This window comes from Neobacillus niacini (genome assembly GCF_048572935.1).
Taxonomy (GTDB): Bacteria; Bacillota; Bacilli; order Bacillales; family Cytobacillaceae; genus Neobacillus; species Neobacillus niacini.
Genome location: NZ_CP183883.1, coordinates 395687 through 445000 on the forward strand (window position 1 = coordinate 395687; position 49314 = coordinate 445000).

At 40.1% G+C, this 49314-nt stretch carries 45 protein-coding genes and 1 riboswitch (2 of these 46 only partly in view); of the genes, 7 read left to right on the forward strand and 38 right to left on the reverse strand.

The window, feature by feature from the left end; translation table 11 throughout:
• Window positions 1-308, forward strand: partial view of a glycerol-3-phosphate 1-O-acyltransferase PlsY gene (gene plsY / locus ACN6MT_RS01835; RefSeq protein WP_419954591.1) — the end only. The gene continues 319 nt to the left of window position 1, outside the view; 308 of the gene's 627 nt are visible here — the last part of the coding sequence; its start codon lies off the left edge, out of view; the stop codon is at window positions 306-308.
• Window positions 309-340: 32 nt separating this feature from the next.
• On the opposite strand, the gene ACN6MT_RS01840 is transcribed toward plsY, so the two are convergent.
• On the reverse strand, window positions 341-895 hold the full coding sequence (locus ACN6MT_RS01840; RefSeq protein ID WP_419954592.1) for a thioredoxin family protein: 555 nt from the start codon (window positions 893-895) through the stop codon (window positions 341-343).
• A 220-nt stretch (window positions 896-1115) separates the two neighbouring features.
• Between ACN6MT_RS01840 and putP the strand changes: the two genes are divergently transcribed.
• On the forward strand, window positions 1116-2594 hold the full coding sequence (putP, locus tag ACN6MT_RS01845) for a sodium/proline symporter PutP (RefSeq protein WP_419954593.1): 1479 nt from the start codon (window positions 1116-1118) through the stop codon (window positions 2592-2594).
• A gap of 1031 nt (window positions 2595-3625) precedes the next feature.
• Here the strand turns inward: putP and gatB are convergent.
• From gatB to ACN6MT_RS01885, 8 genes are all read right to left on the reverse strand, one after another.
• Window positions 3626-5053, reverse strand: coding sequence for an Asp-tRNA(Asn)/Glu-tRNA(Gln) amidotransferase subunit GatB (gene gatB / locus ACN6MT_RS01850; RefSeq protein WP_419954594.1), 1428 nt, complete (start codon window positions 5051-5053; stop codon window positions 3626-3628).
• A 12-nt stretch (window positions 5054-5065) separates the two neighbouring features.
• The gene (gatA, locus tag ACN6MT_RS01855) at window positions 5066-6523 is read right to left on the reverse strand and encodes an Asp-tRNA(Asn)/Glu-tRNA(Gln) amidotransferase subunit GatA (protein WP_419954595.1); all 1458 of its coding nucleotides are present in this window, start codon (window positions 6521-6523) and stop codon (window positions 5066-5068) included.
• A gap of 37 nt (window positions 6524-6560) precedes the next feature.
• Complete coding sequence (gene gatC / locus ACN6MT_RS01860) at window positions 6561-6854, reverse strand: Asp-tRNA(Asn)/Glu-tRNA(Gln) amidotransferase subunit GatC (RefSeq protein ID WP_419954596.1); 294 nt, start codon at window positions 6852-6854, stop codon at window positions 6561-6563.
• Between the two features lie 164 nt (window positions 6855-7018).
• Window positions 7019-7564, reverse strand: a complete 546-nt coding sequence (locus tag ACN6MT_RS01865) for a hypothetical protein (protein WP_419954597.1) — start codon at window positions 7562-7564, stop codon at window positions 7019-7021.
• A 284-nt stretch (window positions 7565-7848) separates the two neighbouring features.
• Entirely contained in the window at window positions 7849-8280 is a 432-nt protein-coding gene (locus ACN6MT_RS01870; RefSeq protein WP_174524439.1) for a YueI family protein, read from the reverse strand.
• Between the two features lie 186 nt (window positions 8281-8466).
• Window positions 8467-9744, reverse strand: coding sequence for an isocitrate lyase (gene aceA, locus ACN6MT_RS01875; protein WP_419954598.1), 1278 nt, complete (start codon window positions 9742-9744; stop codon window positions 8467-8469).
• A gap of 33 nt (window positions 9745-9777) precedes the next feature.
• Entirely contained in the window at window positions 9778-11370 is a 1593-nt protein-coding gene (gene aceB / locus ACN6MT_RS01880) for a malate synthase A (RefSeq protein WP_419954599.1), read from the reverse strand.
• A gap of 339 nt (window positions 11371-11709) precedes the next feature.
• Window positions 11710-12759: a glycoside hydrolase family 15 protein gene (locus ACN6MT_RS01885; RefSeq protein ID WP_419954600.1), complete on the reverse strand. Its 1050-nt coding sequence runs from the start codon at window positions 12757-12759 to the stop codon at window positions 11710-11712.
• 182 nt (window positions 12760-12941) lie between these two features.
• On the opposite strand from ACN6MT_RS01885, the gene ACN6MT_RS01890 reads away from it, so the two are divergent.
• Window positions 12942-13118, forward strand: a complete 177-nt coding sequence (locus ACN6MT_RS01890; protein WP_179603088.1) for a hypothetical protein — start codon at window positions 12942-12944, stop codon at window positions 13116-13118.
• Between the two features lie 17 nt (window positions 13119-13135).
• Here the strand turns inward: ACN6MT_RS01890 and ACN6MT_RS01895 are convergent, their stop codons facing one another.
• From ACN6MT_RS01895 to nirB, 4 genes are all read right to left on the reverse strand, one after another.
• The gene (locus tag ACN6MT_RS01895) at window positions 13136-13762 is read right to left on the reverse strand and encodes an NAD(P)-binding protein (protein ID WP_419954601.1); all 627 of its coding nucleotides are present in this window, start codon (window positions 13760-13762) and stop codon (window positions 13136-13138) included.
• 18 nt (window positions 13763-13780) lie between these two features.
• Window positions 13781-15217 (reverse strand): uroporphyrinogen-III C-methyltransferase, encoded by a 1437-nt coding sequence (cobA, locus tag ACN6MT_RS01900; RefSeq protein WP_419954602.1) that lies wholly within the window; start codon window positions 15215-15217, stop codon window positions 13781-13783.
• 65 nt (window positions 15218-15282) lie between these two features.
• Window positions 15283-15603 carry a nitrite reductase small subunit NirD gene (gene nirD, locus ACN6MT_RS01905; RefSeq protein WP_419954603.1) on the reverse strand — a complete coding sequence of 107 codons (321 nt, stop codon included), beginning with the start codon at window positions 15601-15603 and terminating at the stop codon, window positions 15283-15285.
• 7 nt (window positions 15604-15610) lie between these two features.
• Window positions 15611-18025: a nitrite reductase large subunit NirB gene (gene nirB, locus ACN6MT_RS01910; protein ID WP_419954604.1), complete on the reverse strand. Its 2415-nt coding sequence runs from the start codon at window positions 18023-18025 to the stop codon at window positions 15611-15613.
• A gap of 506 nt (window positions 18026-18531) precedes the next feature.
• Between nirB and ACN6MT_RS01915 the strand changes: the two genes are divergently transcribed.
• A complete protein-coding gene (locus ACN6MT_RS01915) occupies window positions 18532-18672 on the forward strand; it encodes a YrzI family small protein (RefSeq protein ID WP_419954605.1) in 141 nt (46 codons plus the stop codon).
• Between the two features lie 180 nt (window positions 18673-18852).
• On the opposite strand, the gene pruA is transcribed toward ACN6MT_RS01915, so the two are convergent.
• From pruA to ACN6MT_RS01955, 8 genes are all read right to left on the reverse strand, one after another.
• Window positions 18853-20400, reverse strand: coding sequence for an L-glutamate gamma-semialdehyde dehydrogenase (gene pruA / locus ACN6MT_RS01920; RefSeq protein WP_419954606.1), 1548 nt, complete (start codon window positions 20398-20400; stop codon window positions 18853-18855).
• 125 nt (window positions 20401-20525) lie between these two features.
• Window positions 20526-21692, reverse strand: a complete 1167-nt coding sequence (locus ACN6MT_RS01925; RefSeq protein ID WP_419954607.1) for a CamS family sex pheromone protein — start codon at window positions 21690-21692, stop codon at window positions 20526-20528.
• 13 nt (window positions 21693-21705) lie between these two features.
• Window positions 21706-23709 carry an NAD-dependent DNA ligase LigA gene (gene ligA / locus ACN6MT_RS01930; protein WP_419954608.1) on the reverse strand — a complete coding sequence of 668 codons (2004 nt, stop codon included), beginning with the start codon at window positions 23707-23709 and terminating at the stop codon, window positions 21706-21708.
• Between the two features lie 83 nt (window positions 23710-23792).
• Window positions 23793-26090 (reverse strand): DNA helicase PcrA, encoded by a 2298-nt coding sequence (pcrA, locus tag ACN6MT_RS01935; protein ID WP_419954609.1) that lies wholly within the window; start codon window positions 26088-26090, stop codon window positions 23793-23795.
• 64 nt (window positions 26091-26154) lie between these two features.
• Entirely contained in the window at window positions 26155-26838 is a 684-nt protein-coding gene (locus ACN6MT_RS01940; RefSeq protein WP_419954610.1) for a heptaprenylglyceryl phosphate synthase, read from the reverse strand.
• 434 nt (window positions 26839-27272) lie between these two features.
• Window positions 27273-27584 (reverse strand): YerC/YecD family TrpR-related protein, encoded by a 312-nt coding sequence (locus tag ACN6MT_RS01945; protein ID WP_063254684.1) that lies wholly within the window; start codon window positions 27582-27584, stop codon window positions 27273-27275.
• A gap of 17 nt (window positions 27585-27601) precedes the next feature.
• Entirely contained in the window at window positions 27602-28657 is a 1056-nt protein-coding gene (locus tag ACN6MT_RS01950; protein WP_419954611.1) for a DUF3048 domain-containing protein, read from the reverse strand.
• A 66-nt stretch (window positions 28658-28723) separates the two neighbouring features.
• The gene (locus ACN6MT_RS01955; RefSeq protein ID WP_419954612.1) at window positions 28724-30466 is read right to left on the reverse strand and encodes an adenine deaminase C-terminal domain-containing protein; all 1743 of its coding nucleotides are present in this window, start codon (window positions 30464-30466) and stop codon (window positions 28724-28726) included.
• A gap of 167 nt (window positions 30467-30633) precedes the next feature.
• Here ACN6MT_RS01955 and ACN6MT_RS01960 point away from each other — a divergent pair, with 167 nt between their 5' ends.
• Entirely contained in the window at window positions 30634-30927 is a 294-nt protein-coding gene (locus ACN6MT_RS01960; RefSeq protein ID WP_419954613.1) for a YgaP family membrane protein, read from the forward strand.
• A gap of 315 nt (window positions 30928-31242) precedes the next feature.
• A complete protein-coding gene (locus ACN6MT_RS01965) occupies window positions 31243-31332 on the forward strand; it encodes an EYxxD motif small membrane protein (RefSeq protein WP_326160974.1) in 90 nt (29 codons plus the stop codon).
• Here the strand turns inward: ACN6MT_RS01965 and purD are convergent.
• From purD to ACN6MT_RS02045, 16 genes are all read right to left on the reverse strand, one after another.
• Window positions 31310-32581 carry a phosphoribosylamine--glycine ligase gene (gene purD / locus ACN6MT_RS01970; RefSeq protein WP_419954614.1) on the reverse strand — a complete coding sequence of 424 codons (1272 nt, stop codon included), beginning with the start codon at window positions 32579-32581 and terminating at the stop codon, window positions 31310-31312. The genes ACN6MT_RS01965 and purD overlap by 23 nt on opposite strands.
• A gap of 15 nt (window positions 32582-32596) precedes the next feature.
• Window positions 32597-34135 (reverse strand): bifunctional phosphoribosylaminoimidazolecarboxamide formyltransferase/IMP cyclohydrolase, encoded by a 1539-nt coding sequence (gene purH / locus ACN6MT_RS01975; protein ID WP_419954615.1) that lies wholly within the window; start codon window positions 34133-34135, stop codon window positions 32597-32599.
• The gene (purN, locus tag ACN6MT_RS01980; protein WP_419954616.1) at window positions 34110-34712 is read right to left on the reverse strand and encodes a phosphoribosylglycinamide formyltransferase; all 603 of its coding nucleotides are present in this window, start codon (window positions 34710-34712) and stop codon (window positions 34110-34112) included. Before purN ends, purH begins: the two co-directional genes overlap by 26 nt.
• Window positions 34709-35734 carry a phosphoribosylformylglycinamidine cyclo-ligase gene (gene purM / locus ACN6MT_RS01985; RefSeq protein WP_419954617.1) on the reverse strand — a complete coding sequence of 342 codons (1026 nt, stop codon included), beginning with the start codon at window positions 35732-35734 and terminating at the stop codon, window positions 34709-34711. Before purM ends, purN begins: the two co-directional genes overlap by 4 nt.
• An 11-nt stretch (window positions 35735-35745) precedes the next feature.
• A complete protein-coding gene (gene purF / locus ACN6MT_RS01990) occupies window positions 35746-37152 on the reverse strand; it encodes an amidophosphoribosyltransferase (RefSeq protein ID WP_063254692.1) in 1407 nt (468 codons plus the stop codon).
• Window positions 37128-39356, reverse strand: coding sequence for a phosphoribosylformylglycinamidine synthase subunit PurL (gene purL / locus ACN6MT_RS01995; protein ID WP_419954618.1), 2229 nt, complete (start codon window positions 39354-39356; stop codon window positions 37128-37130). Before purL ends, purF begins: the two co-directional genes overlap by 25 nt.
• Window positions 39340-40023, reverse strand: coding sequence for a phosphoribosylformylglycinamidine synthase subunit PurQ (gene purQ, locus ACN6MT_RS02000; protein ID WP_419954619.1), 684 nt, complete (start codon window positions 40021-40023; stop codon window positions 39340-39342). The genes purL and purQ overlap by 17 nt, the downstream gene beginning before the upstream one ends.
• Window positions 40020-40274 (reverse strand): phosphoribosylformylglycinamidine synthase subunit PurS, encoded by a 255-nt coding sequence (gene purS, locus ACN6MT_RS02005; RefSeq protein ID WP_063254695.1) that lies wholly within the window; start codon window positions 40272-40274, stop codon window positions 40020-40022. Before purS ends, purQ begins: the two co-directional genes overlap by 4 nt.
• Window positions 40267-40980 carry a phosphoribosylaminoimidazolesuccinocarboxamide synthase gene (gene purC / locus ACN6MT_RS02010; protein ID WP_063254696.1) on the reverse strand — a complete coding sequence of 238 codons (714 nt, stop codon included), beginning with the start codon at window positions 40978-40980 and terminating at the stop codon, window positions 40267-40269. Before purC ends, purS begins: the two co-directional genes overlap by 8 nt.
• A gap of 312 nt (window positions 40981-41292) precedes the next feature.
• Complete coding sequence (gene purB, locus ACN6MT_RS02015) at window positions 41293-42591, reverse strand: adenylosuccinate lyase (protein ID WP_419954620.1); 1299 nt, start codon at window positions 42589-42591, stop codon at window positions 41293-41295.
• Entirely contained in the window at window positions 42588-43739 is a 1152-nt protein-coding gene (gene purK, locus ACN6MT_RS02020) for a 5-(carboxyamino)imidazole ribonucleotide synthase (RefSeq protein WP_419954621.1), read from the reverse strand. Before purK ends, purB begins: the two co-directional genes overlap by 4 nt.
• A complete protein-coding gene (gene purE / locus ACN6MT_RS02025) occupies window positions 43726-44214 on the reverse strand; it encodes a 5-(carboxyamino)imidazole ribonucleotide mutase (protein ID WP_419954622.1) in 489 nt (162 codons plus the stop codon). Before purE ends, purK begins: the two co-directional genes overlap by 14 nt.
• A 274-nt stretch (window positions 44215-44488) precedes the next feature.
• Window positions 44489-44590, reverse strand: a riboswitch (purine riboswitch).
• A gap of 85 nt (window positions 44591-44675) precedes the next feature.
• Window positions 44676-44873: an NETI motif-containing protein gene (locus ACN6MT_RS02030; protein ID WP_063254700.1), complete on the reverse strand. Its 198-nt coding sequence runs from the start codon at window positions 44871-44873 to the stop codon at window positions 44676-44678.
• A complete protein-coding gene (locus ACN6MT_RS02035; RefSeq protein ID WP_169803733.1) occupies window positions 44870-45394 on the reverse strand; it encodes a DUF2179 domain-containing protein in 525 nt (174 codons plus the stop codon). Before ACN6MT_RS02035 ends, ACN6MT_RS02030 begins: the two co-directional genes overlap by 4 nt.
• 143 nt (window positions 45395-45537) lie before the next feature.
• Window positions 45538-46455 carry an alpha/beta fold hydrolase gene (locus tag ACN6MT_RS02040; protein WP_419954623.1) on the reverse strand — a complete coding sequence of 306 codons (918 nt, stop codon included), beginning with the start codon at window positions 46453-46455 and terminating at the stop codon, window positions 45538-45540.
• A 65-nt stretch (window positions 46456-46520) separates the two neighbouring features.
• Window positions 46521-46973, reverse strand: a complete 453-nt coding sequence (locus ACN6MT_RS02045) for a MarR family winged helix-turn-helix transcriptional regulator (protein ID WP_419954624.1) — start codon at window positions 46971-46973, stop codon at window positions 46521-46523.
• A gap of 175 nt (window positions 46974-47148) precedes the next feature.
• Between ACN6MT_RS02045 and ACN6MT_RS02050 the strand changes: the two genes are divergently transcribed.
• Window positions 47149-48372 (forward strand): hypothetical protein, encoded by a 1224-nt coding sequence (locus tag ACN6MT_RS02050; RefSeq protein WP_419954625.1) that lies wholly within the window; start codon window positions 47149-47151, stop codon window positions 48370-48372.
• 56 nt (window positions 48373-48428) lie between these two features.
• Here ACN6MT_RS02050 and ACN6MT_RS02055 read toward each other — a convergent pair whose 3' ends face one another.
• A protein-coding gene (locus ACN6MT_RS02055) for a fumarylacetoacetate hydrolase family protein (protein ID WP_419954626.1) crosses the window boundary here: on the reverse strand, window positions 48429-49314 show its 3' portion. 11 nt of this gene lie beyond the right edge of the window; 886 of the gene's 897 nt are visible here — the last part of the coding sequence; its start codon lies off the right edge, out of view; its stop codon occupies window positions 48429-48431.

Genomic DNA, 49314 nt, shown 5'->3' on the forward strand with positions numbered 1-49314 from the left:
CTGCAGGAACCTTGGCAGTAGCTAATTTCCCATTAGCCTTGATTGCTTTTGGTACTTTCTTTTTGGTAATTTTTATATCGAAATACGTATTCTTTGGCTCCATTTCAGTTGGCTTAAGCCTTTTAATTTATTCTTACTTTTCATCTGAAGTCGATTTTGAACTTATCTTCTTATTCTTTACCTTCTTTTTAATTTATCTTCACCGCTCAAATATTCGTAACCTCATCCTAGGAATTGAACCAAAAATTAATGATAAAAATTTAATTGATGACCGCATTCCACCAAAGAACAGCAACCTAAAAATGTAGAAAATCCCTGGCCAATGGCCAGGGATTCTTAATTATTTCAAGAAGGCATTCATAATACTATTTGCTACGGTCTGCCAAATCGATGAGTTAGTCTGATAAGATTGACCTAGACGATTGTATAACGCCATCTGCTTCTCCTGAAAATCCGGAGCTTCCTTATCAGGCAGTTCTGCACGGCCTTTTTCCACTAGGGCTTGCATTTCAGGCGCACGTGGTCCCCATACCCCAACTTCATTTCCCTCTTGATCAATGAAAATAAAAATAGGAATTGCTCTGGAGGTGCCATTCGTTAAATATTGGTCCATTAGTTCAAGATTCTGGTCCCGTAGTACAAACCGGACCTCCATGCCTGCAGCTTCAGCCACTCTTAGCAATACTGGATTGTTAAGCATAGCGTCACCGCACCAATCCTCTGTTAGAACAATTGAGCGTAATTTTTTTGACTGAACAGCTTTAAGTTTCTGTTTATCGCTTTCCGTTAACTCAAAGCGATCATAGATGGAGGTCATTTCTTCTTTATTCCGAGTCATTAAGCTTATGTACTCATCTTTCGTTAGTCCCTTTTGAAACCAAGAATTTAATTCCAAATGTAACACTCCCTTCAATTTCTCTTATCATAATCCTTTCATTTTCTACTTACAAATAAAAGGATTTCTGCCTTTTTTACTACTATTCCAAGAGTAGTTTAACCTATTTTGAGAAAGTAAAAAAATACTAGTAGATATTGCTATATCAAGTTGATAGAATATTTTATATATAAAAAAAATTATTTTAAATTTTTTCTAAGATAATAAAGGGGGAAAATGGATGACCACTGAAACACTTCAGCTTGTGTCGATTGGAATATACATTGCGATGATGCTTTTCATCGGTTGGTATTCTTATCGCAAAACAAGCAACTTAACAGATTATATGCTTGGAGGAAGATCCTTAGGACCTGCTGTAACCGCCTTAAGTGCTGGGGCTGCTGATATGAGCGGCTGGTTATTAATGGGGTTGCCTGGGGGTATTTATGTTACCGGTTTAGCGGATGCTTGGATTGCTATCGGTTTAACGATTGGCGCTTATTTAAACTGGTTATTGGTTGCACCTCGCCTGCGCTCTTATACACAGGTAGCCAACGATTCTATTACCATTCCAAGCTATCTTGAAAATCGCTTTAAAGACAATACGAAACTTCTCCGAATCGTATCTGGTATCGTCATACTAATATTCTTTACTTTTTATGTTTCTTCCGGGATGGTTTCAGGTGCTGTCTTTTTTGAAAGCTCCTTCGGCACAAGCTACCATACAGGTCTTTATATCGTTGGCGGCGTTGTCGTTGCCTATACTTTATTTGGCGGCTTTTTAGCCGTAAGTTATACAGACTTTATCCAAGGATTGATGATGCTCATTGCCCTTATGCTTGTTCCGGCAATTGGTATTTTCAGTACTGGCGGTCCTGCCGAAACATTTGATACCATCAGAGCAATCGATCCGTCTAAACTTGATTTATTAAAAGGAACGACCTTTTTAGGTATCGTGTCTGCAATGGCATGGGGACTTGGTTATTTTGGCCAGCCGCATATCATCGTCCGCTTTATGGCAATCAAAACGGTTAATGAAACAAAAAGTGCCCGTCGTATTGGTATGAGCTGGATGATTATTTCGCTTGTCGGTACTATCTTTACAGGATTGATTGGAATAGCCTTTTTCCATCAGAATCCACAACATGTTTTGGAAAACCCTGAGGCAGTTTTCATTGAATTAAGTCAAATCTTGTTTCATCCATTGTTTGCAGGATTTGCATTGGCTGCAATTCTTGCTGCAATAATGAGTACCATTTCTTCTCAATTAATCGTCACTTCTAGTGCACTTGTTGAAGATTTATATAAAGTGGTCATGAACAAAAATGCAAGTGAGAAACATCTAGTATTCTTAGGAAGAATGGCTGTTCTCCTTGTAGCTGTGGTTGCAGCAGCACTGGCTTTCAAACAAAACAGTACGATTCTAGATTTAGTTGCCTATGCATGGGCTGGTTTCGGTGCAGCATTCGGTCCAATTATTCTATTAAGCTTATTCTGGAAGAAGATTACGAATTGGGGAGCCCTCTTTGGTATGATCGTCGGTGCAGTCACCGTTATTGTGTGGAAAAATATTGGACTTGGCGATACACTATATGAAATCGTTCCTGGATTTGTTTTTAACTTACTTGTTGCTGTTATCGTAAGTCTAATCACATACAAGAAAAATGAAGCAATTGAAAAAGAGTTTGATGAAAGTGTACGTTTATTAAAACAAAATTAAGTCACGAAGAAACACGCTCGTAAATACTTTAGAAGTACAAATATTGTAGATAACATAGGAAAGCGCACTTGAATTCACAGTGCGTTTTTTTATTGATTTATCAATATTTTAGCGAATTTTAATTGCTTATTTCGTCTTGATTCACATAGTAATTCACGGGTATGAAATAATTATTGGAGGGTGTGTGAATTATTTGTGATTTAGTATGTGGATTATGTTGAGATCACAAAGAGGGATACCTTTTGTGGCGGAGTAATGTATCTAAATGAGGTTCACCTGGTTTTTTAAAAACATAGGTTGCCTTATCCTTCAATGAGTAACCAGTGATATTTAAAATAAGCGGAAGTTTTTCCGTTAGACAGCAGAATAGAGCTCGGTCGGGATATATAGGCGGAGGTTTTCCTATTAGGTAAAGAAAAATTACCCATTTTTACGTTTTTCGAGTCAATAGTCGGAATCTCTCCATCTATTGAAGCTATTTTCAGTGCTAATTCATAATTAAGAGAAATTTCTCCGCTTATTTATCAAACTCTCTCTAACTTTTTCTATTGGGATATTCAGCAAATTTCTCCTTTTTCCTTTAAACAAACGTTTGATTAGAATGGACTTTAACCTTCGTTATAAAAGAGTTTCTCTTTAAAAAAGGGAAGAATTCTGTCGACTAAACAAACGTTTGATTAGAATTGGAATAAACCCTTATATCTACTTACTTTCTAAAGCTTTTCTCATGAATTTATTGTCATTTTTTATATTATTATTTCCTAAAATTCAATCATTTTAAAATTCGCCCAACCACTCGACAAAAAACCACTAAAAATATACTAATTAAACGTTTAATTAAAATAGCTTTCAAGCTTATTGCAAAAGGTTTTATTCCAAAAAAAGGGTAGATTTTTGTCGTCTAATCAAACGTTTAATTAGTTTTGCTTAAAGCCTTAGGAAATAAATCTTTTTCCCAGGAAATGATGCGGAATAAGTCGATGATTGATTCGACAAAAAAACAGACAGATTAGAATCTGCCTGTTTGCCGTTTATCGTTTGCTTAATTCCTGTTGCAATAATTGATTTACCAGTTGTGGGTTCGCCTGACCTTTTGTCGCCTTCATTAACTGCCCAACGAGGAAACCAACTGCCTTATTTTTACCATTTTTAAAATCCTCAATGGATTGTGGATTGGCGTCAAGAACTTCAGATATGATTTTCAACAGTGTTCCTTCATCAGAAATTTGCACCAAGCCTTTGTCCTTAACAATTTGCTCAGCATCACCTCCGTTTTCAATCAACTCATTAAAAACGGTTTTAGCAATCTTTGATGAAATCGTTCCGTTTGTGATGAGCTTAATCATACTTGCTAAGCTTTCCGGTGTCAGGGAAATTTGATGGAGTTCTTTCCCTTCTGCGTTTAGGTAAGCAGACACATCTCCCATGATCCAGTTTGAAGCTAATTTCGCCTCTGCACCCGCAGCGACGGTACCTTCAAAGAAATCAGCCATTTCTTTCGTTACCGTCAAAACTTTAGCGTCATAAACAGGTAATCCCAGCTCTTCTACATAGCGCTTTTGGCGCTGATCAGGGAGTTCTGGTATTTCAGCTGCTATACTAGCTTTCCATTCCTCATCAATATAAATATCCAGCAAGTCTGGTTCCGGGAAGTATCGATAATCATCCGATCCTTCTTTTACCCGCATAAGTAAGGTAGCGCCTGTTGCTTCATCAAAACGACGTGTTTCCTGATCAATTTTTCCGCCATTCGAGACCACTTCACGCTGCCTTATCTCTTCAAACTCCAGCCCTTTTCGAACAAAATTGAACGAGTTTAAGTTCTTTAATTCTGTCTTGGTTCCAAACTCTTCTTGTCCAACCGGACGAATGGATATATTGGCATCACAGCGAAGAGAGCCTTCTTCCATCTTACAATCTGATACTCCAGTATATTGGATAATCGACTTTAATTTTTCAAGATACGCATAAGCTTCATCAGGTGTACGGATATCAGGTTCAGAAACGATTTCCACAAGCGGTGTTCCCTGGCGGTTATAATCGACTAGTGAATAACCATTCCCGTGACTGAGTTTTCCTGCGTCTTCTTCTAGATGAATCCTTGTGATTCCAATTCTTTTTGTATAGCCATTTACCTCAATTTCAATCCAGCCATGCTCACCAATTGGCTTATCAAATTGAGAAATCTGATAAGCTTTCGGATTATCTGGATAAAAATAGTTTTTTCGGTCAAATTTCGTGTGAGTAGCGACCTGGCAATTCAGGGCCATTGCTGCCTTCATCCCGTATTCAACGGCCTTTCTATTTAGGACTGGCAGTACACCGGGATAACCAAGGTCAATGACACTTGTATTTGTATTAGGCTCAGCCCCAAAATGGTTCGGGCTTGCCGAAAAGATTTTCGAATCCGTTTTTAACTCAACATGAACTTCTAGACCAATGACAGTTTCAAATTCCATCTATTTCACCCCCTATATTCCTGGCTTTTGTTTATGATAATCTGTTGCTTGTTCAAATGCATGTGCCACCTTATAAATGGTCGCCTCATCAAAGTGCTTTCCAATGATTTGTAATCCAAGCGGCAGCCCATTATCAAATCCACACGGTACAGAGATTCCCGGTACCCCTGCTAGGTTCACAGGAATCGTCAATATATCATTGATGTACATAGTTAACGGATCCTCAATATTTTCACCGATTCTAAACGCTGGAGTTGGAGTCGTTGGTCCAATGATAACATCATATTTTTCAAACACATCCTCAAAGTCCTTCTTAATGAGAGTACGGACTTGCTGTGCTTTTTTATAATAGGCATCGTAATAACCTGAACTTAATGCAAACGTACCAAGCATGATACGGCGTTTTACCTCATCCCCGAAACCTTCCGCTCTTGACTTCTTATATAAATCAAGTAAATTATCAGCATTTGGACTCCGGTACCCATAGCGAACACCATCAAAGCGGGCTAGATTAGCAGACGCTTCAGAAGATGAAAGCAAGTAATAGGCCGCTAATGCATATTTAGAATGCGGCAAGGATACCTCTTCCCAAACAGCACCTTGTTTTTCAAGGACCTTCAATGCATCTAGGACAGACTGGCGGACAGCGTCAGTCACTCCCTCACCAAGATACTCTTTTGGGACCGCTATTTTTAACCCTTTAACATCCCCCGTTAACGCAGATACAAAATTCGGCACTTCGACATTTGCTGATGTTGAATCCATTTGGTCTAATCCGGATATTGCTTGTAATAGATAGGCATTATCTTCAACGGTTCTTGTTATAGGACCAATTTGATCAAGGGACGAAGCAAATGCAACTAGTCCGAAGCGGGATACTCTTCCATAAGTCGGTTTTAACCCTACTACTCCGCAAAAAGCAGCTGGCTGTCGGATAGATCCCCCCGTATCGGAACCTAAAGAAAATAGCACTTCACCTGCAGCTACCGAAGCAGCAGAGCCGCCTGAAGAACCGCCTGGTACTCTATCAAGATCCCACGGATTGCGTGTTTTTTGATAGTGGGAATTTTCGTTAGAAGAGCCCATTGCAAACTCGTCCATATTTAACTTTCCGATTGTTACCGTCTCATGCTGCTGCAGCTTCTGCACAACGGTAGCATTATAGATGGGATTAAAGTTTTCTAGAATCTTACTTGCACAGGTTGTCCGAAGTCCTTTGGTGACAATATTGTCCTTTATGCCAATTGGCATTCCAAACAACAAACCATTTTTGGATTCCGTGGTAAGCTTGTCATCAAGGGAACTGGCTGTTTGCCGAGCCTTCTCTTCATCCAATGTTAAAAATGCTTGAACCTTGCCCTCTACTTGGGCAATACGTTTATACGACTCATCTACCAGATCAGTAACCTTTAGTTCCTTTTTATGTAAAAGTTCATGAAGATCTGAAACTTTATAATCAAATAAGCTCATTTTTTCCCCTCCTTTAGTTAGCTCCAGCAACTAGGCATTACTCGCCTATAATCGCTGGAACTTTGATTTGGCCTTCCTGATGTTCAGGTGCATTTTTTAATACTTCTTCAATCGGCAATCCTTTTTCCTTAATGTCCTCACGGAATACATTTTTCATATCGAGTACATGGTAAGTTGGTTCAACATTTGTCGTATCCAGTTCATTTAACTGTTCTGCAAAAGTAATAATCGCGTCAAGCTGCTTCGTGAACCTTTCCGTCTCATCCTCCGTTATGGCTAATCTTGCTAGGTTGGCTACATGTCTAACCTGCTCGTTTGAGATTCGTGTCATTTTTCAATCCCCCAATCCCTTATGTCTTAGTTAATTTACTATTGATAATACCAAACTTTTTCGCTTCACCGCAATGATTGCTTCATCAGTATTGGCGTATTATGTTCTTTTTAGATTATTAGTCAAAAAAAAAGAGCATTTAGCTCCCTGAATTATGTATTCGTTTATTGCTGTGGAATAACCTCTCCATTACTATTTAAAGCTCTAACATGCGGGCGGAAGCCTATTCCCACATAGTAGCGTTTTCCATCTTTCTTAATTATCTTTGCCTTTTTATAATCTTCGGTATCCTGATTGGCTATTTCAATCGTAGTGATATTCTCATTATTGATTTCTCCAAATACAACGTAAATATCTTTAAGAACATTCCCTTTTTCATCATACTTTGTGTAATTTTCATTGTAAATAGAATATGTTTCGCTCTCTGCATGCTCCCAGCCATTTGGACCATCATTTTTCCATCCCTTGTCATCATTCCCTTCAAAGAACGAGACACCTAGAACTGGCTCTTTAATATGTTCTACTTCTTTTCCTTCTGCTTTCGTAGTGTAAAGAACGATCGTTATTCCATCACTTTTCTTCTTGTACAAAACCTCTTGAACTTTAAAGGGTATCGTTTCAGCAATGGCTTTTTCTAGTGTTGGATACTTGCACCCCGTAAGAGTAAGCATTAGAATAATCACGATAATAAGAACCTTACCTTTTCTCATAATTCTCCTCCTAGACTTGGTCAGAGTATAGTAATCTAGTAATCTTGTGAAAGGTAAAAGGATTATTAATCCCCGGACCTTACCTGACCATTTTTCTTTTCGTTTCCATTATGAGTTCTTCTTTCCCCCTTTTATAAATGATTCTTAATAGAGCTTCCATATATTTATAATATTCTAATTCCCTACGTAATTCCAGTTATACCCAAATATAGGTCGAATTACCTCCTCCGATTAACCCAATAAATAATAAAAGCAGTCTCATTGACTGCTTGGCTGTTTGCCTATTATCGTTTAAATAATTTCGCAAATAGGCCTTTGCTTTTTGGGGGTTCAGGCTGGCTGATTTCCTTTTGGGTGATATAAATATCATCCTTATCAATGGCATGGTCCATAGCCAGCAGCAGGCCGATATCTGTATCGTGTTCCTTATTGGTTACAATTGTGTGTTCAATCTTGTGTTTGGCTGCCAACTTTACATATTTGGATAAAGCGGAGTACTCGATATTTCCATTTAATAAGAGATTTGCCTGTGGATTTTTTTTCATTTCCCTCTCCACTTGAGGATAAATCGTTGCTTCCGCCACTTGGTTCTTCTTAAGAGCAAGAATAATACGTTCTCGTAATGTTCCTAAAAACTCCCGTCTCTCATCCGGCTTCGTTTCCAAAGGGCCATGAATCCCCTGTTGAAGGACTTCCTCCACATTCTGCTTTTTCAAATAGATCAACTCCATTAAAAGGGCTATTATTATGTATGATAATACCCTAAAAAGTGTTCTTTTCCAAAAACGCGGGTTTAGTGTTGGTTTTATCTGAGGGTGTTTTCGGCCATCTGTGAGATGTAATCCGCCAATACGCAAGAAACCCCCTTCTCCAATTGGAGAGAGGGGTCATACCAACAAAAATTATTTTGTAAACTGCTCTTCTTCTGTTGACCCTTTTAAAGCGGTTGTGGAGGAGGTTCCGCCTGTAATTACCATGGAAACTTGGTCAAAGTAGCCTGTTCCTACTTCACGCTGGTGTCTTGTGGCTGTGTAGCCGTATTGCTCACTATCGAACTCAGCTTGCTGCAATTCAGAGTATGCCGCCATACCGCGCTCTTTGTAGCCGCGAGCAAGTTCAAACATGCTGTGGTTTAGGGCATGGAAGCCAGCAAGGGTAACGAATTGGAACTTGTAGCCCATTTTTCCAAGCTCTTGCTGGAATTTCGCAATCGTATCCTGGTCAAGTTTCTTCTTCCAGTTGAAAGACGGCGAGCAGTTATAAGCAAGCATTTTGCCAGGGAACTTCTCATGAATTGCTTCTGCAAAGCGTCTAGCTTCCTCAATGTTCGGCTCAGATGTTTCACACCAAATCAGATCAGCGTATGGTGCATAAGCTAAGCCTCGTGCAATCGCCTGATCAAGTCCTGCTTTTGTTCGGAAAAAGCCTTCCGCAGTCCGCTCTCCTGTAATAAACGGTGCGTCGTTCATATCAATATCACTAGTAATTAAATCAGCAGCATTTGCATCTGTCCGGGCAACCAATACAGTCGGAACACCCATAACATCTGCGGCCAAACGAGCAGCAATTAAGTTACGAACTGCCGTTTGTGTTGGAAGCAAGACTTTACCTCCTAAGTGACCACACTTTTTCTCAGAAGACAGCTGATCCTCAAAGTGAACACCGGCAGCTCCAGCTTCAATCATGCCTTTCATCAATTCAAAGCAGTTTAGCTGCCCGCCAAAGCCTGCTTCTGCATCGGCTACAATCGGCACAAACCAGTCGATAGAATTATCACCTTCTAAATGGGTGATTTGATCTGCACGTTGAAGTGCTTGGTTGATTCGTTTTACCACACTCGGTACACTGTTTGCTGGATATAAGCTTTGGTCCGGATACATATGTCCAGAGAGGTTAGCGTCCGCTGCAACCTGCCAGCCGCTTAGATAAATGGCCTTTAATCCTGCTTTGACCTGCTGAACAGCTTGATTTCCTGTTAATGCTCCTAAAGCATTAATGTAGTCTTCTTCATTCATTTGCTTCCAAAGTTTTTCTGCTCCCCGTCTTGCCAATGTATGCTCGATGTCAATGGAACCTCGAAGCTTAATAACATCCTCAGCACTATATGGCCGAGTAATTCCATTCCAACGTTTATCCATTTCCCAGCTTTCTTGTAACTCCATCGCTCTTGAATTTGTCATTTTAAATTCCTCCTATTAATCTATTTAAATTTTTTATAAAAGCGTATATCCAGGTAAGGTTAAAAACTCTTCAAATTCATCATTTAAGATTAAGCTGTCAAACAGCTCTACAGCCTCAGTAAAACGCCCATTCTCATAGGCAGACAAGCCAATTTCATCTTTAATTTTCTCTAATTCCTCTGCCTTTAACTGCTCATACATGGCTGAAGTAATTTTTCTGCCATCCGCGAGAATACCTTTTGGGTGGCGGATCCACTGCCAAACTTGAGCCCGTGAGATTTCAGCAGTTGCTGCGTCCTCCATTAAGTTATGAATGGGTGCAGCTCCTCTTCCTGATAACCAGGAAGCAATGTATTGAATTCCAACATTGATATTAACGCGGACACCTTCTTCGGTAATCTTACCGCCTGGTGCCTCGAGCAAATCACTAGCTGTTATCGTGATCTTTTGTTGTTTGGTGGTATGAATTTGGTTGGCTACCGGCATTTCTCTATCAAATACTTCAAGCGCTACTGGTACTAACCCGGGGTGTGCTACCCATGTACCATCATGACCATCACGTACTTCCCGTTCTTTGTCAGCACGAACCTTCGCAAATGCTTCTTCGTTTGCCTGTGGATTATCGCGAATGGGTATTTGTGCCGCCATTCCTCCAATTGCTGGTGCCTTCCGGCGGTGACAGGTTTGAATGGTAAGCAATGAATAGGAACGCATAAACGGTACAGTCATGGTTACCTGGGATCGATCTGGCAGAATGATTGTTTCATGGTTACGCAGTTTTTTTAAGTAACTAAAAATATAATCCCATCTGCCGCAGTTAAGGCCCGCTGAATGTTCCTTTAATTCAAATAGGATTTCATTCATTTCAAACGCCGCCATAATCGTTTCTACTAAGACAGTCGCTTTAATGGTACCTTGAGGGATGCCAAGTCTGCTTTGCGAAAAAATAAAGACATCATTCCATAGCCTTGCTTCTAAATGGCTTTCTAACTTAGGCAAATAAAAATAGGGTCCTGTTCTACGAGCTAACAAATTTTTTACATTGTGGAAAAAGTACATACCAAAGTCAAAAAAGCTCCCAGAAATAGGCTTGCCATTAAGCAGCACATGTTTTTCTTCTAAATGAAGTCCACGCGGTCTTAAAAACAGGACAGCTGTTTCTTCATTCAACACATATCTTTTTCCATTTTGATTTTCATACGATATCGTCCGATTTACTGCATCTCTTAAGTTGATTTGTCCTTCGACGATATTTTCCCAGGTTGGTGAAGTAGCGTCTTCACAATCCGCCATAAAAACTTTTGCGCCCGAATTTAGAGCATTGATGACCATCTTTCTTTCTGTTGGTCCAGTAATCTCTACCCGGCGGTCCTGAAGGTCTTTCGGTAATGGTGCGATTGTCCAATCACCATTACGAATTTGTTTTGTTTCAGGAAGGAAATCTGGAAGATTACTGTTATTGATTTCCTCTTGGCGTTTTTCTCTGTACTGTAACAGTTCAATCCGCCTTGCCCCGAAATTTTGCTCCAGCTCCTCAATAAATTTCAGCGCCTCGGGTGTTAAAATCTCATTGTAATGCGCTTTGAGAGCTCCAACTACTTCTATACCTGCTGTTTGCGTCGACATGGACTCGTTCACCTCTTTGTTATAATACAGTGTATTACCATGTGTTGTATTATATAACACATTTTTTAAAAATGGAACTAGTTTTCAGAAAATTTTATAAAAATAGGTAAAATAATACATTAGTCCTATTTTTATTAACAAGCCAGTCGCTCAAATACCTCTTACCTGCCAAAAAGGTTCCTTCACCTTCGTATTTTCACTACTTACCTGGCTATTTCTCATTTCACCTGCAGTTTCCTCTTGTTTATCTGCCTAACCAATTCCATATCAACATAGCCAGGTGCTGTTGTCTGAAAACTAAAAAAAGAGGCTGTTGAAATTCTCAACAACCCCTTTCTTTTACATTAATCCTTCATATCGTTCTTTAGCTAGGATATACATAGCACTTCCCCAGCCTAATGGGGTATTAGAGTTGTACCTTTCGGATTGAGCAAAATACAATTCTGGTAAGCTGCCATCATCAAGCATGACGTTCTCGGTTTGTTCTATATACTGTTTTGCCTTTTTGACATTACCTAATTCTAAATGGCATAGCGCCAGCCATGGTAATCCAAATGTCCACTCTGCTTCAGTTCCATAATAATAAGATAAATCGTGGTGCCTTCCCATATGTTCGATAGTTGAATAATAGGAATCTCCCTTATAGCGGATTACGCCTCGTTCCCGTAAAAGATGTGTTTCAATTTGGTCGACAACCACTTTCGCTTCTTCCCCTGTAAAAACCCGGTATGGGTAGATTAAACTCAATTGAGCTAAATCAAATGGGCGCTGGTTACTTTCGTGTGGATAGATATCCGATAGGGTTTGATACCCATTAGTAATCCATTCTCCCGGAACAAATACGAGATCTCTTACAGCTTGGAGGCCAGCAACGCAAGCACCGACTGAGCTTGAATGGATCTCTCTCCATTCCTCCCACATTCCATTATCCTCGTCCTCCCAGTATCGAACACAACCTAAATAGCCAACCAGCTTTTGAACAATTTCATGATCTTTTGCATCTCTAATAATATTTTTCCCCTTCTTCTGACCCATTCCAATTCCCCACAGTATCGCTCCAATGGCATCATGCTGAGCATGTCCCCAAGGGGTATCCATTTCCCTTACTTCCGAAGCAGAGTACCTCGAATGAATGTATTCCCATTGCTCTCTTGGTCTTTGAACGGTATGAATATCCAGCTTCCATTCGTATTCTCTGAATAGGTCCAGAATCCGGTGGTAGGTCATCTCATAAATCTGATTGTTTTGATTCAAATATGGCAGTGACATATAAAAAGAATCACGTAACCAAACATATTGATAGTCATGGGACGAAGAAGCTAAATACAAACCATGCGGTAACCGTAACTGATCTAGGATTTGATAGCTATGGATTATTTTTTCGTTCATAATTCACCCTCGCAGCTTTTTTCTATCTTTTTGGCCAATTCATGGACTTTTTATACAAGAAAAATGATGTATAAACTAGCAAACATTTGCCTATGCTGAAGATATAGAAATAGATTAGGAGAGTGTGATAATTGTGATGGTTGGAAAAGGGAAGGGAAGATTACAATGGGGAGTGTTTAGTGATGAGCGTTGATGAATTAAATAAAATTATTGCTGTAAAAAAGATGGATTTAGAGGAATGTGAACATGAACTTAATAATCGGTATTATCCTTCGATCGTAAGAATAGCAATGATGAATTACATTATAAATTTACAAGAACAACTAGAAGAATACGATAACGATGTAATCAATTTATAAAGAAATGACGTGTGGATTCACACGTCATTTCTTGTGTTTTGCAATAAACGTAACAAGTCAGCCTCACGATTCTGGCTATTTAAGAACTCTTTACTAGCGATTGCTGTTAATAGTTTTCGTTTTATAGTAGTTTCGTCCACATCTTTCAAAATACGCTGCCTTGCTGAAAATAGGAATTCTAGATAGCCCTCATATTCGTCATCAAATTGCTGTTCTAGCTGTTCTCTTATTTTCCTTGCCAACGTTGGACTTGCTCCGCCTGTTGATACTGTAATACTTAATCGTCCCCGCTGAATATGGGAGGGAACATGAAAATCCGATCCTTCCGGGTCATCGGCAATGGTAACAAGCTGATGATCACTGGCCGCCATTTTAATATATTGATTTAATTCATTGTCGTTCGTCGCGGCAAAGACTAAGAACGCATCATCCATATCTTCTTTTGAAAATGATTTTTTTAGCCACTCTATCCTTTCGGAGCCAGCTAGCCTTTTTAGTTCATCTGTAGCATTAGGACTAATCACAATGATATGTGAGCCCGTACCAAGCAAACCGGTAACTTTCCGTTCAGCAACCATTCCGCCGCCTACAACGACTACTTTTTTACCCTCTAGCTTTAACATAATTGGATAATTCGAATTCAAGCATACACCCTGCCTTCCCTAAACAATCGGACACTGAATTAAGTAGTCAATCAACGCTTCTCTCGTTGCAGAAACCGGCATGCCAACTGATTCTAGACCTGCACGTTCCACTTGCTCTTTTGAGTGCTGTCCCATACAGACTACTTGTACATCTTCTAAAAGGTCGAAAAGGTCAATACCGCATTTCTTTAAGCCTTCGATAAATACGCCTACAGATGCCCCGCTTGGAAATACCATTGTATTTACTTGAGCTTCCTCAAGCATTCGTTGAAAAATTGGCAGGAACTGTTGGTCGAGCTCTTTTTTACTCGTCACTAAGAAATCAGCCTTTTCAACCTCATATTGCCGATCGTCTCCGACCACCAGTAAACTGCCTTCTTTTGGCATGTCCTGACTGTGTCCAGCTATAAATCCGCGCCCTTTTAGTGCATTTATTGATTTACTGGAGCCGCCATAGAAATCAGCCTTTATTTTTCGTATATCAATTTCTTCCTCTATCATCGCATTAAAAAATTCACTGACGCTTTCAGGAGAAGAGAACAGTATTCTATCATATTCCGCTACTTTCCTTAAATCAACAGGTAGAATGGTCTTTTTCCATTTTGGAAATTCAATCACATCTGCTCCCTTTTCCATTAATTCCTTTGCTAAGCCGCTAACACTCTCACTAGTCCGTGCTAACAATATTTGACGGCCATACAAAGGCATTTTTTCAAACCAGCTGATTTTTTCACGTAATGAGATAACATCTCCAACAAGAATAATTGCCGGGTTGCTAAATTTAGCCTTTTGAACCTTAACTGTGATATCTTCCAATGTTCCCTGCAATGTTTTCTGACGGCCAAAGGTACCCCATTGAATCAAGATGACAGGAGTTGAGGATGGTTTGCCATGTGCAATAAGACTTTCACAAATATAAGGGAGATTTCCTACCCCCATATAAAAAGCAATCGTATCGACACCACGGACAAGCCCTTCCCAATCAAGCATTGGCTTTCCATCTTTCGATTTATCATGTGCGGTTACAACTGCAAAGCTTTCAGCATGTTCCCTGTGGGTGACAGGAATTCCTGCATAAAGGGGGGCTGCAATCCCCGATGAGATACCAGGAACAATTTCAAATGGAATTTGATAATGAGCAAGGGCTGCTGCTTCTTCACCGACACGTCCAAAAACACCAGGGTCTCCGCCTTTTAACCGGACGACCACTTTCCCTTTTAGTGCCTTTTCTACTAAAAGGTCATTGATATTCTCTTGGCGTAAAGTATGGCGGTCAGGTAATTTACCGCAATAGATCAGCTCGCAATCTGCTGGTGCATACTCTAGCAATTTAGGATTGGCCAGCCGGTCATAAAGAATGACTTCTGCTTGTTTAATGGCTTCCAATCCTTTTACGGTGATTAAACGAACATCCCCTGGCCCTGCTCCTACTAAAAATACTTTTCCTGTCTCCATCCTGCAGCCATCCTTCCAAACTCTATATATAAGATCCTTTACACAACAATCTTACGAGAACTATCTTAAATAATAATATAAACGTTATTTCCTTCGACTTCCACTTGATACGCTTTTACCTGACCTTCATCTGGTGCCTGAACTTTTCCGTCACTTAAGGAAATCTTCCAATCATAGACTGGGCAGAAAACATATTCACCGCTTACGAGGCCTTCCGTTAAGACTCCGCCTTTTGGATGCGGACTCCTATTTTCAATAGCATATACCTTACCATTTGTTACTTTAAATAACGCAATCTCTTTATCATAGATTTTCACAGAATAGCCAGACCTAACTTGAAGTTCAGAATGATTAGCAACTAGAGTCCGAGTTTTTGTTACGATCATTTTATCATCACTCCCCAGCCTTAACAGTGTGTACTGCGTAGTATTTATCTTTAATGTCTTCACTTTGGATTGCTTCATTCCAAGGCTCAATATATCTCTTCAATGTCTGATCCATACGCGCATTTAATTCTTTTCTAGTTTCTTCGTTTGCTAGGACTTCTTTTACATGCTCTAAGCCAACACGTTCTACCCACTTAGAAGTACGCTCTAAATAATTTGCAGTTTCACGATAATATTGTAGATATGCACTGGTCAATTCCATTACTTCAGCTTCTGTCTTTACTGTAGCTAATAGATCACCTGCTCGCAGGTCTACACCGCCATTACCTGCCACATAGATTTCCCAGCCTCCATCAATTCCAACAAAGCCAATGTCTTTAATACCTGCTTCTGAGCAGTTTCTTGGGCAGGCTGATACTCCCATCTTCACTTTATGTGGAGTATCAAGACGTTCAAATTTCTTTTCCAGTTCAATACCTAGTGACATTGAATCCTGTGTTCCATAGCGGCAGAATTGTGCTCCTACGCAAGTTTTTACCGTACGAAGTGTTTTTCCATATGCATAGCCTGATGGCATATCCAGCTCCTCCCACATACTTGGAAGGTCTTCTTTTTTAACTCCAAACAAGCCGATCCGCTGTCCTCCCGTTAATTTCACAAGTGGAACCTCATATTTTTCTGCCACTTCCGCAATCTTTTTCAAGTCGGCAGCAGTCGTAACACCGCCATACATTCTGGGAACAACGGAGTATGTTCCATCTTTTTGGATATTGGCGTGCATTTTCTCGTTTACAAGACGGGAGTCACGGTCATCCTTATATTCATCCATGTGAATCATACCTAGGTAGTAGTTAATAGCAGGACGGCATTTCGTACAGCCTTCCTCGTTATTCCACTCTAGAACGTTCATCACTTCTTTGACACTTGTTAAGCCCTTTTCTCTAATTTCAGCAACCAGATCTTCACGGCTGATGGTCGTACATCCGCAAATACTTGTTTTCTGTGCAGCAGCTGCGTCAAATTGATCACCTAGTGTATAAGCAAGAATGTCATTGACCATTGGCTTACAGCGGCCGCAGGAACGGCCAGCATTGGTACAATGACTTACTTGATCAAGTGTAGTCAGACCTTGAGTTTTAATTGCCTCTACAATTGCTCCTTTTGTTACACCATTACAGCCGCACACCAATTCATCATTCGGCATAGAGGCAATATCTCCGCTTCCGCCTTCGGCTGAACATTGTGATTCAAAAATAGAGATTTCTGTGATATCCTCCTTTTTTGAAAGCATTCGGAACAATCTTGTACTATCTTTGGTGTCGCCATAAAGAACAATCCCAACAATTCTGTTATCTCGAACTAGAACGCGTTTGTAGATACCTTCATATTCGTTATAGACCATAATTGATTTTGTTGTACCGTCTTCATAAATCTCACCTGCTGAGTAAAGGTCCACTCCAGCGACTTTAAGTTGAGTTCCAGTTACGGATCCTTCATATGGCGCTGCTTCCTTCCCACAAATTCTTTCAGCAAGGATTTTCCCTTGTTCGTATAATGGCGCTACTAGCCCGTAAACAATTTCTCTGTGCTCGGCACATTCACCCACTGCATACACATTTGGGGCACTAGTTTCCATAAAATCATTAACGACTATTCCACGATTTACATAAATTCCGCTTTCTTTCGCAACCAAAGTGTTAGACTTAATTCCAATTGCCATTACAACAAGGTCCGCTCTCGCAAAAGATCCATCTTTAAAACGAAGACCCGCAACTCGCTCATCTCCGATGATTTCGACTGTTTCCTTTTCCATTAAAAATCTCATACCTTGTGATTCGAGCTCGGCTTTAAGGAGACTAGAAGCAATTGGATCTAACTGCCGTTCCATTAAATTCGGCATTAAGTGTACCACTTCGACCTTCATCCCAAGGTTCAGTAATCCTCGCGCTGCTTCGAGACCAAGAAGCCCGCCTCCAATGACCACAGCTTTTTTGTAGTTTTTCGCTGATTTGATCATCATTTCACAATCTTTTATATCACGAAAACCTGTAACGCCAATTTTGTCTGCACCTGGAATTGGCAGAATGAATGAGTTCGAACCTGTAGCAATAATTAATTCATCATACTTTACTTCCCGGCCCTGGTCAGAAATTACTTTCTTCGCTTCTACATCAATTTTTGTTACAGCTTCTCCACTGTGTAATTGAATATTATTTTCTTTATACCAGTCTAGTGGATTAATAATGATATCTTCAAAGCTTGTATCACCTTGAAGAATATTCGATAATTTTATACGATTGTAGTTTGGATGTGGTTCTTGTCCAAAAATAGTGATTTCAAATTGATTTGGTGAAAGTTTAAGAATTTCTTCAATCGTTCTAACGCCCGCCATCCCGTTTCCAATCATTACTAGTTTTTTCATGTTGGATCGCTCCTTGTATTTGATTATCATGAATTTCCCTTATTTAAGTTTTTCTCTATAGTTACATTGTAAATGCTGAGGTGTTAAAAAATTGTGAGGTACGTCACAATTCACTCTTAGTTTGTGAACCATTTCACATCATTGTCAAATATGAATATGAAATTGAAAGGGTAATAATGTTTTGACTACTTTGGTGGAGTTTTGGATTATTTTTGTAGGGATATGGACGTTTTTCAAATTACAACCATTTAATTTATTGCCCCGTATCTTTGATCCTAATTCAAAACGTTTAAAGATTGAAAAGATATTTAGAAAGGGGAGTTGTAAATGACTCTGACTATTCTAGGTTATATACGTCAAAACTTGGAGAAATATATCAGACTAAAGCAGTATAAACAATACACCATAGTCATGATTTCTTTCGTTCACACACAATATATACTTTACCTATAAAAGTTTAAGGAAAAATGATAATTAATAAATGGTCATTTAGAGGAGGGATTTTAATGACTGTGAATATTTTGTTCTTAACCATTATGTTCAAAAAACGAGAAATAAGTATTGAAGAAGCTATCCATCAAGAAGTCGTTGAAAAAATGTATGAGAATACTAAAGTTCAGCGAATTTCTATGTATGATTATATCTAACGCTTTTGCTATTGCAGACATTTTTATAAACTATAAACTTGGTTGTCGGACGTTACTTAATGTTAACGTCCGACAAGTTAAATGATTGAATCGATAACATCCGTAAATAGTGAATAGTCCATGAAATTTATCACTATTAAAAAAGCCCAATTCATATGAATTGGGCTTGAAATATAGATTTTAATACATTTCAGATGTAGTCTTAGCTTGCATATGAAGTAATAAGTAGTCAGGACCGCCTGCTTTGGAGTCAGTTCCAGACATATTAAAGCCGCCGAATGGCTGATAACCAACAATTGCGCCAGTACATGAACGGTTGAAATATAGGTTACCAACATGGAAGTCCTCACGAGCCTGCTCTAGGTGTTCACGATTCGTTGTGATAACCGCACCTGTTAAGCCATACTCAGTGTTGTTGGCAATTTCGATTGCTTCCGTGAAATCCTTAGCCTTAGTGAAACCAACAACAGGCCCAAAGATTTCTTCCTGCATAATTCGTGCATCCGGAGCAAGGTCAGCAATAACAGTAGGTTGAATGAAATACCCTTTGGAATTATCTCCTTCTCCGCCAGTCATTACCTTACCTTCTTGCTTTCCAATTTCAACATATTCCATGATTTTCTTGAACGCATTGTTGTCGTTAACTGGCCCCATGAACATTCCTTGCTCTGTTGGATCTCCTACCGTTAATTGGTTGGTTAATTCAATCACACGGCTCAATACGGTATCATAAACATCCTCAACGATTACCGCTCGTGAACATGCTGAACATTTTTGACCAGAGAAACCAAAAGCTCCTGCAACGATTGATTGTGCAGCCAGTTCAAGATCTGCTTCTGAATCTACCACGATCGTATCTTTTCCGCCCATTTCCGCAATGAGACGCTTCATCCAAACTTGACCTGGATTTACTTTAGAAGATCGTTCGAATATACGAAGTCCAACGTCGCGTGAACCTGTAAAGCTGATAAAGCGAGTATCCTTATGGTCTACTAAGTAGTCACCCACCTCGGCACCGCTTCCTGGTACGAAGTTTAGTACGCCTTTAGGCAGACCTGCTTCTTCCATTACTTCTACGAATTTTGCTGCAACAATTGGAGTTGTTGAAGCTGGTTTTAATAGAACCGTATTACCTGTAACAATCGCTGCTACTGTTGTACCAGCCATAATCGCTAATGGGAAATTCCAAGGTGAGATAATGATTCCAACACCTAGTGGAATATAGTTATAACGGTTAAATTCATTCGGACGGCTATTAACGGGAACTCCATCTTTAAGTGCCAGCATTTGACGGCCATAATATTCAAGAAAGTCAATTGCCTCTGCAGTATCTGCGTCCGCTTCCTTCCATGGTTTACCTGCTTCCTTTGTTAGAAGAGCAGAAAACTCATGCTTACGGCGGCGAATAATGGTCGCTGCTTTAAATAAAACATCCGCACGTACTTCTGCTTTAACCTTTTTCCAAGTTTGAAACGCTTCTACAGCAGCCTGCATTGCCTGTTCGGCAAGATCTCTACTAGCCTTTGAAACGGTTCCAATTACTTCTTCTTTATTTGAAGGATTATAAGATACAATTTTATCTTCTGTTGTTATTCTTTCACCGCCGATTACAAGTGGGTAATCTTTGCCTAAGTAACTTTCAACTGTCTTAATTCCGTTAAGGTATGCCTGACGGTTTTCTTCAATTGAAAAGTCTGTGAATGGTTCATGCTTATAAGGTTGCACCATGTCTTAAAACCTCCTATGTATTAAAAACATTACATCCTTGTTCATTCTAACATTTTTCTTTCTCACCTATCAACGGAAAACGGTTACACCAATTTTCAAAAAAAGAACCTGGTTTTTTCACCAGGTTAATAAATATGCACAAACGGTTCTGCTTCATTTGCCTTGCGGACGATTATTGCCTCTGGTCCATCGACAGATGTAACACTTACCGAAACCGATATATAATTTGGAAAATGTTCTAAGACAAGCCCTGTTACATATTGAGTAAACCCAATGGCTTCTGATTTTCCGTAGAACTGAATGGGAATCGAAATATCTAAATCAGTAAATTGATCTCCAATGTAGAAGGCACGTCCAATAACACCATTAAAGTTTGGAAAATATTCCTCAACATCCTGCTTAAAGTTTAAAAATGCCGTTACATCATCACGATGTGCCTCTTGTGCCTCAGTAGAAGGAAAGAGGAAATACTTTTCCGCAACAGGCTCCCACGAATTAATCGTTGAGCTTCCTTTTTCGACATTTGTATACGTAAAAAAGGTGCCAGGCACAACAGACGATCGGCTCTGCTGCTCAAACAAAGCAATGGTAATTGGAACATCCTTTAAGTTTTTCATAGCCCTCAGACGCTTAAGGACCTCCTCGGCAATCTTTTTCCCTTCCCGTTCCATTTCAGCAAATTCAATTTTCCTCTCAAAATAAGGTTCACCCACTGCTGTGCGGTAATAGTGAACGGAATTTAATGCCAATCCGATTACGACGCCACCTAATTTTACGGTATCGTTTTCTCCTTTGATTAGGTAGTCATGTTCTAAGATATGGGCTAAATAGATAGGACTATTGCTATTGCCTTCTTTAAAATCAGCTCCGTCTTCCATTAGTGGATTTAAGCCGATATTTTCATCTGCTTTTAAACCCTCTTCCTTCAATTGTGCTTCTGTAAATTTACGATTTAACCAAAGTCTTACGGTATTACGCTTTAGCTCCTGTCCTTCACGAAACAAATAGGTTTTAGGGTCAAATTGATGCTGGGCAATCCTCATCAATCCGGTCTCAAATTCATTAATGTCATATCTAGTATTAATATTTCCAACGATTAAACCACGTGCTTCCCCAGGCTCGAACGGTAAAATTGTCCGATAATAGTTGTCGGAAATATTATATTTCGGAATAATTGCTTTCTCTTCCGCCTCTTCTTTTGTTTTGACAACGTTGTCCTGCTTTTGGAAGTTTGGTGCACATCCACTAAGCAGTAAGAGAAAGGAAAGAGCGAGCAATGAGAGTTTTCTCACGTCGATACACCTCTTATTTATTTAATTCTATCAAGAGCTTCTCCTCGTCCCACACTTCAATTCCCAGCTCCTCGGCCTTGGCAAGTTTGGAACCAGCATCTTCACCAGCAATAACAAGATGCGTTTTCTTGCTGACACTTCCTGATACATTCCCTCCAAGAGCTTCAATCTTTTCCTTGGCTTCATTTCTAGAAAGCTGCTCAAGCTTCCCTGTTAAAACCACTGTCTTCCCAGCAAAGATGCTGTTGGATTCTTCAGCAGAAACCGGTTTGGCACCTTTATATTCCATATTGACTCCAACAGAAGCGAGTTCCCTCAACAGTTCCTCTGCCTCTTCCTGATCAAAAAAAGCAACAATAGAATCTGCCATTTTATCACCAATTTCATTGATTGCCAATAAGTCATCCTTTTTGGCATGAGCGAGTTTTTCCATAGTATCAAAGCTTTGAGCAAGTGTTTTTGCTGCTTTTGCACCCACATGTCGAATCCCAAGCCCAAATAATAATTTTTCTAGCGAGTTTCCTTTAGAAGCCTCTATTGCTTTTAAAAGATTAGTAACGGATTTCTCGCCCATTCGTTCAAGAGCTATAAGCTGATCATGTGTAAGCTTATAAATATCCGCAACATCACTGATTAATTTCTCAGCGAAAAGCTGGCTGATTACTTTTTCACCAAGACCTTCAATATTCATTGCATCTCGTGATACAAAGTGAATCAATCCTTCTCGGATTTGCGCAGGGCATTTGGGATTAATGCAGCGTAACGCCACTTCCCCTTCAAGCCGGACAAGTTCGCTTTCGCATTCAGGGCAATGCGTTGGCATTTGGAAGTCACGTTCATTCCCAGTTCGTTGTTCTGCAAGCACATTGACCACTTCAGGAATGATATCCCCTGCTTTTTTAACCACAACTTGGTCGCCTATTTTAATATCTTTTTCTCTTATTAAGTCTTCATTATGCAAGGAGGCACGCTGAACAGTGGTACCAGCTACCTTCACAGGTATTAGAATCGCTGTTGGAGTGACAACACCTGTTCTTCCAACGCTTAATTCAATATCTAAGAGTGTTGTAACGACCTCTTCAGCTGGAAATTTATAGGCAATTGCCCAACGCGGACTTTTCGCAGTTGTGCCAAGCTTGCTCTGGTGCTCGTAGGAATCTACCTTAATCACAATTCCATCTATTTCATACGGCAAATGCGGGCGCTTATCACCCCAGCTATTTACATACTCGATTACTTCGTTAATTGTAGGGCACTTTCGGCGCTCTTTATTTGTTTTAAAGCCGAGTTGATCTAGGTAATCTAATCCTTCACTATGGGACGCTGCATTTATCGTACCGCCGCCGATTCCATATAGGAAGACATCAAGATTCCTTGATGCAGCAATTTTTGGATCAAGCTGTCTTAATGATCCAGCTGCCGCATTTCGTGGATTTGCAGCTAATTCTTCCCCTCGTTCTTCCTTGGCTTTATTTAATGCTTCAAAGGATTTCTTTGGCATATAAGCTTCACCGCGGACTTCTAATGTTGCATTTTCACGCAATCGGAGCGGGATGGATTTGATTGTCTTTAAGTTTGCCGTAATATCTTCTCCAATCGTTCCGTCTCCTCTTGTTGCACCTTGGATAAACAGGCCATTTTCATAGCGTAAAGAAACTGCAAGACCATCAATCTTTAATTCACAGACATAGGAGACATTATCTCCAACTGCCTGACGAACACGGCGGTCAAAATCTTTTAGGTCCTGTTCGTTAAAGGCATTTCCTAAGCTTAACATGGGTGTTCGATGCTCTACCTTTTCAAATACGTCCAGTATTTTACCGCCAACACGCACAGATGGTGAATCTGAGGTTATTAGTTCTGGAAAAGTTGTCTCTAGTTCCAAAAGTTCCTTCATTAAACGATCGTATTCTGCGTCAGGTACTGTAGGCATATCAAGCACATAATATTCGTAGCCATATTGATTTAACAGGCTTCTTAGATCATTGATTCTCAATTCAGCTGTTTGAAGGTCCATATATCCAGCCCTTTCATTCTAAAATGATACGAGAATAGCCCCGTAACAGGGGCAATTCACTTTTTTATCTTACGCTATTGTGATTATATTTTTTTTGTAATGGGAGCGAACTTCGCCAGTAGACGCTTGATTCCAGTAGGACTTGGGAAAGCAATATCAAGTTCTGTACCTTCGCCTTGACCTTTTACACTTACCACCGTGCCTATGCCCCATTTACCGTGTTCCGCTTTATCGCCGACTTTCCAGCCGACAGTATCCCCGCCAGTTGAAGAGGCTATTGGTCTCATAACTGGTTTTCTCGTTACTGGTGTACCAAAAGAAGTACTGGTTGTACCAGATGCGCTTCGTCCAAAAGAGGCTCCTGTTGTACCCGAAGTGCTTCTTCCAAATGAATTCCCTCCTCTGGATCCAAACGAAGTACTTCTACGTTCCTCTTTTTCCACGCCTTCTAAAAGATCTTCCGGAATTTCACTAATAAATCGGGATGCAGGGTTCATGCTTGTACGCCCGAACAACGTTCTCATCTGGGCATTTGTCAGGAAGAGAGTCTGCTCCGCCCGCGTAATTCCTACGTAGGCCAAACGGCGCTCTTCTTCCATCTCAGCTTCTTCCATTAATGAACGGCTGTGCGGGAAGACTCCTTCTTCCAATCCAATTAAAAAGACAACTGGAAATTCTAATCCTTTTGCCGAGTGCAATGTCATAAGGGTAATCGCGTCTGTTTTTTCACCGTCTTCATCTAACGAATCAATATCAGCAACTAGTGCTAAATCTGTTAAGAAGGCAACTAAGCTCTTATCCTCATTCACTTCTTCAAAGTTCTTCGTCACAGATAATAATTCGTCTAAGTTCTCAAGTCTGCTTTGGGCTTCGATTGATTTCTCTGCCTTCAGCATTTCACGATAACCAGATTTATCTAAAATATCCTCAACCAGTTCTGTAACCGATAAAAACTCTTGCATTTGTGTGTAGTTTTTAATTAAATCTCTAAATTCTCTCGCACCCTTGGTGATTTTTGGACTAAGTCCAAGTAACTCAACGGAATCAAGTGCTTGAAAAATAGAGATATCATGCATGGCAGCAAAGTTGGCCATTTTATCTACTGAACTCGAACCAATTCCACGTTTTGGCACATTAATAACACGCTGTAAACTGATGTCATCATCAGGATTCGAGATGAGCCTCAAATAGGCAAGCATGTCCTTAATTTCTTTTCTGTCATAGAACTTCGTTCCGCCGACGATGCTGTATTCAATATTTGATTTTAACAGTACTTCCTCCATCACACGGGACTGAGCGTTCGTCCTATAAAGAATCGCGACATCGGAGAGCGTATACTTGCCTTCGCGTGTTAATTCTTTAATTTTACCAGCAACGAATTGAGCTTCTCCCTGCTCGCTATCTGCACGATAGTATACAAGCTTGTTTCCCTCAGGGTTTTCCGTCCAAAGATTCTTTGCCTTTCGGGTTACATTATTTTCAATTACCTTATTTGCCGCCAAGAGAATCCTCTTTGTTGAGCGGTAGTTTTGCTCCAGTAAAATGACCTTTGCATCGGGATAGTCCTTTTCAAAGGAAAGGATATTCGCAATATCCGCTCCGCGCCAGCGATAAATCGACTGGTCGGAATCCCCGACTACGCATAGGTTTTTAAAGCGGTTTGCTAAAAATTTAACTAGCATATACTGCGCTCTGTTTGTATCCTGATACTCATCTACATGAATGTATTGAAATTTCCGTTGATAATATTCAAGTACCTCAGGTACACGTTGAAACAGTTGAATCGTCATCATGATCAAGTCATCAAAATCGAGTGCTTGATTTTTCCGCAGCCGTTTTTGATATTCTGTATAGACATCGCTGACTGTTTGTTCGAAATAGCCGCCAGCGGTTTTTGCATACTCTTCCGGGTCAATTAATTCATTTTTGGCTGAGCTGATTGCACCTAAAATCGCACGTGGGTCGTATTTTTTCGGATCTAGGTTCTTATCTTTAAGGATTCCTTTAACCACCGATTGTTGATCACCTGTATCTAAGATTGTAAAGTTGCGATTAAAGCCCATTCTGTCGATGTCTCTTCGGAGAATTCTTACACACATGGAGTGGAAAGTGGAAATCCATATTTCTTCTGCTGCTCCACCCATCATTTTTCCGATACGCTCTCTCATTTCTCGCGCAGCTTTATTTGTAAAGGTAATCGCTAGAATATTATAAGGATTTACACGTTTTTCAACAATTAAATAAGCAATACGATGCGTTAGTACTCTCGTTTTACCACTACCCGCGCCGGCCATAAGTAAAAGCGGACCGTCCGTTGCTTTCACTGCGTTTTGTTGTTCTGGATTCAAACCATTTAAAAGTTTTTCTGATAAATATTGCAATTCCTTCACCACCATACCAAACATTTGTTCTTATTTTAACTCTATATGATTAATTAAGCAAATTTCATCGTACGCTTTTTACTGTTGCTAAGGCTTGGTCGAAATCATCATAAATAGCATTTCCAACCACAATGACATCCGCATGTTCAGCCATTTCAACTGCTTGTTCAAGCGTTGAGATTCCCCCGCCATAAAACAATACCGTTTCCTCTAAAGTCTTTTTAACTGCAGATACCACTTCTACATCTCCATACGTGCCGCTATATTCCAGATAAAAGATTGGTAAATGAAACATTTTCTCTGCCATCATCGCATACGCCGTTACTTCTTCTGTTGAAACATTTGTATTGGCAGAAGTCAATTTTGCCGCTTTGCATTCCTCATTCAGAATGCAGTAGCCTTCCATGACAATTTCTTCCCAATCCATAATTTCACCAAACTCTTTTACAGCCTGATGGTGCAGACCAGTTATCCACTTTGTATCATTACTATTTAAAATTGTCGGAATAAAATAAAGGTCAAATCCAGGGGTAACTATTTCAATACTTGAAACTTCGAGGACACAAGGAACGGTGTAGCGGCGAATTCGAGCCATTAAATCAAGGACTTTTTCCAGGGTTACCCCGTCTGTTCCTCCAACCATTACCGCATCTGTTCCAGATTCGCATATTCTTTCTAACTGTTCATCACTTATCTCTTTATTTGGATCGAGTTTAAACACATGGCGCCACTCGCGAAAATCGTACATCCCAAGATCCTCCCATTCAATCTTACATTACACCATTATAGCACTAGCTCATTCGATTAAAAAAGAAAACACTAAATTACTTAATAGAAAATGTACCCATATTAAAAAGCGGAAGTGCCTGGTTCAGGGAAAAATGCAGTTCAATTTTTCCCAGGGGCGATAGGCATAAGACGAGCCGGCGAGAAGGTTGCCCTTTAACCTTCTTGTCGGATTGTCGGAAATGTGGAGGCGACTGCCCTGGGACGAGAGTCTAGACGAACCCTGCAAGAAGGCGCTCTTTGCCTTCTTCAGGGGGCGGCTTATGCCTTCCTCAGGGGGCGGCTTATGACTCGAGTCCCAAGGAGCCGAAACAAGACAAGCTTATGACCCCGAGCCCCTAGGCGCTGGAGCTGGATTAAAAAAGAAAAACCGAAGAGTGGTCTCTTCGGTTTGGCTTACTTCTCTTCGCTTGCATTTTCTGTTTTGACCCGCTCTAATACCATTTCATACGTGTCATTGCCGAAATTCAAACAGCGCTTTACACGAGAAATCGTTGCTGTGCTTGCACCTGTTTCGGTCTCGATTTTATGATAGGTATTTCCTTCACGCAGCATTCTTGCTACATCTAAACGCTGTGCTAATGATTGGATTTCATTTATTGTACATAAATCGTCAAAGAAGCGATAGCATTCTTCAAGGTCCTTCAGTGAAAGAACAGCTTGGAATAACTGATCAAGCTCTTTTCCACGTAACTTATTAATTTGCATATATTTTACCCCTTTAATTAGTTAAGATTATTTACATTAAATGAAACGCTTGATTGAAGTCCAGGATTGGTCGGAACCACGTTCACCCACGTCTTCCCTTGAACAAACGGTACCACTTCTCCATCCCTTATTGGAACAATTACGCCGTTATCATTTTTCCATTCTACTTTCATGACCTTACCTTTTTGCAGCAAGTAACCAGATCCCCCAGAAACTAAATCAATTTCCTTATGAGCAGCCTCATCAATGACTTGATGTTTAGTCTCAATGATAAACAAATTATCTAACAGAATGGGTTCTTTCGTTTCATAATCTATGGTTTGATCCCCATTAGAATATCGCTTGTATTTTCCGACTGACTCATCATACTCGTAGATGGAATTGAAAATTTCACTAGCAGAGTAAGAAATCATTACTGTATTTGCTTCGTCTCCCGTTATGGATTGACTATCTTTCTCTGATAAAAAATGAAAATCCGGCGGGGACTGATTCATTGAGTATTTCTTTTCCTTGGCTCCTTTTAAAACATTTTCATACGTAATATAGGAATTATGAGGGGCATCACGGAAGCTTGCCCTTTTAAACAGGGTACCATCATAGACCATACCATTTAAATTATCAACAAATTCACGTTCGAGCAATTCTCTTGCCTCTTCACTATAGCCATGGGCGATAAAAAGCGCATCCAGACCCTTTGCCAGGTCAATGTAATAGTCCCTTGCACTTCGCACTGGCCCCATATTATCTGGTTTTTCGCTTTGGAAAACAGCAAGGAAACGGGTCACATCTCCTTCTGCTAGAAGTTCATATACAATATCCGCTTTATTTAAGCCAGATTGAGGCCTAGCTTTTGGATGATTATTAATTATGACGGCAACTGCTCTTCCATCTGTCTTCGCTTCCGAACCCACCCCAGTTAATGGGAAGACATATGGGAGTTCATTTTCTACCTCTTCCTGTATCACTTCTTCTACTTCTTTAACCGGCTCCTTTGGTCCGCTAGCCTTCTCTTTATCGTTGCAGCCGGTGAGGAGTAAAAGAACCGCTGTTATGGCAACAGCCCAATTCTTCATACTATTAAAACACTCCTATCGTCTTCCCTCAGAAGCGGAATTATCCAATTAATTTACTTTTATAGTTTAACGCATTATCGACGGAAAGAGAACAGTTTTGTTCATTACATCGTACATTCCCTGTTGGGTGATTCGAATATAAGGTAAATGAGTTGCCGAAAAAAATAATAAACTGTACACAGGATCGGAGAAGGAATACCCACGATCCTTCAATTCAACCAATAATTTCTTTTCTTCGTCGATTAATTCCTTAAGCGGAAGGTTTGACATAATTCCGTTAAGTTTTAATGGAATCTCACATACCACTTGCTCTTCCTCGACCATAACAATACCGCCGCCTAACTCCTTCATTCTCTCAAAAGCAGCAAGCATATCACGTTTATTTTTTCCAATTAAGATAATGTCACCTGTATTAGAAAATGAACTTGCCAATGCAGAAAGATTCGTAGCAAATCCTTTTAATAATGTATTTATCCTCCACTTGCCGTTCCTGTCCAGCAGGGTAAAGAAGCATTCGTCATGGTCTGTTGACAACTCATCATATGAGGCGTCAATTGCAATGGAATATGGTTTCGTAATGACTGAATTCTCCATCTTAATCCCAAACGGCATTGAAAATTGTAAATCATCAATGCTTAGATTCCAGTCCAGTTCCATTGGTTTTAGACCGTAATCAGCCCAATTAATCGAGTGATAAGCCTCGACCACTTGTCCTTCACGTTTTACCCATTTACCTTTTGCCAGCACAGAATGAGGTGTCGGGTTCTCGATACTTGATAAGAAGTTGATGTTTGCAACACGTCCAGTTGCAATATTGCCATGCAAATGATCAATATTGTAATATCGTGCAATATTTACTGTAGCCATGTTGTAGGCGTCAATAAGTGGTACGCCTTTATCAATGGCGATGCGAATCATTTGATCCGTGATACCTTGTTCATAAAACGTGGATGTTGAACCATCTGTGTTAAACATCAAACGATCATAAGCTTCAATTCCTAATCGTTTCATATCATCCAGTAATTCCGGCAGGTCAGGACGAATAGAAGAATATCTAAGTGAAACCATATAGCCCTGCATTAGTCGGTTATATACTTCTTCACCCGTCATTGCCTCATGGTCACTATCTGAACCTAACAGCATCATTTTCGCTAATGTTTTCTCGGAAGCACCAGGAAAATGTCCTTCAATCTTTTTGTGCATTCGTTTTGCTTCTTGTATCCAATGCAGCATCATATCATCGCCGTCTAACAATTTAGGCCATCCAGTCAATTCACCGCCTTGAAGAACTGCGTCATGCTCTAACCACGATTTTATATTGCTATGTGAAAATACATCTTCTTCATTTAGAATTTCCGTTTGCGGATCAAACCGGCACCACCAGAACATGGTTGTAGGTATGGATCGCAAGTCCTTTAATAAAGAAAACGCTTCCTTTTTCTTTAAATTCATAATCAAGGACATGTTGTCATTGATTAGGGTCGTTGTCCCAAACTGGGATGCATAAGCAGCCAGCGTATGGGGATTATATAATTGATAAGGATGGGCATGTGGCTCGATATACCCAGGAACAAGAATTTCATTTGTACAATCAATGATCTCACAGTTTTCCACTTTTGGCGGTAAATTTTCGCCAACATATACAATCCGATCTTCATATATCCAAATATTCGCGCGCATCCACTGGCGAAATGTCTGATTTAAATATAAGGCATTTTTTAATAAAATGGTTGGTGAAGTTTTTCCATCTAAAACGGATACATGCATGCGTAAATGTTTGTTTTTCCATCGATAACGTTGATCGAGCATACGATACCCTCCCTTTCTAAGAAGCTATTTATCTAGTAAGAATGTTGATTTCTCAATAAAGAAAGCCCTTACAAAAATTAGTTTATCTCTATACTAACATATTTTACTTTTTAACGCATTAAAGAATTGGATAATTCCTGTAAAAATATTGTGAAGGAGTGAACAATGTGAACATTACTAAAAATATCGGGATTCTGAATGCATTAATAAGGATTACAATTGGGCTTACCGTCCTATCTTGGAGTACAGCGAAAATGGTGAAGTTTCCTTGGAGAGATTCCTATTTTTTTATTGCGATATGCGGCGCAATGAAGGTGGCAGAGGGAATCGTTCGTTTTTGCCCTGTGACAGCGCTATTTGAAAGATATCAGGAAATGGAACAGGAAAAACCGGTATTGGCACTTGGTGATGGGGCAGACAATGGCGAAGTTGATGAAGTGCTGCCATATAACCCGACTTAATCTTTTATGATTTCCGATAGTTAGACGCTATTCGTGCCCTTATCCTCAGCTTTTTGGGGTTTGTGGTAACGAATAAACTCTATTCGTGCCCTTATCCCTCGACTTTTTGCGTTTACGGTAACGAATAGAGCCTATTCGTGCCCTTATCCCCCGACTATTTGGGCTGACGGTAACGAATAGGAATAGACGCTATTTGTTACTCTTCTTGGGGTTTATGAATGTTTAACCGACAAACCAAAAATAAACGGGCTGACCGTGTTTGGTCAGCCCTTGAAAGGAAGGTAATCTGTCATGTTTTGGGAATATTTATTAGATATGTCGTTCGTGCTTATCAGCTTAATCGGCGGTATTGTTGCTCTTCTATTTGTGTTTATCCGCCGCTCTAACAGAAGACGCGCCCGATAGCCTTAAAGCCAATATCTTTTCGATAAAAAACTCCGTCACATTTTAATTTATCCAGCTCTTGGTAGACAATATCCTGCGCTTCCTTTAAATTATCTGCTTTTGCACCAACTAAGAGAACTCGGCCTCCTGCGGTTTCAAATTCACCTAAAGCATTTTTATTTGTTCCTGCATGGAAGGTATAGACTTCATTAGAAAAGTCCGCCAATCCTTCTAGAACAGCACCCTTATCATATTGCTCTGGATAGCCTTTAGCCGCAACCACAACGCCAATCATTGATTGTTCATCCCAAACTAACTCTGGGGTGCCGCCGTCTAAAATAGCTAAGATAGTCTGAACCAAATCAGATTTTAACCTTGGTAAAATTACTTGTGTTTCGGGGTCACCAAAGCGGGCATTAAACTCGATCACCTTTGGCCCTTTTTCACTTGCAATTAACCCTGCATAAAGAATCCCGCAGAAGCTTCTTCCTTCTTGAACCATTGCTTTCGCTGCAGGTATAAGGATTGTTTCGATTGCTGTTTCAACTGTTCCATGGGCAATATGTGGAACAGGAGAATATGCACCCATTCCACCTGTATTAGGACCGTTATCACCATCAAAAGCACGTTTATGATCTTGCGCGATTTCTAACGGTATAACCACTTCCCCATTCACGAATGCCATAAGAGAAAATTCTTCACCGCTTAAAAACTCTTCAATCACCACTCGTGATGATGCGTCACCAAACTTTTGTCCAACGAGCATTTCTTCTGTACTTTGTAATGCCTCTTCAAGTGTTAATGCTACTGTCACGCCTTTACCTGCTGCTAATCCATCAGCTTTGATGACAATAGGCGCGCCTTTTTCTTCAATATACTTCTTGGCTTCCTCATAGTTGGTAAATACGGCATAATCTGCAGTAGGAATCTCATATTTCCTCATGATTTCCTTTGCAAACGATTTACTTCCTTCGATTTCGGCTGCCAATTTACGTGGTCCGAACACTGCCAGACCTTCAGCTTCAAATTTATCTGCTAACCCTTCTAGTAAAGGTACTTCTGGCCCGATAATCGTTAGACCTATTCCCTGTTCTGTCGCAAATTGAATTAGTTGTTCATGGTTACTTTCGTCGATTGCCACACGTTCTGCAACATCTTCCATTCCGTGGTTACCAGGAGCCACAAACACCTTTTCCACAAGCGTGCTTTCACTTACCTTTCGGCACAATGCATGCTCTCTTCCGCCTCGGCCAATGATAAGAACCTTCATCCATTTCACCTCGTTTTAATGTTTAAAATGTCTAACTCCGGTAAAGACCATAGCAATTCCGTATTCATCCGCTTTTTTGATGGAATCCTCATCGCGGATGGAACCGCCAGGCTGAATGATTGCAGTGATTCCTGCCTTTGCTGCTGCTTCAACGGTATCATCCATTGGGAAAAAGGCGTCGGAAGCAAGTGCTGCCCCTGCTGCTTTTTCACCTGCTTGTTTTAAGGCGATTTCAGCGGCACCAACACGGTTCATTTGACCTGCACCAATTCCAATTGTCATATCCTCTTTCGTCACGACAATGGCATTTGATTTCACATGTTTTACTACCTTCCAGCCAAGCTTTAATGCTTCCCACTCTTGCTCAGTTGGCTGTCTCTTTGTTGGTACAGAGATCGTAGCATTTTCTAATGTAAAGCGGTCTTGTTCCTGAAGAAGCAGTCCGCCTTCGATGGTTGTTAACTTCATTTCTGGTTTCTTTGCACCTGAAAATGGAATCGTTAATAAACGTAAGTTCTTTTTCGCCGTTAAAATTGATAATGCTTCCTCAGAGAATGAAGGAGCAATAATGATTTCTAAGAAAATCTCATGAAGCTTGCCAGCTGTCTCGGCATCCACTTCACTATTAAAGGCAATAATTCCACCAAAAATTGAAACAGGATCAGCAGCAAAAGCTTTTTCGAAAGCAGCAAAACTATTTGTTCCAGTGCCAATACCGCATGGGTTCATATGCTTCACCGCAACAGCTGCAGGCTCTGTAAATTCTTTCACAATCTGCAATGCAGCGTCGGCGTCATTAATATTATTATAAGAAAGCTCTTTACCATGAAGCTGCTCTGCATTAGCGATGGAGAACGTGGAACCAAGTGGTTTTTTATAAAATGCAGCTTTTTGGTGCGGATTTTCGCCGTAACGGAGCGACTGCTTTAGCTCATATGTAACGGTTAATTTTTCAGGTGTTTCTTCCTGCGCTAGCTCTGTCATGTATTCGGCAATTAATGCGTCATAAGCAGCTGTGTGACGGTAAACCTTTGCCGCAAGTTTTCTACGTGTTTCTAGCGTCGTTTTACCATCTGCCTTTAATTCCTCAATCACCTTACTATAGTCAACAGGGTCAACAACCACTGTTACATATTGATGATTTTTTGCTGAAGCACGTAACATCGCCGGCCCGCCGATATCGATATTTTCAATCGCGTCCTCCGTTGTTACATCTGGTTTTGCAATCGTTTGTTGAAACGGATAAAGGTTCACACAAACAATTTGAATCGGATCAATACTATGTTCTTGGAGCTGCTTTTGGTGTTGTTCGTCATCATGTTTAGCTAGCAAGCCTCCATGAATGAACGGATTTAACGTTTTTACACGTCCTTCTAATATTTCTGGAAAGCCGGTAACATCACTCACACCGAGGACGGGAATGCCTTGTTCTTGAAGAGTCTTTTTCGTTCCGCCTGTTGAAATAATTTCAAAACCTAAGCTGACTAATTCTTTTGCAAAATCAGAAATACCATTTTTATCAGAAACACTAATAAGTGCGCGCTTTTTCGTCATGTTGAACTTCCCCTCTCGTTAACAGCATTTGCAGGATAGATGGATATAGCTTATGCTCGATACGTTGTATTTTCCGTTGCAGACTCTCTCTTGTTTCCTTTTCACTTATCCGAACGCGTTCCTGTACAATAATCGGTCCAGTGTCCATTCCTTCATCAACGTAGTGGATGGTCACTCCGCTCCATTCTGCTTTTGCAGCTAATGCTTGACCGATTGCGTCTTTACCTGGAAAAGCTGGAAGTAGTGAAGGATGTATATTAATAATACGTCCAGCATATTCACGAAGCAAGGTTGGACCTATTAGCCTCATGTAACCTGCAAGCACGATAAATTCTACACCATAACTCGTTAATTGCTCCGTAATGACTTTTTCATACGCTTCTTTGGAGCTAAATTCCTTTGGATTAAAAGAAAATGTCGGGATACGTGCGGCATTTGCCCGCTCGATAGCAAAAGCACCTGGCTTATCACAAACAAGAAGAGCTATATCCGCTTTTAGCTCTCCAGTTTGTACTACATCAATAATCGCTTGAAAATTGCTTCCGTTTCCTGAGGCAAACACAGCAATCTTTCTCATCGGCGGCCACCGATTGTAATGCCTTCTTCTGCCGTTACAACACCAATTTCATAGGCAGTTTCTCCGCATTGCTTTAAATGATCCATCACGTCTGCAGCGATATCCTTATCCACTGCAATCACCATGCCGATACCCATATTAAAGATATTATACATTTCCAGTTGGTCAATTTGTCCAACTGTTGTAATTAAATTAAAAATCGGCGGGATGTCCCAGCTTTTTTCAAAGATGGCTGCTCCAAGTCCATTAGGAAGCATCCGAGGGATATTCTCTATAAAACCGCCTCCGGTAATGTGAGCCATTCCTTTTAGGTTGAACTTCTTCAATGCTGAAAGAATTGGTTTAACATAGATTTTCGTTGGTTTTAATAACTCTTCTCCCAAGCTTGTGCCAAGTTCGTCAACATATTCTGTTAACGCCCAGTTATTAAAAACCTTCCGAACAAGTGAATAACCATTGCTGTGGATTCCGCTTGAGGCTAATCCAATTAATACATCACCAGCCTGAATGGTTTCCCCCGTAATCAATTGGCTTTTTTCACATGCACCAACCGTAAATCCTGCTAAATCATACTCATTTTCACTATATAATCCAGGCATTTCAGCTGTTTCTCCGCCGATCAGTGCACAGCCAGCCTGCTCACATCCATCAGCTATGCCCTTGACAATCGCTTCAATCTTTTCAGGCTTTGCTTTTCCGGTTGCAATATAGTCTAAAAAGAACAAAGGCTCAGCGCCTTGAACCACAATATCATTGACACACATTGCTACTGCGTCAATTCCAATCGTTTCATGCTGATCCATCCAAAATGCAATCATCAACTTTGTACCAACACCATCTGTTCCTGATACTAGAACTGGTTCTTTCAAATTCAACGATGATAGATCAAACATACCGCCAAAACCGCCGAGACCACCTATTACGCCAGCTCTGGCTGTTTTTTGTACATGCTTTTTCATTCTCTCAACAGCTTCATAGCCTGCTTCGATGTTTACCCCTGCCTGTGTATAAGCATTCGCCATGATGGTCCCCCCTATTTTTGATAGTAATATTGGAGTGTGTCCGGATAAATTTCTGTTGGATAGTCTCCTGTAAAGCAGCCAAGGCAGAAACCATTTGTTCCTTCAGTTTTCATGATTGCTCCTACCATTCCTTCCGTACTTAGGAACGTAAGAGAATCTGCACCAATCAACTGCCTAATTTCTTCCACTGATTTATCTGAAGCGATCAATTCTTCTTTAGATGATGTATCAATTCCATAGAAACATGGATTTTTTATTGGAGGTGAACTGATGACAACGTGTACCTCTGTTGCTCCTGCCTCTTTTAACAGGTTTACAATTCTTCTGCTCGTCGTTCCTCGGACAATAGAATCATCCACCATAACGACCCGTTTTCCTTCAACAACGCCGCGAACTGCAGACAGCTTCATCTTCACACCCTGCTCCCGTAACGTTTGGGTTGGCTGAATGAAGGTCCTGCCGACATATTTGTTCTTAATTAATCCCATTTCATAAGGAATACCTGCGGATTCGGCATATCCTATCGCAGCAGAGATACTAGAATCTGGAACGCCAGTTACTACATCTGCTTCAATAGGTGCCTCTACTGCCAATCTTTTCCCCATGTTTTTACGGGCTGTATGAACATTGATTCCTTGGATATTACTATCAGGTCTAGAAAAATAAACATATTCCATCGCACAAATGGACTTTGTCGAGTTAAACGCAAATTGTTCTGAGGTTATTCCCTCTTCATTGATGATTAATAATTCTCCAGGTCTGATATCACGGATGTATTCTGCTCCAACAACATCAAAGGCGCAGGTCTCAGAAGCAACCACATAGGCCTCTCCAAGACAGCCAAGTGAAAGTGGTCTTAATCCATGAGGATCGAGAGCAACCATTAATTCCTTCTCTGTTAAAATTAAATAGGCATAGGCACCTTTTAACATCGAAAGCGCATTTTTCACCTGATCCTTCAACTGGGGATAACCGCTTCTCCTAATTAAATGAGCTAATACTTCTGTGTCAGAGCTTGTTTGAAAAATACTTCCTTGTGCTTCAAGCTGATGTTTTAAGAAATTGGCATTTACTAAATTACCATTATGAGCAAGTGCCAGGCTTCCAGTTTGAGAATGGAACAGCAAGGGCTGGACGTTCTCATAACCGCCGCCCCCAGCTGTAGCATAGCGAACATGCCCAATTGCAGACGTACCCTTTAATTTTTCCATCACGTCAGCTGTGAAAATTTCCGAAACTAGTCCTTCACCTTTCACAACACTAAGCTTTTCCCCGTTGGATACGACAATACCCGTACCCTCCTGACCACGATGTTGCAGGCTGTGGAGTCCGTAATAGGTAAGCTGTGCGGAATCTGGATGTCCAAAGACACCAAAAACTCCGCATTCTTCGTTTAACCCCTTGATTTCAGCAAGCATGGAATAGCTCCTTTCCAGGCATCCTTTAATTCGTTTACTGAAGCTTCTAAAATCGTGTTATTCTCAGCATTCACCTTTAAAACGGCTGTATCATTTACCTCACCAATCAGTCTTGCAGCTACTAAACTTTCAAACGCTGATTGATGTTCTTTTTTCACTGTTAATAAGAAACGGGATTGTGTTTCACTGAATAAAGCAGTTACTGGGTTACCTTCAATTGTGATAGCTGCCCCAAGCTGTTCTTGGCCAAAAAGACTTTCAGCCACCGCTACACCTAAACCGCCTTCAGATAGGTCGTGTGCCGATTGAACCACTCCTGCACGAATAGCAGCCAACACTTGATCCTGTCTTTCCTTTTCTAGTTGAACATTAAGTTCTGGAGCTTTACCGAAAATCCGGCCGTTTTGCAGTTTCTGTAACTCACTGCCTCCAAATTCTGGTTTTGTTTCGCCGACTAAGTAAATAAGATCTCCACTAGTCTTAAAGTTTTGAGTTGTAATATGATCAAGGTCAGTGACTAAGCCAACCATTCCAATGACTGGTGTTGGGTAAATCGCAGTTCCGCTTGTTTCGTTATATAAAGAGACGTTACCGCCTATAACTGGAGTATTAAGAACACGGCAAGCCTCGCTGATTCCGTCTGCTGCTTTTTCAATCTGCCAGAACACTTCTGGCTTTTCAGGATTTCCAAAGTTGAGGTTGTCAGTAATCGCTAATGGCTCTGCACCGGAACAAACAATATTACGTGCTGCTTCAGCAACCGCAATTGCCCCGCCAACTTCAGGGTCTAAAAACACATAGCGTGAGTTACAATCAGTCGTCATTGCCAATGCCTTACGGGTTCCGCGGATTCTGACAACAGAAGCGTCTGATCCAGGTGCAACGACTGTATTCGTACGTACCATATAATCGTATTGGTTATAAACCCATTCCTTGCTAGCAATTGTAGGCTGGCTAAGAAGTTGTTTCAATGTTTCATTTAAATCTTCAACCTGTGGAACTTCCACATCTAGTGCTTGGAATTCCTGATAGTAAATTGGTTCTTTTGATGGCTTATGATAAACTGGTGCGTCCTCAGCTAGAGCATCCACTGGAACATCTGCAACGATTTCACCATGTTGCAACAAACGTAGTTTTTTATCATCTGTTACTGTACCAATCGCTACTGCTTCAAGATCGTATTTTGTGAAAAGGTCTTTGATTTCCTGCTCTCTTCCCTTTGTAACAACAATCAGCATACGCTCCTGTGATTCTGAAAGCATCATTTCATATGCAGTCATACCTGTTTCACGCTGTGGAACAAGGTCTAAATTCATTTCAATACCCATTCCAGCTTTACTTGCCATTTCTGCTGAAGAACTTGTTAACCCGGCAGCACCCATATCCTGAATACCGACAAGGGCGTCAGATTGAATCAATTCTAGGCAGGCTTCTAGTAAAAGTTTTTCCATGAATGGGTCGCCCACTTGAACCGCCGGGCGATTTTCATCAGACTGTTCTGTTAATTCTTCCGAAGCAAAGGTTGCACCATGAATTCCATCACGACCTGTTTTCGCTCCAACATACATCACCGTATTGCCAACACCTTGTGCAAGACCTTTTTTAATGTCTTTATGGTCAATTAAGCCAACACACATTGCATTTACTAACGGATTGCCTTCATAACATGGTTCAAATTGAATTTCGCCGCCAACCGTTGGGATTCCGATACAGTTACCGTAGCCAGCGATTCCGGCAACGACTTCTTTGAATAGGTAGCGTACTCTTGCGGATTCATCAAGTTCTCCGAAACGAAGTGAGTTTAATAGTGCGATAGGACGCGCACCCATTGAAAAGATATCACGGATAATTCCGCCAACACCGGTAGCCGCCCCTTGATATGGCTCGATGGCTGATGGGTGGTTATGGCTTTCGATTTTAAATACTACTGCTTGATTATCGCCGATATCGACAATTCCGGCCCCTTCTCCAGGACCTTGAAGAACACGCTCACCTGTCGTTGGGAACTTTCTTAGGACTGGTTTAGAGTTTTTATAACTGCAATGCTCAGACCACATAACCGAGAAAAGGCCAGTTTCTGTGTAGTTCGGTGTCCGTCCAAGAATGTTTTCAATCTGGGTGAATTCTTCATCGGATAAGCCCATTTGCTGATAAAGTTTTTCTGTCTTTACTTGATCTGGTCTTGGTTCATGCTTTAACAACATTTGCTTCCCTCCAGCTTCTTACAATCGATTGAAATAATTTTAGTCCATCTGCTCCGCCTAGTAACTTATCAACGGCTCTTTCAGGGTGTGGCATCATCCCAAGGACATTTCCTTTTTCATTGATAATTCCTGCTATATCTTCTAGACTTCCGTTCGGGTTATCTTGGTAAGTAAAAACGATTTGGTTATTTTCTTTAAGTGCAGCAAGCGTTTCTTCGTCGCAATAGTAGTTTCCTTCACCATGAGCGACAGGGATTGAAATCGTTTCTTCTTGCGTGTAGGCGGTTGAAAACATCGTCTGATTGTTGACTACCTTTAAATTAACTGGTTTACAGATAAATGATAGACTTTCATTTCGTCTCATGGCTCCAGGCAGTAATCCTGCTTCCAAAAGAATTTGAAATCCGTTGCAGACACCTAAAATCGGTTTCCCTGCTTCTGCTGCTTTTACAACCGCCTGCATGACTTTACTAAAACGGGCAATGGCTCCTGTACGTAGATAATCACCGTATGAGAAACCGCCAGGAAGTAAGATTCCATCAAACTCATCTAAGCTCTCAGTATCATGCCACACATATTCAACCTGTTCACCAAGTTCATCCTTAATCGCATGGTACATATCTACGTCACAGTTAGATCCTGGAAAAACGATGACTGCAAACTTCACTGAGGAACACACTCCTCTACTTCATAACGATAGTCTTCAATGACTGTATTTGCTAATAACTTGCTGCAAATCTCATTGATTACTTCATCAAGGTCGCGCTCTGACTTTTCAATCGTTAGTTCCATATATTTACCGATTCGTACATCGGATACTTCCGGATAATTTAATGAATGCAGAGAATGAGTTACTGCCTTACCTTGTGGATCTAATACACTTTCTCTTAACGTGACATATACCTTTACCTTAAACATGCTGTTTTCCCCCTAATCTAGCTAATATGTTTTCATATGCTTCTGTTAAACTACCAAGGTCACGACGGAATACATCTTTATCGAGCTTTTCATTTGTCTTTTTGTCCCAAAGTCTACAAGTGTCTGGTGAAATCTCATCCGCTAATAAAATGCTGCCTTCAGCGTCTTTTCCAAACTCAAGTTTGAAGTCTATAAGATTAATCCCTAATTCGTTAAAAAAGCTTGATAAAACTGTATTAATTTTTAATGCCTTCTCTTTTAGGACGGTTAGTTCCTCTTCTGTTGCTAAGTTCAATTCGTAAATATGTTCAGTAGTTAGTAATGGGTCGCCAAGATCGTCATTTTTTAAATAAAACTCTACAAGCGGCTTTGATAATTCTTTACCTTCTTCGATTCCTAATCTTTTTGAAAGACTTCCTGCAGCAATATTGCGAACGACAACTTCAAGCGGGATAATGGTTACCCTTTTCACCAGCTGCTCGGTTTCTGAAATACGCTTAATAAAATGCGACGGGATGCCCTGTGCTTGAAGGTTTAAAAATAGCAAACTAGTAATTTCGTTATTTAAACGCCCTTTACCGGTAATATCTGCCTTCTTTTGCCCGTTGAAAGCAGTTGCCGAATCCTTATATTCAATCAAAACAGTTTGTTCATCATCTGTACTAAAAATTCGCTTCGCTTTTCCTTCATAGAGAAGTTCTCTCATATAGAATCACTCCTATTTCGCAATATTGGGAATCTTCGAGGTAATATTGGTCACTTTTAGTGACCTGATTTTTACTTTTCAAGGATAGCAGGAACCAAAAACTCTTTTTGGTTACCACTTTCTTACTTTTTCCACCGTTTCGGGCACTAAGAGCCCTCGTTGGTTACCACTGTCTCGCTTTTTCTAGCGTTCCGGGCACTAAAAGCCCTTTTTGGTTACCACTCACTTATTTTTTCAACTATTCCGGTCACCAAGAAATTTTCCTTAGTGACCGGCTTTCATTTTTCAATCGATTTCAGTCATTTTTAACCTTTAGCAGTTCAACCCTAATCGTTCAAAAATCGTATTAACATGCTGAAGGTGATAGTTGTAATCGAAGCAGTCCGCAATTTCTTCTGCAGAAAGCAGGCTTGTAATTTTTGGTTCTTCTTCGATCAAACCGCGGAATGGAACTTGATTTTCCCATGATTCCGCTGTTTTTGGCTGAACGGTATCATACGCCTCTTCACGTGATAAACCTTTGTCAATCAATGCCAGCAGAACTCTTTGAGAATAAATCAAACCAAGCGTCCGGTCCATGTTACGTTTCATGTTTTCCGGATAAACAGTTAAGTTTTTAATGATGTTACCAAAACGATTTAACATGTAGTTCAAGGCAATTGTTGCATCCGGTAAAATGATCCGCTCCGCAGAAGAGTGGGAGATATCGCGCTCATGCCATAGTGGAACATTTTCATAGGCTGTCATCATATAGCCTCGAATGACGCGTGCCAAACCTGTCATATTTTCAGACCCAATTGGGTTTCGTTTATGAGGCATTGCAGATGAACCTTTTTGTCCTTTTGCAAAAAACTCTTCTACTTCACGCGTTTCGCTTTTTTGTAATCCGCGCACTTCCACAGCAAATTTTTCAATCGAAGTAGCAATCAATGCAAGAGTAGACATATAGTGTGCGTGACGGTCGCGCTGCAAGGTTTGGGTTGAGATTGGTGCAGGCTGAGTACCAAGTTTTTCACACACATATTGTTCAACAAACGGGTTGATATTCGCGTATGTTCCAACTGCCCCGGAAATCTTCCCAAACTCAACACCGGCAGCTGCATGATTAAAACGTTCCAGGTTTCGTTTCATTTCTTCGTACCAAAGAGCAAGCTTTAAGCCGAATGTTGTTGGTTCCGCATGTACTCCGTGCGTACGGCCCATCATGACAGTAAATTTATGCTCAATCGCTTTGTTCTTTAAAATTTCAATAAAGTTTTCAAGGTCTTTGCGGATAATTACATTAGCTTGTTTTAATAAGTAAGATAAAGCCGTATCCACTACATCTGTTGAAGTTAATCCGTAATGTACCCACTTGCGTTCTTCCCCTAATGTCTCGGATACTGCGCGAGTAAAGGCAACAACATCATGTCTAGTTTCTTCTTCAATTTCTTTAATCCGGTCAATATTAAAAGATGCATTTTCACGAAGCTTCTTTACGTCTTCTTTCGGAATTTCACCTAACTCAGCCCATGCTTCACAAGCAAGGATTTCAACCTCCAGCCAAGCTTTAAAGCGGTTTTCCTCTGTCCAAATCGCACCCATTTCAGGTCTTGTATAACGATCAATCATCTTTTTGCCTCCAGACTTTTTTCTTCCCAGATGTTACTGTTAGCCACATCTTCAAGGACAGTATCAACCGTATCACAAAGAATCGTTACATGCCCCATCTTTCTCTTAAATTTAGCCTCTTTTTTACCATATAAATGAACTTTCCAATCCGGTACGTTTGTTAATTTTTCTAACACGTTTTGAACATGCTCTCCTAATATGTTAACCATCACCGCTGGCTTTAATAGCTCTGTCTTACCGAGGGGCAAGTTACACACAGCCCTGATATGCTGCTCGAATTGTGAAGTTTCACATGCTTCAATCGTATAATGCCCTGAATTATGCGGTCTAGGAGCGAGTTCATTTATGTATATCTTATCCCCCGCTGATAAAAACATTTCAACCGCTAATGTCCCTACTAACTCAAATGCATTAGCAAGTTGTACCGCCGATTGAATGGCTTTATCCTCCGCTAGTTTACTAATACGTGCAGGAACAATCGTTTGGTGGAGAATATTATCCTGATGAATATTTTCTCCAACCGGAAATACTGCTGTTTCGCCATTTGGATTTCTAGTAATAATCACTGAAATTTCTTTCGTAAAAGAAATCCATTTTTCCAAGATACATTGTCCGTACTCAAGAAGTACTTGAGCCTTTTCAATATCCTGACTATTATTTAGAACTACTTGCCCTTTGCCGTCGTAGCCGCCCCGTGCTGTTTTTAATACAACAGGGAAGCCAAGTCGTTCACAATTTTCTACAAGGTCATTCACGGAATTAATGACTGCATATGGTGCTACCTGGACACCTGCATTTACAATTGCCGCTTTTTCTTTCACCCGGTCCTGAGTAATCTCAAGTAAACTTTTACCCTGTGGCACATATGCCTGATCACAAAGCCATTCAAGCGCCGCAGCGTCAATATTTTCAAATTCGTAGGTAATGACATCACTGACTTCAGCTAGTTGGCTAATGGCTGCCAGATCATCATAGTTGCCGATAATCTTATAATCTGCCACTTGGCCGCACGGTGAATCTTCTACAGGATCTAATACAGCAATTCGATAACCCATTGCTCTGGCCGCAAGTGCCATCATCCTGCCTAGCTGACCTCCGCCTATAATTCCGATCGTTTGTCCTGGAAAAATCGTTTTAGACAAGCTCATCACTACTTTCTATAGCCGCTGCTTCAGCTTCTTTGCGGACCTGCTCTAGTCTCTCTTGTAAGCTAGGATCGTTAATGGATACAATTTGAGCAGCCAGCAGTCCTGCGTTTTTTGCTCCTGCTGCACCAATCGCAACGGTTGCCACCGGTACCCCTGATGGCATTTGCACAATCGATAATAGAGAATCCATACCATTCAGTGCTCTCGATTGAACAGGAACGCCGATTACTGGTAATATCGTTTTAGCGGCAACCATTCCTGGCAGATGAGCAGCACCGCCTGCACCTGCGATGATTACTTTAATTCCTCTTACTCTAGCATTCTCAGCAAATTCAAACATCAAATCAGGAGTACGGTGTGCTGAAACCACCTTTTTTTCATAAGGAACCTCTAACTGGTCAAGGATTTCACAAGTAAGCTTCATCGTTTCCCAATCTGATTTGCTCCCCATTATTACCGCTACACTTGGATTCATACTCTCTCTCCTTTTTTCTAGCTCCAGCGCCTTTCAGTCATAAGCCCCTAGGAAAAATTGAACTGTATTTTATACCTTAGGTAAAATTGACTTCATTTTACCCTAGGAAAGAAGCAGTTTCTGTTTTCCCCTGTTCAAGGCGCTTACGCTTTTTTCTTACTTTACCAATATAAAAAGCCCAAAACAGATATACTTTCCCAATTTCATGAGAGAAAGCAGTCTGTCCGGGCTGAAATCGGCACAGTAAATGACCATGAAACGAGTTAACGTTTCTGGCATTTCCACTTCCCCTCATAGTCCAATCATTTACGGTAATTGGGTAGATACTTATGGGCCATATTCCCATTATTATACGAGGGTGTTACGTTATATATTTTTTTTACACCTTTATATTACATTTTAAGACGCAAACGGTCAATAAAAACGAACGATTTTATTTCTTCGAAAATTATTGTTCGTTTTTACTCAGTGCTAATGGCTTCAAATACAATCTGCCTTCCGACCGGTTCATAGGAAGTTTCCTTTCCATTAACTACCTCTTGGAAAATTGGTTTTTCTGTCCTTCGAACCGGTATATATCCCTGTTTTTTCATCCGCTCTAAACAATCTTCAATACTTTCATTTTCTTGTACCTCAAATTGCATTTTCTTTTTACTCATGAAAATAATTTCCCTTTCTTCACAGATTTCACCCAAAATCCTCCATGAATTGACTTTGGTTCATAGACAATAATAAAGGCTTTTGGATCCAATGATTTAATCAAGTCATATAATTTCAGTTCAAATTTTCTAGGTGTTAAGATTTGTAAGGCCATCCGATTCCCCTCAAGCCCGTTTGCTTCCCAGTTTGTTACACCGTAACCTTTTTCTCTTAACACTTTAGGCAATTCTTTATCATATTCTTTTGTAATAACATTAACTGTAATATAGCCTAATGCCAGTTTTTCCTCTATTTTCATCCCGACAATAACCCCAATCCCATAACCAATCGCGTAAGCAATCAGATTTTGGATTTCATTAAGATTATTTAAAACAAGACCAAGACCTAAAACATAGATAACAACTTCAATCATACTCAAGCCCGCAGCCAAATAACGCTGACCTTTTAACGTTAGAATCATTCTTATCGTAAAAAATGAAACATAAACAATGTTGATAAGTAAGATAATTAAAACCATCATAAAACTATTTTCTAACAAAGACCTAACCTCCCATTTTCATACTAGCCAATTCTAGTATTGTTCTTTTGTTAGTGTAACCCTTTTGGTTAAATTTTTCATTTAAATTGAAGAAGACCCGTCATTTGACAGGCCCTTCACTAGGATTATTTTACTAAGGAGAGTGAAATTGAAGGATTTTCTTTTGCACGTTCAAGAATAGTTGTCAGTATGTCCTTCCAAATTTGTTCATCATCCGTTAAAAAGTGTCCCGCCTCAGCAATAAAGTGAGTATAGCAAATCGGAATGGCCGAAGCGATTTTTCTCATTTCCGCAGCCGGGGCCATCCTATCCTCTACTCCATGCCACACATCAATTGGAACAGTAATATCTTTAAAGGAAAATCCCCATGGCTTTGTTAATAATACAGGCTCATTCACACATTCATCCACGGATATCCGAAAAGCTTCTCCCAAGTGCAACATCAGCCCTTTTAACTGTTCGTCTGTTTGTAAAAATTGACGATCCCACTCATGTAAATGCTTGTTACCCTTTTTGTTTTGCTTCATGAACTTTTCTGGCTGCTCTTCAAGCAGCCTTTTCGTAGTCCGATAGCTCGCTTTTACAAGCCACGGTGCCTTTCTAGCGAGAAAAAAAGCGATTTTATTAGCTGTCATGGTACCTTTAGGGGACTTACCATTTACAAATGGAGTCGTGCTGGCTACTAATGATACTGATTGGAGTCTTTCTGAGAGCTTATAGGCACAGGCTGCAGCAAAAGCCCCGCCGCCTGAAACACCAATAATCGAGAACTTATCAAGCTTTAAAAAATCAGCTGCTTCGATTATGTCGTCAGCCCAATCCAGCAGTGTTCGATTTGGTTTCGGGTCAGATAATCCAAAGCCCGGACGATCCAACGATATCAATCGAATCCCTACTGTTTTTGATATTCCATCGTCCTCAAGAAAGAGCAACCGTGAACCTGGTGTCCCATGAAAAAACATTACTGGCAGCCCTTTTGGATCTCCATATTCAATCACAGCCAACCTTCTGCCATCTTTAAGCGGCACCATAAAGTCTCTCATCGAATTCTCCTCCATTATTTAATTCTTTTAATAGTTAATCTCACTTAAGTATTAGTTAAAAAAATTTATTCTTTCTGCGCTTTAACAGCAATATGATAGAGTTTTTCATGGATGTCTAATAGCTTTTCCAAATCATCTTTTGGCAATTGCGCATAATATTTTTCAATTATAAAGAGTTGATTCTTTTCGACCATCTCATTATAGTGATGGCCCTTTTCACCTAGTTGGACGATAATTTCACGGCGGTTATCAGGATTTATCTCCCTTTTTACATAATCCTGCTTTTCAAGCTTTGAAATGAGCTGACTCGCTGCACTGGCTGTAATCGATAAAAAGTGGGAAATTTCATTAACGGTTCTTGTTTTTACCCTCAAAAGTTCTAAAATTACTTGCTGTTTTGTTGATAGATCGGCAAACTCATCGTTAATTAACTTTTTATAGTCCTCTAAAAATAGTGAACTCAAGGCATTGGAGTAATCTACAATTTTACTGCATATTATTTCTAAATCTTTGTTCATTTCTTTCACCTCTTCATATTACCATTATAAAACAATATTAATATTTAAGTAAACTTAAATATTAAATAAAATTAAGAAATGGAAATTCGAAAAACTAAGAAATAAAAATATTAAACATACTTTTAACCTATTATTGGGAATTCTAAGATTTAAAGATATAAGGCAGGTGACTGTAATGATGAAGAAGATACTTTTCTTGTTTTTTCTGATAATTGCTTTCCATTCCAATTCTACCTCCGCAGAACCACAGGAAAATTTGAAAGCCGCTTTTGTAAGGGACGATCATTTATGGATAAAGTTGAAAGATAAAGAAATACAGATTACCGATACTGGTTATGTAAGATATCCAAAGTGGTCATTCGATGGCAGCTGGGTTGCTTATTTAAAGGGAGCCAAGGAAGGTGATATTTTGGATCTTTGGCTTTACAGTTTAAAGAGCAATAGATATTTTAAAGTTAAAGAGAATGTTAACGTAAATTTTCAGTGGTCCCCAAATGCTAATACGATTGGTTTCCAGGTTACAAAAAATCTAGTTATTTTACATACCGCCAAATTGGGCCAGTTTACGCAGGCAGCAAAAAACATAGAAAACTTTTCTTGGCTGCCATCCGGTAAAGGTTTACTTATATCAACTAAAAAAAGCCCTGAACTTCATTCAGATATTACTTTATCAAAAGTTATCTTAGGAAAAAAAGAAATGCCTGTTGTTAACGATTTTTATACCGTTAAACTTGACCAAAATGAACTATATGCTTCTACTAGTGAATTTAAATGGTCAAATGATAAGAAGTGGATTAGCTTTTTGTTAATCCCTACCGCTTCCTTATCGGCTGATGGAAACACTTTATGCATTCTATCTTCTAATGGTAAAACATTTAAAAAGATAGATGAAATGTTAAATAAATCCGCTTGGCTCCAATGGGCACCATATCATGCGTTGTTCGGATATATAAGTGGTGATGGTCGAGAAGCGACGATAAACAAGAGACTAAAGGTTTTAACAATCCCATCAATGAAAAATGTTATTCTAACCCCAAAGGGTTTTGTAGACCGTGATTTGACGTGGCAAAATCATCGAACTATAATCGTGTCACGTTCGAAGGAAAGTGGTTCTGGGGACTTGGACGAAAGTGCATTGCCAAGCCTATATAAATTAAGTCTGTCAGATAATAAACAAACCCAAATCACTGTTCCTTCTGAAAAGGATGGAGACTTTAGACCAGAAATCGTTAAGAATAATTTGTTCTGGATTAGAACGGACCGAAAGAATGCAGATGTTATGCTTTCTCCTACCTATCAATCTAAAGTGATGACTTGGATAAAAGATATTAACCTCGGGAGTTCTTATTATGAAAAATGGAGTTGGGATGAAGTGTTTAGTTTATACTCGGGGCGGTAATTAATACTTTTTGGGAGTGCCAGGCTGGCTTTAGTGCCTGGCTCTTTACCCAAACTTTATTTTTCTTCAACTAATTTATTGGTCAATGTACCTAACTTTTCAACCTCAACTGTTACTATATCACCCGGTTTCAAGTAAACCCGTTTTTCCAATGGGTAGCCTATGATAACACCCTCCGGAGTTCCAGTTAGAATGATATCACCTGGTGTAAGGGTCATGTGCTGTGAAATATAGCTGACAATTTCATCTACATCAAAAATCATATCTGATGTAATGGAATCCTGACGCATTTCCCCGTTCACAAATGTTTTTAACTGCAAATTGTTAGGATCTCGTACTTCATCTGCGGTTACGAGATATGGCCCTATAGGACTGAAGTCATCACATGTTTTTCCGAGTAACCATTGGTTTGATCTTTTCTGCAGGTCTCGTGCTGATAGATCATTCGCTGTACAATAGCCGAATACATAATCTAATGCATTTTCCTTACTAACATCCTTCGCTTCCTTCCCAATTACCACCCCTAACTCAACTTCGTAATCCAGCCTTTTGGTCACTCTTGGAACAGCAATCTCACACTTATGTCCTGTTAATGTATTATTAAATTTACTAAATAATACAGGTTCTTTTGGATATGGCGACTTTGTTTCGTCCGCATGTTTGCGATAGTTTAAACCTACACATATAATCTTGTTTGGTTGCGTAACACATGGTCCCCATTCAACCTTCTCTTCATCCATAATATAATGTGTTTGATTTTCAGTTGGCAGATTTTTAATGTAGTCTTCAAGTATAGAAATGACCTCATTACCACCCGCGATTACCTCCATAATATTTGTATGTACTTGACTATTTGGTCTCACCCTTAATGCCTCTTCCAGGTCAATAAGTCCATTCTCAACTTTTACTCCTAACACCTGTTTTCCTTCTTTTTTAATGGTT

Coding starts and splice junctions, on each gene's coding strand:
- putP (WP_419954593.1), top strand. CDS start 1,116: ATGACCACTGAAACACTTCAGCTTGTGTCGATTGGAATATACATTGCG.
- gatB (WP_419954594.1), bottom strand. CDS start 5,053: ATGGAATTTGAAACTGTCATTGGTCTAGAAGTTCATGTTGAGTTAAAA.
- gatA (WP_419954595.1), bottom strand. CDS start 6,523: ATGAGCTTATTTGATTATAAAGTTTCAGATCTTCATGAACTTTTACAT.
- gatC (WP_419954596.1), bottom strand. CDS start 6,854: ATGACACGAATCTCAAACGAGCAGGTTAGACATGTAGCCAACCTAGCA.
- ACN6MT_RS01865 (WP_419954597.1), bottom strand. CDS start 7,564: ATGAGAAAAGGTAAGGTTCTTATTATCGTGATTATTCTAATGCTTACT.
- aceA (WP_419954598.1), bottom strand. CDS start 9,744: ATGACAAATTCAAGAGCGATGGAGTTACAAGAAAGCTGGGAAATGGAT.
- aceB (WP_419954599.1), bottom strand. CDS start 11,370: ATGTCGACGCAAACAGCAGGTATAGAAGTAGTTGGAGCTCTCAAAGCG.
- ACN6MT_RS01885 (WP_419954600.1), bottom strand. CDS start 12,759: ATGAACGAAAAAATAATCCATAGCTATCAAATCCTAGATCAGTTACGG.
- ACN6MT_RS01890 (WP_179603088.1), top strand. CDS start 12,942: ATGAGCGTTGATGAATTAAATAAAATTATTGCTGTAAAAAAGATGGAT.
- cobA (WP_419954602.1), bottom strand. CDS start 15,217: ATGGAGACAGGAAAAGTATTTTTAGTAGGAGCAGGGCCAGGGGATGTT.
- nirD (WP_419954603.1), bottom strand. CDS start 15,603: ATGATCGTAACAAAAACTCGGACTCTAGTTGCTAATCATTCTGAACTT.
- nirB (WP_419954604.1), bottom strand. CDS start 18,025: ATGAAAAAACTAGTAATGATTGGAAACGGGATGGCGGGCGTTAGAACG.
- ACN6MT_RS01915 (WP_419954605.1), top strand. CDS start 18,532: ATGACTGTGAATATTTTGTTCTTAACCATTATGTTCAAAAAACGAGAA.
- pruA (WP_419954606.1), bottom strand. CDS start 20,400: ATGGTGCAACCTTATAAGCATGAACCATTCACAGACTTTTCAATTGAA.
- ligA (WP_419954608.1), bottom strand. CDS start 23,709: ATGGACCTTCAAACAGCTGAATTGAGAATCAATGATCTAAGAAGCCTG.
- ACN6MT_RS01940 (WP_419954610.1), bottom strand. CDS start 26,838: ATGTACGATTTTCGCGAGTGGCGCCATGTGTTTAAACTCGATCCAAAT.
- ACN6MT_RS01945 (WP_063254684.1), bottom strand. CDS start 27,584: ATGCAAATTAATAAGTTACGTGGAAAAGAGCTTGATCAGTTATTCCAA.
- ACN6MT_RS01950 (WP_419954611.1), bottom strand. CDS start 28,657: ATGAAGAATTGGGCTGTTGCCATAACAGCGGTTCTTTTACTCCTCACC.
- ACN6MT_RS01955 (WP_419954612.1), bottom strand. CDS start 30,466: ATGCTCGATCAACGTTATCGATGGAAAAACAAACATTTACGCATGCAT.
- ACN6MT_RS01965 (WP_326160974.1), top strand. CDS start 31,243: ATGTCGTTCGTGCTTATCAGCTTAATCGGCGGTATTGTTGCTCTTCTA.
- purD (WP_419954614.1), bottom strand. CDS start 32,581: ATGAAGGTTCTTATCATTGGCCGAGGCGGAAGAGAGCATGCATTGTGC.
- purH (WP_419954615.1), bottom strand. CDS start 34,135: ATGACGAAAAAGCGCGCACTTATTAGTGTTTCTGATAAAAATGGTATT.
- purN (WP_419954616.1), bottom strand. CDS start 34,712: ATGAGAAAGATTGCTGTGTTTGCCTCAGGAAACGGAAGCAATTTTCAA.
- purM (WP_419954617.1), bottom strand. CDS start 35,734: ATGGCGAATGCTTATACACAGGCAGGGGTAAACATCGAAGCAGGCTAT.
- purF (WP_063254692.1), bottom strand. CDS start 37,152: ATGCTTGCTGAAATCAAGGGGTTAAACGAAGAATGCGGAGTTTTTGGT.
- purL (WP_419954618.1), bottom strand. CDS start 39,356: ATGTTGTTAAAGCATGAACCAAGACCAGATCAAGTAAAGACAGAAAAA.
- purS (WP_063254695.1), bottom strand. CDS start 40,274: ATGTTTAAGGTAAAGGTATATGTCACGTTAAGAGAAAGTGTATTAGAT.
- purC (WP_063254696.1), bottom strand. CDS start 40,980: ATGAGAGAACTTCTCTATGAAGGAAAAGCGAAGCGAATTTTTAGTACA.
- purB (WP_419954620.1), bottom strand. CDS start 42,591: ATGATTGATCGTTATACAAGACCTGAAATGGGTGCGATTTGGACAGAG.
- purK (WP_419954621.1), bottom strand. CDS start 43,739: ATGAGCTTGTCTAAAACGATTTTTCCAGGACAAACGATCGGAATTATA.
- purE (WP_419954622.1), bottom strand. CDS start 44,214: ATGAATCCAAGTGTAGCGGTAATAATGGGGAGCAAATCAGATTGGGAA.
- ACN6MT_RS02030 (WP_063254700.1), bottom strand. CDS start 44,873: ATGAGTAAAAAGAAAATGCAATTTGAGGTACAAGAAAATGAAAGTATT.
- ACN6MT_RS02035 (WP_169803733.1), bottom strand. CDS start 45,394: ATGATGGTTTTAATTATCTTACTTATCAACATTGTTTATGTTTCATTT.
- ACN6MT_RS02040 (WP_419954623.1), bottom strand. CDS start 46,455: ATGAGAGACTTTATGGTGCCGCTTAAAGATGGCAGAAGGTTGGCTGTG.
- ACN6MT_RS02045 (WP_419954624.1), bottom strand. CDS start 46,973: ATGAACAAAGATTTAGAAATAATATGCAGTAAAATTGTAGATTACTCC.
- ACN6MT_RS02050 (WP_419954625.1), top strand. CDS start 47,149: ATGATGAAGAAGATACTTTTCTTGTTTTTTCTGATAATTGCTTTCCAT.